The following is a 56381-nucleotide window of genomic DNA, read 5'->3' on the forward strand; positions in this document are numbered from 1 at the left end:
TGGCACACGCAGATTCGCCAAACGATTTACGTTTGATGATTAAGCTAGGCTCAGAAACCGATGCCGATTACCTTAGCAATGTGGCCAATGAGCTTTCTTTGCAGGGTGATGACAATGATGATAAAGGCCGCTTGTTCTAAGCGGCTGTTTTAGGGCTGGTCTTGCTTGGCCAGCCAGCTTTCCAAAATCAAACGAGCCGCGATTGAATCGATGGGTTGCTTGGAATAATTGCCGTACTGTCCTCTCTCACTAGCTTCTTCTTTTGCTTCAAAAGAAGATAGGCGCTCATCCATCATCTCGACTTTAATGCCAAAGCGGCCATGAATGCGGTTGCCAAACTTTCTCGCCCTTGCGCTAAGTTCGCTTTCGCTGTCATCCATATTGAGAGGCAGGCCGACCACGATTAAATCAGGTTGCCACTCTTTGAGTAGCTTGGAAATTTCATCCCAGTTAGGGGTGCCATCTTTCGCTTTGAGCGGTTTTAATTCTTGCGCAGTGCGGCTCAATAAATTGCCTTGGGCTAGACCAATGTTACGCAGGCCGTAATCAAAGGTCAGCACGGTTTTGATTGTGCTCATAGTGATTCCTGCTTAGGCGTGCCCGGCTGTTGATTGCAATGTGTCTGGGTCAAAGCCTAGTGAAGCGACCGCTTTTTGCCATTTTAGGTGGCTTGGAGTTTGAAAAAGAATCTCGCTATTGGCTGGTGCTGTTAGCCAGCTATTGCTTTGAATCTCTTCCTCCAGCTGGTCGGGCGCCCAACCGGCGTAGCCCAAGCTAATTAAAAAATGCTGTGGGCCGCTACCCTGAGCTATATGCTCCAATAATTCCAGTGAGCCTGATAAGGCGATGTCTTCGCTGATAATGTCAGATTTTGCATAAGGGCCATTATCGGTGCTGTGCAAAATAAAACCTTGCTCTTGTCTTACTGGGCCACCGTGCAAAACTTTTTGCTGCATTTCTTTGTCGCAGTCGATATCCAGCTGTTCAAGGATTTCGTCAAGCTTGGCTTCGGTTTCTTGATTCACCACTAGGCCCATTGCGCCCTCATCGTCATGGTGACACAAGTAAATCAGGCTGCGTTCAAAATTTGGATCGTTTAAGCCTGGCATGGCAATCAAGAATTGATTGGCGAGATTCATGGCTTGTTTTTGCGTTGACATGGTAGGCCTTTTTTATCGGCTGGTGCTCAAACCGGAAATTTCAAAATGCCAGGTTCGAATAATTTCTAGTTTGTCCGTTGTTTTGCGAATCTCCTGGGGGAAAGGCGCAAACGGCGAGGCTAAATAAACAATCTGCAGGGCTGCGCGATCAAGCAGTTTTTGACCCGAAGAGTGCAAGATTTCAACTTTATCGACATTGCCATTAGGTAACAGCGTTACCGCGGCGCGCAAGGTGCCGGTGATGCCGCGCTGCAGTGCTTCATCAGGGTAGTTACGGTTGCCGACAAATTCGATCTTGCTGGCCCATTTACTTAGGTATTCGGCATCAATAGAGGCGCGAGTAGCCACAGAGGTAATGCGTCGAATACGTGGGCGTTTGGCATAGGCTTGGCGCTGTCGTGCGAGCTTGGCGTGCAAGCTGGCAATCTCGGCGCTGTGTAAGAGTTCAACATTAGACTCGCCTTGGCTCTTTTCTTGGCGCTGCTGCTTATCTTGGCTACTGCTTATTTTGCGACTTTGCCCAGTGGTGGCTAAGAGCTTTTGCTGTTGCGCGGTTTGCTCGCTGCGTAGGCGCTCACTGGGAGGGGTGATATCTCTAATTTGGGTGTCGGCAATAGGTGCCTGTTTGTCGACTGTCAGCTCGCGTAATTCATCAATGCTGCCGCTAGCTTGCTGATTGTGTTGGGCGAGAAAGTCGGCTTTATCGGGGGCTTGAGAATCTTTGTGAGTCGCCAAGGTAATATTTAATGAAGCCGCAGGCTTAGGCTTCATATCAATATCAAATGTCAGGCCAAGAATAATAAGCGCGTGCACAGCCACTGCGACAAAGGCAGTAAAATACAAGCGGTCATTGCTACTTGGGCTTGGCGTGGCGGCTATAGACATTTTGCGATTATAGCAGCGCAAGCGTTGATGCAAACGCTGCTTTAAGCATATTCAAGATTAATTAATACGCTTGGCGATCGCGTCCATCAATTGTTGGCCAATATTTGTACCGTAGGCTGCATCGATCTCGCGTACGCAGGTGGGGCTGGTGACATTAATCTCGGTAAGATAGTCACCGATAACGTCTAGACCAACAAATAGCAGGCCTTTTTCTTTTAAGGTTGGGGCTATTTGTTCAGCAATCCAGCGATCGCGATCGCTTAACTCTTGAGCGACACCCCGGCCACCGGCTGCTAGGTTGCCGCGCGTCTCGCCTTCGGCAGGGATGCGGGCTAAGCAATATGGCACTGGTTCGCCGTCAACAACCAAAATGCGCTTGTCGCCATTGCTGATATCCGGGATAAATTTCTGAGCCATGATGGTTTCTTGACCAAAGCGGGTCAGGGTTTCCAAGATAACGCCTACATTGGGGTCATCCTGTTTGCAGCGAAAAATACCGGCGCCGCCCATGCCATCAAGTGGCTTAAAGATCACATCGCCATGGTGCTGGTGAAAGTCACGCAGCTGCTGGTCGCTACGGCTAACCAATACCGGTGGGCAGCACTCTGGAAACTGAGTGGCAAAGACCTTCTCATTGCAGTCGCGCAGGCTTTGGGGCTTGTTCACGATCAGGCAGCCTTCGCACTCGGCGGCTTCGAGAATGTAGCTTGAGTAGATGAATTCGGAGTCAAAAGGAGGATCTTTACGCATCAATACGGCGTTTAGCTCAGCAATGGGCTGCTGCACTGTGTCGCCAAGCTCAAACCACTTTTCTGGGTTGGCGAAAACCTGCAGGGGCTTCATGTTGGCCATGGCGCGGCCTTGATCCAGGTATAAATCGGCCTGTTCCATATAGTACAGCTCCCAGCCTCGCTCGGCAGCAGCTAACAACAAGGCTAAGCTTGTATCTTTTTTGTACGTAATGGCGGCGATTGGGTCCATAACGACACCAAGTTTTACCTGCATAATCAAGCCTCTTCAAAATAGGTGGGTGGCAAGCATAAGAACTTGTGTGACATTAGGCAAATGCTGTTTTGTGTCAAGGTACTGTAAGGTGAATGAGGTACATTGGCGGCTAGATCCTCTTGTGGGCTCCCCAGCGCAAAATTTTGTTTTGCCGGCTTTCGTAGAGAATCGATTACTTTTTATCTGCCAATGCCCATCAATTCCCTAAACTCTGTGAGCCTTTGCTTATCTATTTCAACGGGTTATGGATAAAAGCTAGGAACTGTGTTAAAAATTGGCAGCTTGGCTGTAGCACAGTTGCGCCAAATGCCGGCCAACCGCTTTGGCGAGAATATTCCTTGGCTGGACTATATTTGTTGGACGCCAAAGCGAAATTGAGCTTCAAGGTGAGAAGTCAATCAATGAAACAGCCCCGCGTAAGCGGATAATTATTATAGCTACTACTCAAAGGTCACGATCCGATGGATGTAGATTTTGAAAGCCTTACGGTGATGGTCATCGACGACAGTAAAACGATTCGTCGTACGGCCGAGACCCTGCTCAAGAAAGTAGGCTGCGCCGTAGTTACGGCGACAGACGGATTTGATGCGCTGGCTAAAATTGCAGATAACAGGCCAGACATTATTTTCGTCGACATCATGATGCCGCGTTTGGATGGTTATCAAACCTGTGCATTAATTAAGAATAATAGTCAGTTTAAATCCACTCCGGTGATCATGCTGTCCAGTAAAGACGGCTTGTTCGATAAAGCCAAAGGGCGGATTGTCGGTTCAGATGAATACCTGACCAAACCATTTAGCAAGAGTGAACTTATCGGCGCGATCGAATCCCAAGTGCGCCTGACTAGTGCTTAAAACTCTAACAACAATAAAGCCAGCATTGGGGGGAATATGGCAACCGTACTTATTATCGATGATTCACCGACAGAGACCCACAAGCTCTCGGGTATGTTAAGTAAGAACGGACATGCAGTGATCACAGCAGACACTGGTGAAGCAGGCATGGATAAAGCCAAAGCAGAACGCCCAGACGTGGTGTTGATGGATATTGTAATGCCTGGTCTAAATGGCTTTCAGGCCACTAGGCAGTTAACCAAAGCTCCTGAGACCGCCAACATTCCGGTGATCATAGTAACCACTAAAGATCAGCAAACCGATAAGGTTTGGGGTATGCGTCAAGGTGCAAAGGCCTACTTAACAAAACCGATTGAAGAAAAGACGCTGTTGCAGACTATTAATGATGTGATGTCTTAATGGTTAAGGCAGTTAGACGGCAGGTATCACTATGAGCACGACTGCTAGCGCTTTTGATGTATTATCCGAGCTTTCGCTCACCGCTAAGCCTGGTGGCGCCGGTAAAGACCTCGATGCTGAAGCTCAGTTACAGTGGAGCGGCATCGGTTTTTCTTTGTTTGGCGAGCAGTTTATTGCCCCGGTAGGCGAGCTTTCGGAAATGCTCGAGATACCGGCCTCAACTCGTTTACCTGGGGTGCAGCCCTGGGTAGTCGGAGTTGCTAATGTGCGTGGTCGATTGCTGCCGTTATTTGATATGGCGGCTTTCTTTGGCGGCAAACTTAACAACTCAAAAAGACAGCATCGTGTACTAATTTTAGAAAGGGATAGCGTCTACGCTGGTCTGATTGTAGACCAAGTTTTTGGTATGCAGCATTTTCCCCTGGAGACTTTTCAGGAGCAGGCCAATAGCAAATTGGAGGCAGTAAGCAGCTGCTTGTCCGGTTGTTATCAGTTAAGTGATAGCAACTGGCAGGTTTTTAGTACTGCCAAATTGATCGAAGATCCAAGATTTGCCAATGCCGCGTTGAGCTAATTTGGTTTTCGCTGTAGCTGGCGAGCCCTTGGAAAAATATACTTAAATGCTAATAGGTCAGGAGCGCCTAGCATGAAAAATGATTCTAAAAGTTTTGCTTTAACCGTACGCAGCAACCCGTTCATGGCGGCGTTGATTGCAGCTCTGGTGGCATCGCTTATCGCTATGGCGGTGAGCTTTTATTTACTCCAGCGCGATGCTGGAAAAGACCAAGAGCAGCTCCAGTTAACCGCTGAATTACGAGCTTTATCGTATCGACTGTCGTCGTTGTCCCGAGAATCTACCTCCGGTGATGAGAAGGCATTCTCTGAGCTGTCTAAGGTGGTTGCCACCATGGACAGTACTTGGCAGACAGTACGAACTCAGGATGAAAGCAACCGCACTATGATGGCGGCTGAGTACGCGGCCTTTGATAGCGTTTGGCAGCGTGTGAAGTCAAACTCGCGAACGATTGTTAACAATAAAGACACCATTATCTTCCTCAATGATGTTGCAAACACTCTTAACCAGTCGCTTCCAGAGCTGCAGGCAGAGCATAACAACATTGTAGAGATTCTTTTGGAAAGTAACGCACCGGCGGATCAGGTGGCGGTAGCCCAGATGCAGTCTTGGCGTGCGGAACGTATTGGTCGAAACGTAGATAAGATGCTTCGCGGTGGTTCCGATGCAATGGAATCAGCGGATCAGTTTAACCTCGATGCAAACTTGTTCGGTAAAGTTCTTTCCGGCATGAGTGACGGCGACGTTGCGATGAGTATTTCGAAGGTAACCGATACCGATGCAATCGAAAGTTTGGTGGAAATTAAAGAGCTTTTTGATTTCGTAAGTTCCTCGGTAAAAGAAATCTTTGAGGCATCACCTTCACTGTTTAAGGCCCGTCAGGCGTCTGATGCGCTACTGGATGACTCCCCAGTATTGCTAGAAACCTTGAGTGATTTAACCGACGGTATTGCAACCGCGTCTGAGCAGCGTCAACCAAACAACACCACCATTGCTGTGATTGCATTCATTGGCGTTGTACTGTTGATCGTAATTGGTGCTCAGCTACTGAGCAGCTCTCGTAAGCGCTTAGAAGAATCCGCTGCGGCGAACGATCGTAACCAGCAGGCGATTCTGCGATTACTTGATGAACTTGCCGACCTCGCTGATGGTGACTTGACCACCTCCGCAACGGTAACGGAAGACTTCACCGGGGCCATTGCGGACTCGGTTAACTACGCGATTGACCAACTTCGTATTCTGGTATCCCGAATCAATACCACCTCAACCAGCGTATCGTCAGCGGCACAAGGTACACAGCAAACGGCGCTGCACCTCGCTGAGGCATCCGAACACCAGGCGCAAGAAATTGCCGGTGCATCGGCAGCGGTAAATGAAATGGCGGTAACCATTGACCAAGTATCTGTAAACGCCGCCGAATCAGCGGGCGTTGCGGAGCGATCGGTAACGATCGCTAACAATGGTGCGAAGGTGGTACAGAACACCATCACGGGCATGGATACGATTCGTGAGCAGATTCAGGACACCTCAAAACGTATTAAGCGATTGGGTGAATCATCCCAGGAGATTGGTGATATCGTAAGCTTGATTAACGACATTGCCGACCAAACCAACATTCTTGCATTGAACGCCGCGATTCAGGCATCGATGGCGGGCGACGCCGGTCGAGGTTTCGCGGTGGTAGCGGACGAGGTACAGCGATTGGCGGAACGTTCTGCTGCGGCAACCAAGCAGATTGAAGGCCTGGTAAAAGCGATTCAGAACGATACCAACGAAGCGGTAACCTCGATGGAACAAACCACGACTGAGGTGGTTAAGGGTGCGCGCCTAGCACAGGATGCGGGTGTTGCACTGGAAGAAATTGAAAACGTATCGTCTAGCTTGGCGGAATTGATTCAAAGCATTTCGAACGCTGCACGTCAGCAGGCTTCATCAGCTGGTCACATTTCTAATACGATGAACGTGATTCAGGAAATTACCTCGCAAACCTCATCGGGTACCAGTGCAACGGCACAATCAATTGGTAACTTGGCTGACATGGCGACCGATCTACAGGATTCGGTTGCGGGCTTTACCTTACCCGAAGGCATGCGCATGGATTCGGCAAATGAAGATGATGTGGTCTTCTCCGAGGCCGATGATGCCGATGTGGAAATCAGTTTAGATGATGTTGATGGCTTAGATGCATCATTGGATGAAGAAGAACAAACCTTGGAAGTCGCTGGTAATCAGTAAGACGAAATAGGGGTGAACGAGGTCTCTTAAGATAACTGTTAAATGTCTTGGTCTTTACAAGTATCCAGCGGATTGAGCGATTTAGAGTTTAATCGCTGGCGAAAATTATTAGAAAAAAGAGCAGGGATAGCAGTTGGCGAACAGCTTCGCAGTATGTTGCAGGTGCAGATTAATCAGCGCATGCAGGCGATAGGTTATAGCGACTACTCGGCTTATTACGAGTTTGTGCATAGTGGCCTTGGCGGTCGTTTAGAGCAGGCTCTATTGATTGAAAAACTGGTGGTCAGTGAAACCAGTTTTTATCGGCATCGGCCATCGTATGATTTTGTAAATTCTGCATTTGCGCAGTTTTTAGAACGCCGACAAGCGAATGCATCAATGGCTTGTTTTGATGTTTGGAGCATAGGCTGCGCCAGTGGAGAGGAGCCTTACTCACTAGCAATGGGTTTTGAAGATCAGCTGGCTGGTCGCGAGTTGTATGGCTCTGGGTTTTACAGCATTGTGGCTACGGATATTAGTCACAGGGCCATCGCGCAAGCACGCAAAGGTGAATACGGCAGAACTAGGTTCGATACCGTGCCGGATGAACAAAAGCAGCACTATTTTGAACAGTTAAAAGATGGGCGTTATCGAGTAAAGCCCGCGTTGGCAAAAAGTATCTGTTTTAGTCAGGCCAATATTGTTGATATCGACACAATGCCGATAGTGAAAATGGATCTAGTGTTTACGCAAAATATGTTGGTGTATTTTCGTAAGCCCCAGCGCCTAAGAATATTAGATTACATCGCCGAGCGCTTAAAGCCAGGTGGCTATTTAGTGCTTGGTTTGGGCGAGGTAACCAAGTGGCACAATCCGCGCATGCAAGTGGTGGATGTCGGTGCTGTGCAGGTTTACCAGCGCAATAAAGAATAATTGGGGATACTTCCTACTATGGAAGAAAAAAGAGACTTAACAGCACTGGATTGGGTACTCGGTGAAATTTCCGAGTCCCTAAATCAATCCCGGCAAGCACTGGAAGCCTATATGGGCGATGTGCAGGATGCTACCCAGCTGCGATTCTGTCTAACACATTTGCATCAGGTCTACGGCAGCTTGCAAATGGTTGAGCTTGAAGGCCCAACCATGTTGGCTCAAGAAATGGAGCTGCTTACCCAAGAGATGCTTAATGGTGCTGTGGCAGCCGATAATACAGTTGCCAATACTTTAATGCGTGCCATCGTACAGTTGCCGCTGTTTCTACAGCAGATACAGCGTGGTACGGGTTTCCATTCTTCAGCGGTATTTCCCCTCGTTAACGAACTGCGTGCGGCACGTGGTGATTCGCTCATTATTGATTCTGTGGGCTTTAAGCCTGATCTGTCGGCGCTGCAGTTACGTTTCGGTACGGCGCCTAAGCTGCTAGCTGATCAAGATCATTTTCTAGCGGTAGCTAAAAAGCTACAGCAGATGTTCCAGTTTGCTGCGGCCAGTGTTCTGCGCGGCATGAATGTAAAAGATAATCGCGATTATCTAAATAAAATTTTTCTTCGCTTAAAGGCTATTAGCCAAGCGAGCCCACGATTACAGCAGTGGGATATTGCCAAGGCTTGGTTAGACAGCCTAAGCAATGAAGATCTTTCTTCAGGCTTGGCAGTGCGCGCATTAATGCGTCATTTGCATCGTGACATCAAACTGATCTCCCAAAAAGGTGTGCCAGCTTTAAATGTAGCGCCTAACCAGGAGTTATTGCGTACCCTATTATTTTATGTGGCTTGTAGTACGGAATCATCCGATGCTATTCGCGCCGTACGTGAGCGCTATGCCCTCGATCAAGCCTTTGGGGGTAATGATCAGGCGACTATCTCCAGTGTGTCTGAACCACAGCTCGATACGATTCGTTCGGTGACCAAGGCACTGAAAGAAGAGCTGGATGAAATTAAACAAACCTTAGAAAAGTTTAGTGAAGACAGCGGTGAAGCTCACTCCCTAGAAGATATGTTGCCGGTATTCCAGCGCGTTGCGGATACCATGATGGTAATGGGCGTTAATGAGCTGCCAAAACAAGTTAATCAAATAGAAGAGTCGTTGCGCCTAAAGCTGCGTGATGGTGACTTACACGGACAAGAGTTGATGACGCTGGCGGAAGACATTCTGCATGTTGAGCATCAGCTTGAAGCTATTGCAAGCTCTGGTCGATTACAAGAAACAGTTGACAGTAAAACGCTTGCCGCATTAAGAATCGATGACGCCCAGCAGGCTGTAGTACAAGAATCTTACAGTCGCTTAGAAACCGTAAAGCAATCTATTGTTGAGTATATTGCCTCGCAGTGGGATGTCACCCATCTGCAAGAAACCCCAGCTCTGTTAAAAGAAATTGCGGGTGGTTTAGCGATCATTCCACTGCAGCGTGCTGCCAATATTCTATACACCGCCGCACGATATATTGACGATAAGTTGCTGATAGGCGATGCCGGTGCGCCGCAGTGGGTAGAGTTAGATACTCTGGCAGATGCTATATCCAGTGTTGAATACTATTTGGAAAAACTGCGTTCTGGTGTTGATAACACCGAAGATCAACTACTCGAAGTTGCCGAAGAAAGTTTGGCGAATTTGGGCTATGCCGTAGTTGAGATTCAGTATGTCGAGCCAGAAAAAGAAGCAGCTGCTGTAACTGATCATCAAACTCAGCATGATACGCCAGCCGTTGTTGGAGAAGTTGTTGAGCAGGTCGTTGAAGATCTAAACGCGGCAAATGAAGAAATTGATCTAGCGGAAACAAATACATTCGCTTCCGTCCCATCCTCGGTGCAGCAAGATGATGACGAGGATGAAGATGAAGTCGATAGCGAAATTCGCGAGATCTTTATTGAAGAAGCGGCGGAAGTTATTGAATCTATCGATGATTACTTCCCGCGCTGGGCAATGGATTTCTCTGATCAAGAATCGCTGGGCGAGTTCCGACGCGCATTCCATACCTTAAAGGGCAGTGGCCGATTAGTAAAAGCCTTCAGCATTGGTGAGTTGGCTTGGTCGGTAGAGAACATGCTTAATCGCATTATCGATGGTGCGATTGAGCCAAACGAGCAGCAAGTTAGTTTGATTAATCGTGTTCGCTCACATTTGCCTGGTCTGGTTGAAGCCTTTGCCGCGGAAACAGCGGTAGAAAATGAAGCGGAGTTGCAGCAGCTGCAAGAATGGGCAGCGGTGCTGGCCGATGGCGGCAGTGTTATTGGTTTGGATGACAAGCCAGAAGCTGAGGAAAATACTGAAGAAGAGCAGGCGAGCGACTCAACTGCTGATGAAAGCGATACTGCTGTCTCAGCTGATGATGCCGAGCCACTCAGCCAAGAAGACGAAGAACGCGAAGAGGAATACCAGCTTTGGGGAATTTTTGTGTCCGAAGCTGAAGGTCATTTGTATGAAGTGGGCCGCTTTAACGAGCGCATGCTGGCAGCCGCCCCTTTATATGAGGCACCGAGTGATCCAATGCAGCGTGCCTTGCACACCTTGAAAGGTAGTGCCCATATGGCAGGTGTTACCGAGGTGGCCGAAATCGCAACGCCGCTGGAAGGCCTGGCCAAAGAAATGCGTAACTATCAGGTTGTTTTGAACCAAGATAGTTTGCAGCTATTTGTCGATGCCCGTGAATATATTCAAGCGGCTCTAGAGCAAATTAAAGCGCGCCAAGAAATTCAAATTCCAGAAAAAGATATGTTCTTGGCTCGCGTTGCCGAGCAGTACGAGCTTAATGTTGGTCACCTGATTCACCAAGAGCAGGATTCACCACTAGGCTCTGCAGATCCAAGTAAGCTCACCGCCTTTATGGCCGGTGGAATGGATTTGTTGCTTGATGCTGATCGCCTATTGGTGAGCTGGCGTGCGGGTGGCCCGGCCGCCGATGTGGCAACCATTAGTACCGAATTACATGCATTGCATGAGGCTGCCGAGCAGGCACGTTTGCCGCAAGTGGCGCAATTAAGTGAACAGCTATTAGCGGTTTACAAACATGTGCCAGCAGATGCTGAAACCTTTGATGCTGAAGTTTTGGGGCACTTAGAACAAGGTCATGAATGTATTCTGGATATGCTCGATGCCGTAGCGGCAACCCAAGAGCTGCCGTTGCCAAGTGATGAGCTGGTAGCCGCCTTGGAATCTGATGCGCAAGGCCTAGATATACCCGAGGTAAGCGAGCCAGTTGCCGATGTTGATGATGGTGAAACTGAAGTTGCTGAGCAGGAAGTGGTTGAACCAGAAGCCGCCGAGCTAGAAGCAGCAGAAGAGGTTGAAGAAAAGGTCGACAGCGAGCCTGAAAGCGAAACGGAAGTCGAAGCCGTTGATGAAGGCACTGAAGAAGTTGCAGAGGTTCAAGAAACGTCGGCCGCACCAGAAGTTAGCGAGCGTGAAACCAGTCAGTACATTAAAGGTTTATTGGATGCGGCGGCTGCCAAGCCTTCTCAAGTAGTAGAAGAAGTAGACGCTGAAGACGAAGTTGATCCCGAAATTCTAGAAATCTTCTACGAAGAAGCCGAAGAGCAAATCGAAGAGATTGAAGAAGCGGTACACGATTGGGAAGAAGCGCCCAATGATCATCAGCATGCCGATGAGCTTAAGCGTATTTTGCACACCTTGAAAGGTGGTGCACGTTTGGCGGGTCTGTCGACGCTGGGCGATTTAGCGCATGATTTCGAAACTTATCTCATTAATAACTCAGAGCAAGCCAGTAAAGACCCCCAGTTCTTTATTCAGGTGCATGAGTATCAAGATCGCCTAATCAGCAAAATCAAAACTACCACTGATGATGCTGCTGCCGTAGAAGTTGTTGAAGAAGAGACAGAAGAGCAAGCGCCTAAAGAAGTTGCTGTTGTTGAAGCTGAACAGGTGCAAGTGCAAAGCCAGGCGCCGGTACAAGGCGAGCAAAATAAGCTGCAAGTTCAACGCAGCGCGCCGCAAGAAGTTATTAAGATTCCAGCCGATCTTCTTGAAAGCTTGGTTAACCTCGCTGGTGAGACCTCGATCTCCCGTGGCCGAATGGAACAGCAGGTATCCGATTGGGGTCAATCGCTGGATGAAATGAACTCCACCATTATGCGTTTGCAAGAGCAGCTGCGACGTTTGGATATCGAAACCGAAGCCCAGATCTTGTTCCGTCAGGAGCAGTTGCAGCAGCATGAAGATTTCGATCCGCTGGAAATGGACCGCTACTCTCAGTTGCAGCAGCTATCGCGCTCATTAACTGAGTCGGCTTCTGACTTATTGGATTTAAAACATACGCTATCTGATAAGGCGCGAGATGCCGAACAGCTACTACTGCAACAGTCGCGCATTAATACCGATTTGCAAGAAGGTTTGATGCGTTCGCGAATGGTACCTTTCTCTCGCATGGTACCGCGCTTACGCCGTATTGTTCGTCAGGTATCAACCGAGCTAGGCAAGCAAGTTAACTTGCAGATGGAAAATATCGAAGGTGAAATGGATCGCTCGGTACTTGAGCGCATGGTTACGCCTTTGGAGCACATGCTGCGTAATGCGGTGGACCACGGTATTGAATCAGCCGAAGAGCGTGCCGCCGAAAACAAAGCGCCGCATGGTCGCATCGTATTAAGTCTAACCCGTGAGGGTGGCGATGTTCTATTGCGCTTGGCTGATGATGGTCGCGGTATTGATCTAGAGAAAGTTAAGGCCAAAGCTATTGAGCGCGGCATGATGGCCGCCGATGCCCAGCTGAGCGATCGCGACATAATGCAATTTGTTGTGCAGGCGGGTTTCTCTACCGCTGAATCGGTGACTCAAATTTCGGGCCGCGGTGTTGGTCTTGATGTTGTAAGTAGTGAGATTAAACAACTTGGCGGTGCGGTTACTATTAACTCACAGCAGGGCCAAGGTACTGAATTCTTAATTCGCCTACCGTTTACGGTATCGGTAAACCGCGCCTTGATGGTGCAGATTGGCGACGACTCCTACGCCTTACCATTGAACACCATCGAAGGTATTGTGCGCGTTAGCCCGTTCGAGTTAGAGCATTATTATCAAGATCCCCAAGCACGTTTTGAGTACGCCGATGAGAACTATAAGGTTCGTTATCTTGGCGAAATGCTTGGCACTGGCGCTAAGCCAAAACTGGAAGATCAGATTCTTCCGCTTCCGGTCGTGCTAGTAAGAACCACCGAACATGTGGTTGCGATTCAAGTAGATTCCCTGATGGGTAGCCGCGAAATCGTGGTGAAAAGTCTTGGCTCGCAGTTTGCGGGTGTGCAGGGTTTATCCGGTGCAACTGTTATGGGTGATGGTAGCGTGGTTGTTATTATCGATCCTGTGGCCTTGATTCGTCGCCAAGCAGCCATGAGTTATCAGCCGCAGCTGCTGAGTGAAGAGCCTGCTTTACCAAGCGGTGAAAACGACGAAATTACCGTAATGGTGGTGGATGATTCTGTAACGGTACGTAAGGTAGCTGGCCGCTTCTTAGAGCGTCAGGGTTATCGCGTTATTACTGCTAAAGATGGTATGGAGGCACTGAAAGTTCTGCAGGACGAAATCCCGGCAATCATGTTGCTGGATATCGAAATGCCACGTATGGATGGCTTTGAAGTTGCCAAGAACGTACGCGGTAGTCGTCGCTTGCAAGACCTGCCTATTATCATGATTACCTCTCGAACTGGTGATAAGCACCGCGAGCGCGCCATGGAACTTGGTGTGAATAAATATATGGGTAAGCCGTATCAAGAAGAGGCTCTGCTAGAAAATATTAATGAGCTGATTGGCATTGTTCCGCGAGCGCTTGAGCAAGCTTAACGATGAAGCGAAATTTGCAGGGCTTAAAGCTGGGTGTTATTGCTAATGATGATGCCAGCCTAGAGGGCTTTAACGACTTGCTAGCCGGTTTAGGCTGCAAGTCTATTTTTGCAGATACCTTGTCGAATATAGATTGGCAAGGCGAAATCAATCAGCTGCAAGCCGATGCCTGGATTGTATGCGTAAAAGATCATGACGATGATGCTTTGGCCGATTGGTTGGCCGAGCAAAGTTGTGCCTTGATGTTGGCCGATGAAGATATCCCCAAAAAAGATTCAGCGAGCTTCGGCGAGTGGCGTCAGCGTTGGATGCAAAAGTTGCATAAGCTTCGCCAAGGCGAAACCCAAGTAGCCCGTTGGCCAAAGCAACTTTGGATTCTTGGTGCTTCAACCGGCGGCCCAGAAGCGGTAAGCGAATTTCTCGCCGCACTGCCCGATGGTCTAGATGCAGGCTTTATTTATATACAGCACAGCAGTGTGGCCGGCGTTCCTCTGATTCGTCAGGTGGTCGAAAAACACAGCCCTTACCCAGTAGAAATTGCCGAAGCCGGTCAAGCGGTTGCCGCTGGCAAGGTGCTGATGTTGGGCGCTAAAAAACGCCTGCTGTTAAACTCTCAAGGCATGTTAGAAGCCGATGGGCGCGCATGGGCCAGCGATTTTTCACCGAGTATCGATCAGTTTGTTTACTCGGCCGCGACCAAAGTGGCGGCAATAAATAGCTGTCAGCTGGGTGTGATTATATTTAGTGGTATGGCTGGGGATGGCGCCGAGGCCTGTCGTTTCGCACAGCAGCGCGGTGCGCAAATTTGGGTTCAGAGTCCTGAGTCCAGTATTAGCCCTTATATGCCAATAGCGGCTGCCGAAATCGCCGAGATCGAATTTAGTGGCAGCCCTAAACAGTTAGCAAAAAATATTAGTCAGCAGCTCAGTGATGTACAAGTAGAGGTGCAAGCCGCCGAACGGGTCGAGAACCAAGCAGGCGAGCAAATACCAGCAGCAAAATTAGATAAGGTCGCCAGTTAAGGTCTGGAGTAATTTTTATGGAACAACTTGCCCAAGAACGCCCCACAGAAGTCCCCAGTCTTGCGGTGCCGGTGGCTGGCTTTACACTATTATTACCGACTATTTCAGTAGCCGAAATGGTACCGTATCGAAAATCTCGTTTTATCCCAGCTGAGCAAGAAAGCGTAGGTTATATTGGGCGCTATGAGTGGCGAGATCAGCAAGTGCCTTTACTGTCTTTTGAAGAGTTAAATGGCTTACCGCGCGGCGAGGTTTCTGGCTATAACCAGGTGGCGATCATCAATGCTACGGGCATAAGTTCTGAACTGGCCTATGTGGCCGTGATTGCCCAGGGTATTCCCCATGTAGCACGAGTAACACCCGAAGCAATTCAAGAGTTACCCGATGCTCCTGATTTTCCCTATGTGAAAATGACCGTTATCGTTGATGGCCAAGAAGCGGCCATTCCCGATGTGCCCGCTTTAGAGGCGATGGCGGCCGAGCTTTAGATACTGGCAATAAGTATCGAGCTAATTTCTTTTTAAGCCTGCTTGGCAGGTTTTTTACAAATCGCCCCAGTGATATTGCAGCAAGCTTAATGCTGCTAATGGGGCGGTTTCTGTGCGCATAACCCTTGGCCCAAGGGTAAGGGCTTCAAAATCTACCGCCTTGGCAGCTTCAATCTCCGGTTCGCTCAAGCCTCCTTCAGGGCCGATTAGTAGGCAAGCCTGTTCAATCGATTGGCTTGGATCTAAACCTTTGCTGTCGCGATGGTGCAATACCCATTTTTGCCCCTTGGGTGCATCTTCCAAGAAGCTATTAATGTTAATGGCATTGTTCAAGCGGGGTAGCTGATTGCGTTGGCATTGCTCGCAGGCGCTGATCAGAATTTGCTGCCAGTGCTGCTGTTTTTTCTCTAATCGTGGGCCGTTTAGCTTAACTTCGGTGCGCTCGGTGAATAGCGGGCTAATTTCTGTCACACCTAGTTCACATGCCTTCTGTAAAACCCAGTCCATACGGTCACCACGAGACACTCCAATCGCTAAATGGCTGTGTAATGGGGATTCACGATCGACCTTGTTATGATCGGTAATCGTTACTTGAGTGACTTTTTTGCCGACCTCATGAATAATAGCTGAGTATTCACCCCCTAAACCGTTGAATAGGGTTAGTTCACGGCCTGCAGCCATTCGTAAGACTTTGCTGACATGACGTGAAGCAGCCTCTTCTAGGCTGATGGTCTGACCGCTTGATAATGTTTGTGGGGTGTAGATTCTCGGAATGCGCATGGCGAAGCCGCTAGAGAGCAAGTGAATGTTAGCGACTAAGCGCCAGTGGCTGCTCATAATAACAGAATTGAGCGGTCAAACCTAAGATATGGATGTAGTGATGAAAGCCACCTTATTGATCGTAGAAGATTGTGAAGCCACCCGAGAGCGACTAGAAACCGCCATTATCGAAGGTGGTGAATTTCGCTTGGTGGGCTCGGTGGGCACCTTTAAAGCCGCCGCCGCCATGCTGGAAAACTCATCCCCAGATATCTTACTTACCGATCTAGATCTACCCGACGGTAATGGTATTGATCTGATTAAGATGCTGCGCCAAAGCAAGGTTAGCACCCAGCTGGCTATCGTGATTACGATCTTTGGTGATGAAGCCCATGTGATCAATGCGTTGCGTGCAGGTGCATCGGGTTATCTACTGAAGGATGATGAATTCTTCGAGATCAATAACGCCATTAAACAAATGCAAGAAGGCGGCGCCCCTATAAGCCCAGGCGTAGCGCGTTTCTTGCTTCAGGAATTTAAGCCAGCACCAGCCCATGAAGAAGATAGCCATAATACCTTGAGCGAGCGCGAACACGAGATCTTGTTGTTGGTCAGTAAAGGCTATACTTCTAAAGAGATCGGCAATATGCTGAATGTATCCTTTCATACGGTAAATGCCCACGTTAAGAATATTTATAAAAAGCTAGCGGTTACCAACCGCACTGGGGCCATCTATGAAGCCACCAAAAAAGGCATTATCTAAGAGCCTAACACTGTGAAGCAGCACAAACAGAGTTTGATATTTCCACTGGCCGTGTTGGCCGCTATGCCCACCATGGCGATGGATGAATCCATGGATTTGGATTTGCCAGTTGTTATCAGTGCAAGCCGTTTAAACCAATCTATTTTACATAGCCCCTCAGCGGTAACCGTAATCGATAAAAACATGATTGCGGCTTCGGCCTATACCGATATCGCCGATGTGTTGCGCCTAGTGCCTGGCTTTCAAGTGGTGCGTGCTGATGGCCGTACTCATTCTGTGAATTCTCATGGCGGTGGCTGGGAATTCAGCAACCGCCTGCAAGTATTAATCAATGGCCGTACGGCTTACCTACCTACTTTATCGGTTGTTGATTGGGATACTTTGGGCGTTCATATCAATGATATTGAGCGTATCGAAGTGGTACGGGGGCCTTCAGCTTCAGCCTATGGTTCTAATTCTATTTCCGCAGCTATTAATATTATTACTCGTGAGCCAGGCTTGAGCGAGCCTTACCGTTATTCCGTAAGAGTGGGTAATAAAGGTGAGCGTGAGTATCAAGCGAGTTGGTCTGGGCAAGGCGCTTTAATGGATTATCGCGTAAATCTATGGAAACGCCGATCCAATGGTTTAGATAATTTTCACGATTTTAAAGATCATGACAATTTTAGTTTTGCCGGCGTTAGTCAGCTATCCGATGGCTCTAAGCTAGATATTGAGTTTAACTTTTACAATGGCAAAACCGGCGCTGCCGAATTTAGAGAATTCCAGCCAAGAGATCGAAAGGTCAATGGTTTTTCAGCAAAAATTGCCTGGCAGAAAAATTACAGCGCCAACAGCGATTTTGGAATCAAAGCCTATTACAGCGATCGCGATGAAGACGACCTTACCTTTACTATTCCACTATATGAAATCGTAGGCTTAAGCCCAGAAGTCTTCAAATTAGTTACTGGATCGGACGATGTGTTTTACCGCACCGGCTACAGCACCCATAAAGGCAGACGCGCCGATTTAGAAGGGCAATATAGCTGGCACGGCGATGGTGGTTTTAAAGCGGTTGTAGGTTTGGGGGTTCGGCAGGATTTCTTAAAAAGTATTTCCTATTTTCCGCAAAAGGGTGAAGTTGAAGAAACGAGTTTTCGAAGCTTTGCCAATATCCAGCAGCCTCTAAGTGAAACCGTTTTGCTTAACTTGGGCTTGCTTTATGAGAATACCGGTGATCAAGGTTCTCACTGGTCGCCGCGCTTAAGTTTGAACTGGGAGTTTAAGCCACAACAAAGTTTACGTATTGCGGCGTCTCAAGCCTATCGTCAGCCTTCTCTACTAGAGGCAAACTTTGATACCAAAACAGAGTTAAGCAATGGCTTTTTGCTGGATCAGCGTTACATCTCTGATGAGAATTTAGAAGCCGAAAAGATCCTCAACCTAAACCTTGCCTACCAAGGGAAATCTGGCTTTTGGCAATGGGAGCTAAGCGCCTATCGTGAAGCCTTAGATAATATGATCGATTATGCTTCTGATCGCTCGGTCATTGATCCACTGCGCAATTTTGCGACCCGTATTGGCAATTATGATAGCTACGACAGCCAAGGCATAGAGGGTGAGATCAGCTACCGCCCACAATTGAATAAATTTATAAGGTTTCATTTTAATCGTGGCAGCAGTCACCATTACTCGCTATTGCGAATAAACCCATCTCTGCCAAGAATCTATAAGGATCGTGCGCCTAAATGGAGTGCGGGGATTTTTGTGTCTTATCCCATAAATCAGTGGCAAGCAGGCTATTCCATACAATATATGGACGAAGTCTATTGGGATGGTTTTGGAGATCGCGTGAAATCATACACTCGTATGGATCTCTCCCTAGCTAAAACTTGGGATATCGGTGACAAGGAGCTGGAAGTGAAATTTGGAGCATTGTCGTTTAATAGCTCATACCAAGAATTCAATGAGGACCTATTTATAGAGCCTCAGTACTATCTCGGTTTTACTCTGGCCAAGCGCTAGATGACAGCTCGTTATCTACTTTTATTGGCGCTTTTATTTGGCAGCCTTCCGGGCTTTGCCGATATACATATCCTTGTGCCTGAGCAAAGTAAATCTTTAGAGGCCGCCGCCGAGCAAATCAAAACTGAAATGCGTAGCCGTGGTATCGCCGAAGATGATCTGTCGATTCGCTACGGTCTGCAAGCACCTGCCGAAGGTTTTGATAAAACTGATCTATTACTAGCCCTTGGCCCAAAGGCCGCTAACTTTGCGCTGCAGAACGGGCAACAGAATAAGATTGTCTTTAGCTTTGTAGAAGAAGCTTTTATCCGCGAGGCTACCGAAGGGCGCAAAGTTGGTAGCTGGGCAGCCATTGTGATTAATCAGCCACTACAACGTATGTATGCATTGGCAGAGTTACTCTTGGCTGAGCGATCCAATAAAACAGTTCTTATCCCCAATAGCTTGAACAATGCGCTACTCAATAAGCAAGTAGAGGATTTAAGCCAGAGCGAAGCCCTACAACTTATTCACCGCAGCATCGAGCCAAATGCTAGAAATATATCCCGCTTAGAAGATGAGTTTTATCAGGCGGCTATGATATTGGCACCACTGGATAATGAATTATGGCGCGGAAAAAATGCTCGCCTATTATTGCATCAGGCTTATAGCTACCAATTACCTATCGTTGCCCATAGTCGTGCTTTTACCAAAGCCGGTGCTATGCTTGCCGTTTATCTCAGCAAAGAGCAGGTCGCTAAAGAGACGGCAGATCTAGTGAAAACCTGGCAAGCGGCCGATAGCTTTGCTCAAGATGCCATCGTCTACCCCGAGGCAAACTTAGAAATTAACGACAATATTGCTAGGGCCCTACGTTACAAGCCAGAATTAATCCGTCAGCAGCTTCAGCAGCCGGAGCAAAAGCAAAAAATTCTAGGGAGGCAGAGTCGTGCTCGCTAGAAATATTCGCAGTCAGTTGCTATTTATTGCCATGATGCCGCTGCTGCTAGTGGTAGCTGCGGTGAGTGTCTTTATGCTCTCTGAATCACTAGATGATATCGAAAGTAGCCTAGAGCGCCGAGGCAATGATATTTCAACCCAAGCGGTGTTGATGTCAGAGTTTTATTTTTACACCGGCGATGTGCAACGTCTAAGTGAAATTGCCGGCATCTTAATCAATATCGATGCGGTGAGTTCGGTTCGCTTTGTGGATGTTAATAATAAAATTCTGGCTGAGCAAAGCAAACACAATACCGTCATCAATAAAGATCGTCTGTTTATTATCCCGATATACAGTAAAGATGTATCGCCAGATGAAGTGTCTGCCTTGGCGGGCATTGAAGAAGATCAAGAAGAACGCCTGGGGCAAATCGAAATTGCATTATCCAGAGACGAGCATTCCAGCCTGCGAGAGAAAGCTTATCTTCGTATTATGGTTGTCGCCGTATCCGCCGTGGCTCTGGGTATCTTTATGGTGTATTTATTTGGCCGCCGCTTAAGCGCTTCACTTTCCAATATGGCCGCTTCGGCAAAAGAAGTGAAGATGGGCGATTTAAATAGTCGCAGCCCTGAGGATGGTGAAGGTGAAATTTTAGAATTACAGCGCATGTTCAATAGAATGGTCGGCAGCTTGCAAGAAAACGAAGTGCAGCTGCAAAACCGTATCGCCCAAGCGACCAAATCCTTAAATGAATCCGTAGATGAGCTATCGCAAAAAAATACCCAGCTAGAGCAGCAGCGTCAAGAAGCCATTGAGCTAGAGCGCAGCAAGGCCATTTCTGATGAGCGTGCTCGCATAATGAAAGATATGCACGATGGTATCGGTGGCCAGTTGGTGGCCTCACTAGCCATGATTGAAAAAGAAAAGAACAGCGAGATACGGGATAATATTTCTTCGGCACTGCGAGAATGCCTAGATGATTTTCGCTTGATCATTCTATCTTTGAATGTGAGTGAGAGTAATTTACAGGCCTTGCTGGCCGATTTTAAATATCGCATTAATAAAAAGCTTGCTAAGTTGGGTGTAGGATTGCGCTGGCAGGTAGCCACCGAAGTCGATCAAATAAATATCCAGCCCCAGCAAAGCTTGCACTTGTTGCGCATTCTGCAAGAAATGTTCGCCAATATTTTGAAGCACAGCGAAGCAGATGAAATTACCTTGAAGGTAAGCTTGAGCGACAAGGAAGTTTTGTTGCAAGTGGATGATAATGGAAGCTTCGATGAACCTGAACAAGCTGGTGGGCATGGCCTAAAGAATATGCGTTGGCGAGCTGAGGAGCTCAAAGGACATTTTGAGCTGAGCCAAAACGAGCAAGGCGGTGCAAGCGCGAAGCTTTCCTTTCCTGTAGATGCTGCTTCCTAGCTGTTGGTTTATGGATTTGTAGCTTTTAAAAAGCCTATTAAAATCGTTATGTGATCTATGAATTTACTTGAGGAATATATTCCTGATTACTCTGGGCATATTGCAAAGTTAAAGTATAGCGTTGAGAAAGAAACACTTGAAATAGTGTTTTTTGATCGGCCTGAAGAATTCAATATTGTTTTAAAACTCGTATTTTATGGTGTCAAGGAGTTGCGTGAGGCCGAGTTCGAAAGGCCTGAGGATAACTGTATTGAGCTAGCGATTGGTTTAGACTCAGTTATTGGAGGTTACTGTCTCCATACGGACCAGCGCGAAATACATTTTCAAGCAAATAGAGTGGAGTCTTTTAGTGTCGATAGATAGCAAGGCCAATCAATCTCCAGAGCTACACTTTGTTTCATTTTGTAAGCTCCGCTAACGGCATTAAAAGTAATAGAACTATGAGAATACTTGCACTGCTTATACTTTTTTCCGGAGTAGTTTCGGCTGGAGAGATAACTTTACTTAAAGGCCAAGCTTATACTGTACCTGATGGTAAGGTGTGGATTATAGAGAATACTCCGGTTTCAACTTGTCGAGTTTGTACAGCCGACGTATACGTTAAAGGTGAGCTAAATAATATTGAAGCAGCTGGTGTTATATTTAGCGGGGAGTTCAATTTTTCGTTTAGTTCTAATTCAAATGGTCCAATTAGGCTATTTCCAGGTACTAAAGTGACTCTAGGCGATAGTCGTGGGTCGCTAGTTGTCTACGAAGAAGAGCTTTAAGCGTACAGCAGAGCCTTACAACTGATAAGGCGTTAACAAACTGATTAGTTGCGCACGTTGATGAATATCTAGCTTTTGGTAAATGCGGCGAATATGTGTGCGGCAGGTGCTTAAGCTGATGTGTAATTGCTCGGCGATAGCCTGATCAGATAGCGCACCATTTAGTAATTTTAAAACTTCATATTCACGTTGGGTAAGTCCAAACTGTTTAATCAACAGCTGCCCGCTCTTCTTGCTTAGCCTGCGCATGCTATTGCGAAAATGCGGCGCGATAATATCCAGCATATTCAAATCTGTGGCTTCAAAGTTACTGCGTGCTTTGCTGCGCCATATGCGAAAGTCCGCTAGGTTCTCACCGCTTTCATCAAATACATACAGGTTTACCCCATAGTGCATGCCGTCGCGTGCTAAGAAGTCTTGGTAAAATTCGGTCTTTTCAAGATCTTGCTGCTGCATAATCTGATTGACCGATACCGCTTTGCTGCACTGGCGCATCTTGTGGGTAATGGGGTCGTGAAACTGAAAGTAATCCTTGTAGCGGCCAAGGTTGCTGTCATCTAGATTGAGTTGGCAGGGCTCGGCGAATTGTTGCTTATCGTTTTGCCAGATATAGGAGGCAAAGTGATCGGCATTAAGCAGGCGCAATAGTGCATGGCCGCAATCCATGCGTAGCTTATAGGCATCTTCAGCGGCGCTGAAGTGCTCGATCAGCGTTACGGTATCTTGCCATTGTCGTTGAGAAAGCCCCATATTGAGCCCCATCTATTGCTTAATTTGCTGTGTGCCGTAATGTGGCATCCTAATAGCCTGATCATCGGCGATTAGCTCACCATCAGCGATCTAGGCTTGAGGCCTAGTAGGGCGGCTACGTCCTATTTATGGTTATGGAGGTAGGCCAAGGCACAGCTGTTAATAGTAGTGTTGATAGCCCCTTCTAGTCTATGATGAAGTGAATAAAAAATAAACGACAAGCTTTGGGCCGCTGCTATATTAAAGCCCCCATCTTATGCCTGTTAGCCCACTAGGCAGAGTGAATTGTGAGGATAGAGTGAACTTTGAACTTAGCTACGGTAGCCACCTGGCCACCAAATTAGAACGCAGCCAAGCCTATATGCAAAACGCCGGTCTTGAGGCCGTGATGATTGGCTCGGGCGTGCAAGAGCCTATCTTCCAAGATGATTATTACCACCCCTATGTGGTGAACCCGTTTTTTAAAGAGTGGCTGCCACTCTTACAGGTGCCCAACTGCTACCTGCTGATTCGCCAAAGCGGCCGCCCTAGCTTGTTCTTCCATAAGCCGCTTGATATCTGGCATAAGGTATTAGCCATGCCAGATGATTTCTGGACAGCGCATTTTGATATTGTGGAATACGCCGATGCCGATCAGCTGAATAAGCTATTTAGCCCAATTAAAGGCGCGGCGGCCTTTATTGGTTTGCCAGAGGCTATGCCGCAAATCAGTGGTATTGAGTGGCAGCTAAACGAGCCAGCTTTACTGAATCACTTTAAGTTTTACCGTGCCTGCAAAAGCGAATATGAGCAGCAGTGTATCGAGCTGGCCAATCAGCAGGCGGCTAAATGTCACACTGCCGCCAAAGAAGCTTTTATGGCCGGCGCCAGCGAGTTTGAAATTAATCAGGCTTATCTCGGCGCCCTAGATTTGCGCGAACAAGATATGCCCTATGGCAATATTATCGCACTGAATGAAAACGCCGCTATTTTACATTACACCCATCTGCAAAAGCAGCGCTTAAACCACAGCCGCTCTTTTTTGATCGATGCCGGTTTTAGCGTTAATGGGTACGCGGCCGATATCAGTCGTACCTATTGTCGTGAAGAAAGCGAAATTGGCGTGCAGTTTATGCGCTTAATCAGCGAGCTAGATAAAGCCCAGCTAGCGCTAATTGATGAGCTAAAACCTGGTATGCACTACCTAGATGCCCATAAAGATATGCACCGCCGAGTGGGCGATATTTTACAAAGCGCTGGCATTATTAATATCGATGGCGAAGCTGCATTGGCCGAAGGTATTACCAGCAAATTTTTACCCCATGGCCTGGGGCACCTTTTAGGTGTGCAAGTGCATGACTTAGGTGGCTGGCAGCAAGATGAGGCAGGCACTAACCAAGAGCCACCAGCGAGCCACCCTTATTTGCGCTTAAACCGTAAGCTACAATCCGATATGGTCATTACCGTAGAGCCCGGCATTTATTTTATCGAGCCATTATTAGCCGAGCTACAAGCCAGCAGTCAAAGTGTTTGTGTTAACTGGCAATTAGTTGATGCCATGCGCCCATTTGGTGGCATACGCATAGAAGATAATGTAGCCATTAAAAAGGCAGGCAACGAAAACTTTACCCGAAAATACCTGCCGCATTAATCGGCCAGTGCACACAATGTAAACGAACATCGGGTGTCTATTGAGTAGAGAAATTAGAAAGAAAGCAGAAAGCGTAAAGAAAATAGAAAAAGAGAAGCGATGATGAAAAAAACAAAACTACTGGCACTGCTAGCCGCCAGCATTAGCATGCCAAGCTTAGCAGATACCCAAATTATTCACGCCGGCACATTATTGGCCGTGCCTGGCGAAAAGCCACTAAGCCAACAAAGCCTAATTATTAAAGATGGCCACGTACAAGAAGTAAAAGCAGGCTATATCAATGCAGCGGATGTTGGCGATGATGCAAAAGTTATCGATCTAAAAGATAGTTTCGTAATGCCAGGCCTAATGGATATGCATGTACACCTGCAAGGCGAGCTAGGCCCCAATAATGACAGCGAACGTTTGCGTATGTCTGATGCTGATGTGGCTATGCAAAGCGCTCATTTTGCTAAAAAAACCTTGATGGCAGGTTTTACCACGGTGCGCGATCTAGGTGCCCAAAGCCCGCAGCATATTTATGCACTACGTGATGCCATTGCCAAGGGCTGGTTAGATGGCCCGCGCATTGTGGCATCGGGTGGCGTTGCAGTAACCGGTGGCCATGGTGATGTTGATGGTATGCGTCACGATCTATTGGAAAAGTACACTTCTAAAACCATCTGTGATGGCCCATACGATTGCCGCCGTGCTACCCGTCGTGCCATTAAGTTTAATGCCGATGTTATTAAAATTACCTCCACCGGTGGCGTGCTATCCGATACCGATACCGGCACCGGCCAACAAATGGCCGATGATGAGCTACGCGAAGTTGTCGATGCCGCCCATGCTTTAGGTCGCAAAGTTGCCAGCCATGCCCACGCGGCTGAAGGCATTAATGCTGCACTGCGCGCCGGCGTAGATAGCATCGAACACGGCAGCTACGCCGATAAAGAAAGCATCAAGCTGTTTAAGAAAAACGGCGCCTATCTAGTGCCCACACTATTGGCAGGCGATACCGTAAAACAAATGGCCGAGAAGTCGAACTTTATGTCGCCCGCCATTAAAGAAAAGGCGATACGCGTTGGCGGCGATATGATGGATAACTTCAGCAAAGCTTACCGCGCTGGCGTTAACATCGCCTTCGGTACTGATTCCGGTGTATCTCGTCACGGCATCAATGCCGAAGAAGCCGTACTAATGACCAAAGCCGGCATGAGCGAAATGGATGTGCTGCAATCGGCCACCGTAAATGCCGCAAAGCTAATCGGCCAAAGCAAAACCCTAGGCACACTAGAGCCAGGTAAATACGCCGATATCATCGCCACCAACGGCAGCCCACTAGCAGATATTAAAGAGCTATTGGATGTCGATTTTGTGATGAAAGCCGGTAAGGTTTATAAGCTGTAGTAAGGCCAGCAACTTTAAACCTAAGGCAATTCTAAACCTAAGGCATCTAAAACCCAATAAGGCATTAGCCGCAAGGCTAATGCGCTTTACCCCATTTCAACGACTCGCTTGTAAGCAATCCATTAAAATTTGCTTTGATCAAGTAGAGCAATGCCAATACTGGTCATTGCTTTGTCTGCTGTAACCCAAATAATGAGACTGTATGAAATTTATACCAGTAGCCTGTATTGCACTGTTAACCGCATCTTGCGCCTCACAACAAACTTATAAGTTCTACCAAGGCCCCCAAAAGCTGCCAACAGAGCTTTCCACAATCAAGCCCAAACGACCATTTGCCGCCCCCGGCATTTATGTACGATATGTAGACGGAAAATACATATCCGAGTATGAGTCTATGGCTGGTTATCCGGCGACGGTTCAAGAAGCCAATATGCTAAAGCCACTGGTTTTTCAGGTAGAGCCAGGCCCGCATCGATTTAATGTTGGTTTCACCTATACCGATGTGGCTAACAAATTTGCCACAGTAAGCCAGATGACAAGCTCAGCCCTAGCAAGCGGCGTCGCAATCGGATCATCGAAAATCGTAAATTACCGACAATTTGCCGATATAGAAGTAAACACAAAAGCCAACAAGGTTTATCAACTTAACTACCAGTGGGACGAGAAAGCGGGCGTTACCTTTTACGTAGATGAGTGCGATCAACAAGAAAAGGCCTGTAAAAAGATTCCTGCCAAAATTGAAAAACAGGAATACACAATCACCCCGGGCTTGCCTACGGGCTACGATCTGCTGGCAAAGTAGCTAGGGCCAGTTTGAGTGATATTTGCTTGGTAATGGGCTTGCATCATAACTAACTAATAGTTGCAGCCCTAAAGCACATTAACCAAATGCCATGGCCTCTTAAAAGGGCCGGCACTTCAGCCTTATACAGTATTAATCGTAAATCGCTTAATCCTGAGTCTTCCGCTTAATTCGGGAATTAACTATTAACACTCTAAAACCTACCCAGTAATCAATCATTTACATAAAATATAGGGTTGCTTAAGATCTGCTACACAAGAGAAAAAGCAAAACACTGGCCTAAAAATGATGATATAGGCGCCAGGTCTGTTTAATTCGGTATGAATTTCCTGCTACTTGTAAAAGTGCAAATAAAACAATAAATTAGAGCTTTAGACAAAGGAATGCAGCTAGCGATTAAAACGGACACCATCCTATTATTTCTGAAATCCCCAAATTAATAAGACGCGTCCGCTTTTTGGTTGTAATTCTGCCTGTCTGTTTATTTAGCTGTTATGTTTCTGAGGGGCAATGAATGGCAATCTGGCAATTCCCAATTGAATTAGTACCTTCACAATGGGTTGAAACGAACGACTTTAATATTGAACTGCTCTATGGCGAAGAAGGGTATGATACGACACTGGCTTGGGAAAATTATCAGCCAAACAATAATTATAAGCAGATATTTACAGATATTTTGCCTGTTACTGATTCGTGGGATAAAGAATTAGAATTATGGGGCGATACAAAAGTTCATGATATTAGTGTTTGGTTCGATGAGGGTAAAATCTTTAGCATTGGGTTTAGGTTAGACTTAAGAGAACAAATTAGAGAGTTAGTTAATAAAATAATTTCTGCGGCAGAAAAACTAGATTGTTACTTCTTCGTGCCTGGTCAAAAGATTATATTTAAACCTGACTTTATTTCATTTATCCAATATGCTCGCCAATCTAATGCGGCAAAATTTGTAAATGATCCAATGAAATGCTTAGATGAAGTTGCAGAGAAACATAACAAGTAGCCGCACAGGAAAAATTACTCGCAAGCTTGTATTCTTCCTGTGGGCTAGGCGTTAAGCATCAAAATGAACTACGGATATACTAAACTGGCAACCAAATGGAATGAGACGGAAATGAACAGTATTGGAGTTCGTTTAATCAAGACTGCGCTGTTTTTTATTCCGCGAGCTAATCCCGATCAGGAAAAGCTATATCCATCTGTTGCCAAGTGGCTCATCGAAATAGATGAGCGCGGGATTCCAATACGAGAAATAGGAATAGATCAAGACAATGCCCCGGTATTTACTGCTCCAAATGATCGGAATTTTGGATTCTGGATGGACAGTGATAAGAGGTTTAAGGTTGATGAATTGGAGCCGTCTAGCTATGAAGAATTTGAGTCTTTTTGGCAAATGGTGGCACAAAATGCCTAACAAGTTGCCCAATTGTGCTCCGGCCGCAAAAAGCGCGGCCTGCGCGGGACAGCCTACACTGCGTTCCGGCCGCCCATTGGCAAAGCGTTAAGCGAAAGGGAAGTATGCGAGTACAGACAGATACAGCAACGATTTTGCTCTATGATTTAGCTTGTTTAAAGCATCGATTATCTGATGCATGTGACTGGTGGTCTATTCCCAGAAAAGAAATCGAAGAGATTAACTCTGGTAATGTCATATTTATTGGCACTGGGTGTGATGGTGTATTTGAAATAGAAATCACCGAGGACACACCTCCAGAAAAAGCGATTTCATTCACCATCAAAAATAAGTCGGGTAAGTTCTTCTTAGGTGGTGGAGAATGTGTTTCAGGTGAAGATCTGGAACCAGATGAGGATGATGGGATTTTTCTTGATTATCCTCCAGGTAATTACCAAGTTACAGCCTGGGAAGGTGAAGGTAAATGCATATTAAATATCTCATTAACAAGCAAACAAGCGGTCAACAGCTATGCATCCAGTCCAAAAATCCCTTAACAAGCATCAGCAACGGACTGTCAAACCTGTCACTCAAATTGCCGCGCAATTACGTGCCAGCTTTGCCAGCGGTTGTGCTGGGCGTTAGAAGCTCGAAGTATGGCACGTAGAAAACAACTAAGAGGTATCGCCGGGAATCTTGCGCAATGGTGCCTAAGTAGGAACTTTGACTCTGAAGGTTATTGGGCTGTCGGGAAGTTGTATGCTGAAGCCCAGCATAAAGGGATTAGTGCTATTACACTAAACCTGATAGAGAAAGAGTTTACTCCGAAATTGCAGGCTAAAGAGTACGCGGTCAGCTTGGGCTTATTATCAAAGGTGCTTGAGTGTTCAGTTAATTCTTCTAGAATTTCTGAAAGTTGGATTAAAAGTGTTGTCATTAGTTTTGAGTTTGAAGTTGAGTATGTACATAAATGGCACTATTGGGGCTCTGCTTTAGGCAAGCCTTTCAAGTGTAGGGTGTCAATCGAGAGTGATTTGAATAAAGAATATGCATATGAGACGGGTTGTAATGTCTGGGTTCACAACCCTAAGAGGGAGTGTCGCAGGTATGGCTTCTAACAAGTCAATGTTGTTCAGCGCTATCGCGCTCGGACTCACTAGCGTTCGCCGCAAATTGAAGCGTTATATCTATCGAATATGAGCAAAACATTACACATATCTGCAACAATCACTATTGTTTGCCTGCTGGTTATGCGGGTTGTTCCGTATTATGAAGGGCTTGCATTCGATAAGTTCTGGTCAATTCCAATGGGAGTTCTGCCTGTAGGATTGATTGCGTTCTTTACATTCATTGTGAGCGCTATCTCGTGCCTTATCGCAGTCGTAAAAAAACAGAAAAGTCTAAATCATCTTATAGTGATGGGATTGCTGCCTATTCTAGTGGTGGCGATTTATAAATTTCCATTCCCAAGCTACATAGATGGAATGCACAAAACAGTACAAGATGCCCTGCCACTAGATGAAATAGTAAAGCTTTCTATCGAGGCCAGGGAGATTAACCCCAAGTGGACTAATTATGAGGAACACGACAAACTTATAGAGAAGCTACGCACCAAATATCCCAATGCCTTAAACCTTTCCCACACACCCCCTAGAATCGGAGTGTCAGATAATCATGTCTCAGTATTTTATGGCAGTGCATTGGTAAAGCACTGGGGCTATTTGTTCACGGAGTCAGATAGTTTTCCTATCGAGCACATACCTGAAGGTATGTATAAGCAGGTTTATAAAGGTGTGTGGGTATACCATGATATCTGGTAAAAGGTATAACAAAGTTATCAACTACGCGCCTACGGCGCCGGACGCAGCAAAGCTGCGCCGGTTATAACGGCGTTAAACACCTTATGGGTATTGTTGAGCTCCACAATTACATCTCCGAAGTAGCAGAAAGTTTGCCCGAGGAAGAGAAAAAGCAATTACTAGAGCTTCGGGATTCACTTGACGAGTTAGGGCTAAAAGAGTGGGGCTATAAACTAGAGCTTTTCTCTGGCGATATGATTGAAAAAAATATTGGCGATTGGAACAAGCTAATTGTACTGCAAGGTGAGGCAGAGCGTGCAGGCTCATTTGAGGTTAAGCCGCTCTACGTACTGCTGATCCTGATCTTGGTCGTGTTGGTGATATACAATGTTTAACAAGCGCAAGCACACGGAACAACTTTCCGTTCCTTCGTCACTACAAGTTGTCCCGTGTTGCGGGCGTTAAATGTCTACAGGCTGAAAGATCAATGCAAGGAAAGGAAATAGACAAATTCCTAAATAAATACTGTGACAAAGTCGCAACCGACGAGTCAGGCTGGGAAATACTATATAGAGCTAAGAGTACGCAAGAGTATTGGGTAAAAACCTACCCCAATTCTGAGCAGCACGGTGGCGGCAAGCCAGTTGTAGTCAACATTAGTAAAGAGGCAGCAGAGGCCAAATTCGGTGTTTAATATTAAGTCACAACATTTAACAAGTGCAGGCATGCGACGCGGAAAAGCACCGCGCACATGCTGCAAGCGTTAAATGTCTATGAGAGTAATTGGCCTAGTATTTTTAATAACCTTTTTGATTGGTTGTGTTCATAACCAACCTTTCAGCGGTACCGAGGAATCGGCAAGGGAATTATTAATTGGTCAGTGGCATCTGGAAGGTGAGCCCACATCAATCACTTTTAACCAAAATGGTGCGGGTCTTATTGAGACCTATTTTAAGCCAGGGCATGTAACACTAGATAGTGAGCTTACTTGGTCTGTGTCAGGCAACCAGCTAATAACTGAGCCGGCGCTAGAATCGCAGGATAAACGGGCTAGGGAAACCTATATTATTCACCAGCCTTGTGGGGCTAGCGTGGTGCTAAAAAGCATCAATGGTAGGCGCGTATTAACACTTACGGAAAAAAACATTTAACAAGGCGGTGTTGTTGCCGCGCAAACGGCGCGCGGCTGGGACAGCTTGCGCGTTGCTCCAGCTGCCCCAAACCTTGGCGTTATAAATCGTTATGAATATCGATGAAATTTTCAAGATCGCAATAGCTGTCATAGCTTCGATAGGGGGTAGCGCCATACTCCTGGCCGCTTTTTCGAGTTGGCTTGGTAGCTTGTGGGCAAAGCGAATGCTGCAGAATGAGAGGGCAAAGCACTCAGAAGTACTGGAAGGTATTAAGAAGGAACTAGATATACTTAAGCAAAAAGAGATTACTCGCCATTTTGATAAGCTTGCGATCTATAAAGATGTGGTACATTTAATTAGTGAAATTCTCCGTGAGCTAGAGGCCGTTGGTACAGAAAAGCAGGATAAAATAAGCCCGGAAGTGGAGCATGCATTCGCTTTATCTCGAAATAAAGCTTATGGCTATCTAAGCCTTGTTTCAACTCAAGATGTGATGGATAAATACAACGACATGATCGACTTTTTCATACCGATTATGTATGAAGGCCAAAGTGCGAGCTGGATCGATATGAGGTCAAAAGCGGATGCGCTACTTAATGCAATGCGCCTAGATTTAGGTATTAGAGATAGTAGTATCATTTATCAGGGGGCAAGATAATTTATAACAAGTTGTGGCAGCAAGGGTGCTTCGCACCGGGACAGCTTACACTGCGTTGCAGCTTCCCCTGCACAAGGCGTTAGGCGGTATTATGGGTGTAGCAAATATTGTAAGAGAAATAGCCCAATTGGTGGGGGTCAAGCTGATCCCGTTGATGCCTATCATTGTTTGCAAATCGAAATATTAAAATTAATGCCCTATTACCTAGCAATTGGTAATCTTTCTTTATGGGAGGAGGCTTTTACCGAGGCCCTAACTGATGAAGATGATTTGTCAAATATTGGCGAGCTAATACGAGAAATTTTTGAGTTTGGTCGTTACAATTTATACTGTAAATTCGACGAGAAAAAAACAGTGGTGGCATTCAATAATCTTTGTGACACATTGAGCCGAAATAAAATTAATCATAACTTATTGAATTTAGATTTAGATTTAGGTGTATGGTAGTGCGCCTAACAAGGCCAAGCAATGCGGCCACTGAAAGGCGCGGCCGGGACAGCCAACACTTCGCTCTTTTGTGTTGTCGCTGTAGCTCCAAATTAACACAAAAGAGGCTACGTATTGGCAGCCCTTGTTGGCGACGTTATGTGCTTTACATGATTTAGAGTCTCGAAATGAATAAAAGATGGGCATTATCTGTATTTATATCGATGATTTTTGGCGTAGGAATAATCGCTTATTATCACTTAACAATAAAGAAAGCGATTTGTTTAAGCTCCGATGGTGTTTGGTCGGTTTTTTATGAAGGTTGTGACATTTCTGTGGAAGGTGGGTTTTATTCGATAACAATAAGCCCTGTCGCGATGGCAACAATTTTAGCTATCTGGCTATCGCTTATTGCACTCTTTTATCTTTTACTGGGCCGCTTTCATAGTTTAGGTAGATAGCAACTCAATGAATGAGATTACACATAACAAGTGGCTGTTGTGCGGCCGCAAAAAACGCGGCCAGGACAGCCTACACGTTCGTTTCGGCTGCCCCAAAGCCAAGCGTTATACGAAACCAATATGAAGCAATGGTGTGACATAAAGAATGAATTCGATACGGATGGCTCTCTGAGAGACATCTATGTAGAAAATATAGATTCGGCTGTTTGGAATGATTTTATAGGTGAGGTGAAGCGATCAAAGTACAAGTTTGAATTTTCCCACGGAGATGTCGAAAAGGAATTACCTTTTGATCTAAATGCAATCAAGAGTATGCAACAAGCTGATCCTACGACCTTATATATCTGGGTAACCGATAATATTCAGTTAAATTGTCATTTCTTCGTAGAAACGGAAATCGAGCTAGATGTTTCACCGCATGATATACAAACAGAAAGCGCATATTCCCAACTAGTAGCCTTCCTTAAATGGTTAGCAACAGTTACTAAAAGTGAGGTCAAATTAACTCATGAAGGTATACAAGAGCAGGTGATCTTAAGTGTCTGCTAGTAAATCGTATAACAAGGCCAAGCACAATGCCCGCTAAAAACGCGGGCGGACGGCCTACACTACGTTTCGGCCGCCTGTGTTGGCGGCGTTATGTTTTATCTCGAAGTGGAGTTTCGATGAAAGTTATTTATGTTCTAATTATTGGAGTTTTGTTATCCGCCTGTACCAACAGTCCGCCTCAAAAAAGTACTAGCGTTGAGTCTGAAAGCTCACAGGAAATTACTATTACTGGCACTAGAATTAAAAAAGCGGATTTACCTTCAGGGCCAAAATTAAAAATGGGATTGAATAAAGAAAATAAGAATAGTAACTTCATGGAAGCTCTTGCGACTATGCAGACTCTTCCACAGCCAAAAGATATCGGCGATTGTAATGGCCTACTAAACGCTTTAAACGGTGCTAAGTTAGAGTTTGTTGTAGTAAATTCAAATAAAGTAGTTTTAAAAAGAGAGCACGGGGTATACGAATACGCGTTCGATGATGACAGTTGCCCCACAAATAAAACATAACAAGTTGCATCAAAAAGGACGCATGCTCGCTGACCACTTTTTTCTTATTCTCTTCGGGATAAAAGGTCAGCAAGCATGCGCCTTTGTGCAAAGCGTTAGAGGAGAGGGTAATGACCAGGATTGCAATTATTATTTGTTTAATATTCATCACAGGGTGTGCATCTACCAGCAGTATTCCCTTGCTTCAGAAGTATGGGTCTTTGCCAGAAGGCTATGGAATTGTCGCAGTGGCTACTGGCAGAAATGAGGTTTCGGGTATCTCTTTTAGTAATTTGTCGTTTGTTAGCTATCACGTTATGAAAAAGAATCCTGTGGGTGAGTTAGAAAGAGTCAAGTTTCTTCCTGCGGAGCCTGGCGCACCTAAGTATCCACTAGGTAACTTAGGCAAAGGGAAGTACGGTTTTCTTCATATCTTTGAGATGCCTATTGGTGAGTATTTTTTAATTGGCCAAGAAGGAAGAGGAAGCAGTGTGGTTGTAGCTGGTGGCGGTGCATTCGGAGTTTTTGACGAAGGTTTATCTGCTACAGGAATTGCTTTCAAGTTTGATGTTAAACCTGCTCAAGTGAACTACTTGGGTGAAATACTAAACGTCGATGATAACTTGGTTACAAGTAGCATGCAGCTTTCTAACTTACTCACAAGAGATAAAGCGACTGCTCTAAAAATGAGTAAAGAGCTAAGTGGCATTCCTTTTGAGTTTACGCCGGTAAAACCTCTAACAAGAAGCGCCATGTGACGCAAAAAACGCGCACATGCGTTTTACGTTATGTTTTAAGGAGACATCATTGGATATACCGCCTTTTGGAAAAATAGATTCAAAAAATATTGAAGAATATTACGATGGTAGCGTAAATGTCGATGGCAAAGATGTAGAGATCGACCTCAATTTCGAATCTGAATCGGTTGATGATGAGCTGCTAGAATGCGTAGCGACTGTAACTTCTAGAGTTCCAGAGCTCGCTAACAAAGCATGGGCTGCAATATCTGAAGATTGGGACCTTGGTTCGGAATCAGAAACGGCAAGATTCTATTTGCAGCATCATCTAGATGAATTTAGTGAGGAAGAAATCGTTAAGCTCTTTGGTACTCAAAGCGTTGATAAGTCAGTCTTTTTAAAGGCATTATCACTAGTTCGAATAGGACTATACCCTGAAGATGATGAAATGTTCTCGTTATTTGATATTCAGCTTAATCAGGATCTAACTGACTATTTAATGTCTGTATCGATTGATTCGGATGGCCAAGTAACTGGAATAAGTTTTGAGAGTTAAAACATAACAAGTTGCTGCACGCTGGCAAATACTGCTACGCTCGTTTTTGTGCTTGTCGCTGCGCTCCAATGTTACACAAAAACGCTCTCCGCAGCATGTGCAGGTGAGCAAAGCGTTAAGTGTCCCTGAAATTATGGAATTTGATATTAATCCGAAATCTCTAGAAATGGTTAATGCTGTATGGGAAACACCTTATGGTATTGCTGCTGCGTTGCTGTTCTATAGTGGGCTAGCTGTATTGCTGATACTCATGGTAAAGCGTCATAATATGTCAATTGTGCAAGCTTTGCTGGCTCTAGTTGGGCTAAAAAAAGTGCCAGAACGCGATATGATTTTTAATCTATTTTTTGGTGTCATTGTCGTTGGCTGCTTGGGTATGCTGGTTATTTCACTGCAGATTGTTGCCGATGTTGCAAACTAATACACTTAACAAGGTTGGCCATTACGCCCGGCCAAAAAACGGCCGAGCGGGACAAGCTACACTGCGTTCCGCTTGCCCATGCCAACAGCGTTAAATACTACGGAGTTGGTAAGGTATAGATGAAACTTAACCTTCTAAATCGAATAGGGCTTGCTGGTCTGCTAGTTGCGATGGCAGTGGGTGCAGCGCTTAACTTTATGTCGTTTAAGGGTGAGATTTATGATGAGAGTATCTTTGTAGCTCTGCCTATAGTTGTTGCCAACATTGGATTTGCCCTAGCATTTTTTGTGGTGGGTATTTGTGGTGGTACTTTTTTGGTGACGTAAAGCGAGAGTATAACCTAATAATCTTATCTATTTATGCCAGTAGTATTTTTGTTGGTGGATTTTGGGCGTACCATATTTTTAAGGCGACTGAGAGCGGCGATGGCAATATTTAACAAGTACAGGCAGGCGGACCAATTTTCCGCCTTGCTCCAAATTAGCCCGCTGCTGTAAGCGTTAGGCCTACAATTTACCTATGAGATATTTAAAGCTAACTGGAAAGGCTTTCATTTTGCTTTTTTCGATAATCGGGTTTATATCTTTGTTCGCAATTGTAGATCCACTGCCTGGCATCGATGAGGCAAGAAATCAAAAAGTTAAGATCGATCTAAAGGTCATTGAAATGGGGCTGCAAGTATTTTACTTAGATAACGGGGTTTATCCGACTTCGGAGCAAGGTTTGCAAGCTTTAGTACGCAAGCCACAAGGGAAGGCGCCGTTCCTCAATTACAAGAGCGAAGGCTATCTAGAAGCACTTCCTGTTGACCCTTGGGGGAACGAATATGGATATAAAAACATAGGTGGTGATAGAGAACGCCACAGAATAATATGGAGTAAAGGTAGCCCGAGTTCCGGTTACCAGATATCTATGTGGGTTAAAAGCCCTAACAAGAAATTGCAGGCCGACGCAAAAAAGCGCGGCTGAATTAAGCGTTAGGGCACTGCGCGTTGTCAATGCTGGTATTTAAGCAATATATAAAGGAGTAGAAATTGTCGTTTAAAATCACGGAGGCATTTTTTGACGGTCGTATCTTGCCACTTACATTTAATACAGAAGAGTCTATCAGTGAAAATCACTATACAGTGGTTGTTGGTAAAAATAGCATCGGAAAAAGTCGGCTATTAAGCGCAATTATCGGATCATTTGAGTCGCTAGGGGAAAGCGGGCGTATTCAAAAAAATAGATCGGGTCTGGGCCGGCGAGCAGATACTGTTTTAGATGATTTCTCTTTGATATATGAAAAGGATGGGGCTGTAGCTGGTTTAACCGTAAATCGTGGTAAATGTGAATATTCGGGGGAGTTTGTCTTAGGGGGTGATCCCAATGACACCTTGCCAAATAAAATTGTAGCGACGTCAACGACACCCTACGATAAATTCCCGATGGGGCGGAAGAACCCGAAAAGACCAGATACAAAATGCAGTCGGTACACCTATCTCGGCGTTAAAAGTGGATTTGGCCCCCAGTCGTCAGTCTCGTTATTAGATAGATTAGTTGATTCATTATTCCGATCTTCAAAAGAGGGCCAACTTAAGCTGGATAAAATAAAAGGAGTTTTTAATTTTTTGGGTTATTCGCCCCTGTTAACAGCAGAGTACCAGTTTGACATATCACCAGGACGATTCTTGTCACTTCTTAACGAGCACGGTATTAACCCTTCTGAGGCTCAATATAAACATCCCAGAGTCCGTCGGGCTTTAGACATTTTGTCAGGTGATAAGTTGTTATTGGATAAGGTTGTTGAAGCGTATGTTGAGTTGAAAAGAAATCTTGGTATGGAGAGACGGATAGTTTTCGATGTTGGGTTTGAAGGCAACTATCTTCCTGAATATCTTATTGATTTATTTGAACATACTGAGCTTCTTAGAAACTTGGGGTTGATGAGGTTATCAGACATACATCTTTATTCTGACTCTTCGATGAATGAACCCGTTAGTGTTCGTGATCTGAGCTCTGGTGAACAATGCATTATCGCAACAATAATTGGTATAGCTAGTGAAATTGAAGATAGCTCATTAATTTGTATTGATGAACCAGAAATTAGTTTGCACCCTGAATGGCAAGAAAAGTATATAGACCTTCTGTTAAAAACATTTGATTCATATAGAGGCTGTCACTTCATAATCGCCACGCACTCACCGCAGATAATATCAAGGATTCATGGAAAGAACTGCGCAATTTTAAAAATGAATAGTGGTGAGTTACTGCCCTCTGATAAATACTATAGGAAATCTGCTGATTATCAGCTTGCAAATATATTCGGTGCACCAGGGTCGTCAAATGAGTATGTAACCAGAGAGTGCCTAAATTTAATTACTAAGATAAGCAAAGGTAGTGCGACCAAGAAAGAAATAAGAAGTGAGGCTGAACCATTAATCGAAATGAGGCCGCTGCTAAAAGATAATGATCCAGTATCCTCATTGCTCGATGCATTGATTCTTGCATTGGAGTATGAGTCTTGAAAATACAGTCGGCTGTTGTTTATTCAGAGGAAAGCCAGTTAGTAGTTGATCAATATGAGAGTGATAGAGCAAGTCAGAATCATAACTATTGGTCAGATGATGAAGTGGAAGAGGTTAAACGTGAGATAAAGTCACACTATAAAAGCGAGCAGAATCTGACTTGCGTATACTGTAAAGTAAAGTACCCTGTCCAGCACTCGGCTGTTTGGGATGTTGAGCATATCGTTGCAAGAGAAAACTCACCCCACTTCATGTTCACACCGAAAAATTTATGCGTCGCATGTAAAGACTGCAACAATGAAAAGAGTAATAAGCATGTTCTAACTAATAGAAGAAGAGTGAGATACCCGACCAGAAGCAGTGACTTTACAATCATTCATCCTCATATTGATAACTATGATGATCATATCGCCATCCACTTAGGAACTATATATTCGCCAAAAAGCGACAAAGGAAGAGAGACTATTGAAGCATGCGGGTTACTTAGGTTCTCTTATAGCGCTGGAGGCTGGAACAGCGCTATAACTCAAATACCAGATCTAATGGAAACTGCAAATAATATGTTGAATGAGGAGAGTGAGGCTGTGAGGGATCAATTGATGATGCAGATTCTTTTGCTAGCTCAAATCCAGCTGAGTAACTCACTTTTGATAGATGATTAAGGCCCTAACAAAGCCATGCAATCTGACTCCGTAACCTGTCACGCCTTGTGCGTGCCGCACAAAATCGTGCCAGATTCCTACGCAGTTGATAACGCCGTTATGTGTCACCAAGGCAATGAAGTATAAAAATATTTATTCTGCGATACATAATTTCGGTGATAGTTTTACAAGTTTCATGAACTATACCGAAAATGGATATGTCATTAGTGATTTGCATGAGATTCATCGCAAGGGCATCGATATTGAGCTGAATTGGCTTACAAGAGAATTTCAGCCAGCTGAGTATGCTACAGAGGGTATCCTTAAATCTATTGGGTATTGGGGGGGATCATTTGAGGGGTCATCTTGCTAGTGAAAATGTGGAGTTAGAGCGTTTAACGTCAATTTTTTTCAAGTGGCCTGCTCGGCAACGAAAATTCATGCTTGCTACTGATGATCGCGGCAAGGAATATAAGATTTACGTAAATGAGATCAAGTAAAACACATAACAAGGCGGTCAATGGCGCCTGCGGCTGGACTTCCTTACGCTGCGCTCCAGTCAGCTGAATGAGGCGTTAGGGGCACTCCGTGATGAGACTGCTGATATTTCTGGTTATTCTATTTGATCCCGCAATCGCTTCTTCCGAAGATTGGGGATTCGAATCTAGGTCAGTAGCTTCTATCAAGCTAAATCGAGAGGTTGCTCCTGGAGAGTACAACTTGATATCTTGCTCTATTGTCGATTCAGCTGGAATGATAAGAACTAAAGAGGGGAAAAGTTTTGGCTTCTGTTTTACCGAAGGTAGCGACAGCAGGATGGCTGTTCTTAAACTGACAGAAACGACCCAAGAAATATGCTTATGGCAGCATACGGGTTATTGCGATGAAGGAGGGATGTGTGAAAGTTATTCTATTCTCAATGACTGCGCCATTGTTCACCCCTAACAAAACACGGCAGCAAAGGCGCTTCGGATGGTTGATATGAGAAGATTTGCGCTTTTGATGTTGTTAGTGGGGGTCCTTATCTCTTGTCCAAGAGTAGAAAGCAAGGAAGGCATGCAATTGTGGGTAATGATCAAGATGGATTCCTACTTTCGTACACAGAAAGAGCTTAAGATTGTCGATGAATTAGCGAATCTTATTGAGCAGAAGAAACTGGGCCTTTTAGATGGCCATAGTAGCGGTGGTCATCAGTTTGAGGTCAATTTTTATGAAATATCAGATTTTGCAACTGCTAAATCAGTAGTTGAGTCGTTTATTAATGATAATTACCCCAAACTTTCATACATTGTCTCCAATGATTACGAGATGCTTTATGAAACGCTATAACAAGGTGCTGCTAGGAAGAAAGGCTATACTTGTGTTTAAGTTTTTTATTAGTGCTTTATTACTATTGGTCTCATGCACAGCTACAGCTGATAATAATCTTGCAACCTGCTTAAAAGGGAAATACCCTTCTTTGTGCAAAAAACACTTGCTAACGGAAGCTGAAAAATCACAAGTTCTAAAGGCTGAAAAACGGGAAAATCTAAAAATTTGTCTAGTAGGAAAATACCCCAGATTATGCAAGCAGCATTTGCTAACCCAAATCGAAAAGGAACAAGTGCTACAGGCTGAAAAACGGGAAAATCTAAAAATTTGCCTAGTAGGAAAATATCCCAGCTTATGCAAACGGCATCTCTTAACTCAAACCGAAAAAGAACAAGTACTACAAGCTGAAAAGCGGGAAAATAACAAAATTTGTCTAGTAAGAAAATATCCCAGCTTATGCAAACAGCAACTACTGACCCAGTCTGAAAAAGAACAGGTGCAAAAGGCAAAGAAACAAGAAAATCACAACAACTATTTTTATGAATCCGCTCCTGACATTGTACAAGCCGAATCTCAACAACCCCATTCAATCCCTTCAATCCAAAGCGCTTACAGTTCCCCGTCATTTAATTATGAATTAAATACAGAAGGCTCTAATGGAATCAAAAATATATATAACAGTTCAACAAAATATTACTGTCAAAACCTTACAGCGTCAGAAGCGAATAACCTGTATCTTGCTGGTCATACATATCTAGACGCTGATAGTGACGGTATTCCATGTGAGTGGGAAAGTAGCAAATATAGCTCTGGAGAGACATACAGTACAAAGGCGTATTCTCCACCCTCATACTCTGGAAACTGTCACTATGTCTCTGGCTATACAAGGAAAAATGGGACTTATGTTTCTGGATATACTCGGTGTAGATGAAAGTCCTAAAAAGGACGGTAACAGCGGACTTGCCTATGCAGCGGTTGAATTTTGGTTTCGTGACTTCGTTTTCGGAAAGCCCTTTGTGTAGGCGTTGAATGTATGAGCTAATGAAATGAAGTTGGAAGAGTTTGAAATTGGCATGCGGCCAGTTCAGTGTGGTTGTTGTGATTACTTCTCTCTAGCAGAGCGAGGTAGATGTTTAGTTTGCCCGGTTTGCTTTTGGGAAGACGACTACGATTGTGTTTCCAATGAGAGAATTTGCGTGGAAACCAGATCAGATCTTAATGGGGACTCAACTCTTAGAGAGGCGCGAGAGAATTTCAAGGTATTTGGTGCTTGGCACAATGAATTTTCCGAAGTAGTTATAAGTAAAAAAGAAAGAGACACCTTGAGGTATGAACCTAGAGACATATAACAAACTATGGTTCAGAACTTTAATAGCTTCGATTTCCCCTCCACTTTAATAATCCGTACATTAATGCGCTGTGCGCTATAAAGAGCATGATTGACTTTATTGTTTTTGTATTAATTATAGTGACGATAATGGGGTTTCTATTGTCGTTTCCTTTGTTAGCTTATTACTTAACAACCGCAGAGAACATTAAAGACCATTGGTGGAATGTAATGTGGTCAATAATTAATGATCACACAGGGCTGCCCCCAAAGTTAGTGGTATTCTTCTTTATTCTCTGCCCCGCAGGAATATTTGGCTTCATTACAGGAGTGTACAATTTAGATAGCAGTAAAAATTACATATTTGCAGCTGAAATAGCTGGGTTGACTGGCCTGATGTTTAGTAATAAAAGCTTCCTTAGGATTCATCGAGAGACTTTAATCGCGAAACTAGCGTCTTCTTCGTATTGCATTTTCATAGCTATCACGTCATATATGTACGCAATAGGATCAGTTGATACTGACTTCATGATGAAGAACTGGGTTTTATACTCATTAATATGGGGCGGGCTACTTTTTGTCGCTCTAGTTAGGCTTAAAACCCTGGAATTAAAGAATGTACAAGGCGGTCAAGAAAAATCGCCATGAATTACGTGGCTGTCTACCGATAAGTGCAGCTGAGTGGCTGCCCAACCCCCCCCCAAAAAAATAGCAATTAAGCCGCCAAACAATTCCTTTTGACTCAAGCTCAGCATATGAGAAAATTGCCGCACTTATAGGTATAGCTGCTCGACAAGCTATAGGGCAGCTATATCACCGTAGAGCCATTCGCTAGCTCTCCAAGCATTTACCACCGGGGTCGCTGTTTATCCAATAGCGCTGCCCGCAACACTCCAGATCCACGAGGTAGCCATGAGTGTACATGAAATTCGTCATCCTTTAGTTCGCCACAAGCTAGGCATTATGCGTAAGAAAGATATGAGCACTCGTAGCTTTCGCCAGCTAGCTGCAGAGGTGGGCAATTTGTTAACTTACGAGGCGACTAAGGATTTAGAGCTCGAGGAATGCCAGATCGAAGGCTGGTGTGGTGATATTACGGTCGAGCGCATTAAAGGGAAAAAGGTAACTGTAGTGCCTATTTTACGCGCTGGCTTGGGCATGTTGGATGGCGTCTTGGAGTTGTTGCCCAGCGCTAAGATCAGTGTTGTTGGCTTGTATCGCGATGAGGAGACCTTAGAGCCGGTAAGCTATTTCGATAAGCTTGCGGGCGATATTGACCAGCGTATGGCTTTGGTGATCGATCCTATGCTGGCCACGGGTGGCTCGATGAATGCCACTATTGATTTGCTTAAGCAGGCGGGCTGCACATCGATTCGTGCATTGGTGCTGGTTGCTGCCCCGGAAGGCATTAAAGCTGTTCAGCAGGAGCATCCAGATGTGGATATTTACACCGCATCAATCGACGATCACCTAAATGAAGCCGGTTATATTATTCCTGGCCTTGGTGATGCCGGCGATAAAATTTTCGGCACTAAGTAACGGCTCAGCTTCTTCTATTGGTAAATGTTATGAATAACGATCATTCGCCTGCTTCTTGGCGTACGGTGCTGGCCGGTTTACAAATGCTGTTTGTGGCATTTGGTGCCTTGGTGCTTATGCCGCTGATTACCGGTTTAAACCCGAGTGTGGCTTTGTTTACCGCCGGTGTGGGCACGCTGCTTTTTCAATTAATTACCAAGCGTAGCATCCCTGTATTCTTGGCCTCCTCATTCGTGTTTATTGCACCTATTGGTTTTTCCGTAGAGCAGTGGGGCATAGCGGCCACTATGGGGGCTTTGTTTTGCGCAGGCCTGGTTTATGTAGTGTTAGCCGCTTTGGTCGCTTGGCGTGGGCCTGGGTTTTTACATCGCATCATGCCACCGGTGGTTACTGGGCCAATTATTATGGTGATTGGCTTAAGCTTGGCACCACTGGCGGTGAATATGGCCATGGGTAAAACCGGTGATGCCAGCGCAGAGCTATTCCCCTATGTTGACGCTATGTTGGTTTCTATGCCGGCGCTAATCACTACGCTTTTAGTGGCGACATTAGCCAAAGGCGTATTTAGGCTGGTGCCAATCTTGGCAGGTGTTGCCGTGGGTTATTCCATTGCCTTCTTTATGGGGATGGTTAATCTTGAGGCCGCAAACGCAAGCCCTTGGTTGGCAGTGCCGGATTTTATCGCCCCAGAATTTAATATAGCCGCCATACTATTTATGCTGCCGGTCGCTATTGCTCCTGCTATCGAGCATGTTGGTGATGTGCTGGCGATCTCTAATGTTACCGGTAAAAACTATATCGAAAAACCCGGCCTTCATCGCACGCTTGCCGGTGACGGTGTAGCAACATCCGCAGCCGCCCTTTTTGGTGGCCCGCCGAATACGACCTATTCGGAAGTAACCGGCGCAGTAATGCTAACCAAAGCGTTTAATCCCGTAATCATGATATTTGCAGCATGCTTCGCCATCGCCCTAGCCTTTGTGGCAAAGTTTGGCTCGCTGTTACAAACAATACCCACCCCAGTTATGGGCGGCATACTGATTTTACTATTTGGCTCAATCGCCAGTGTGGGTTTGAATATTCTGGTCAAAGGCCAGGTTGATATGAGCTTGCAACGCAACCTCGTTATCGTATCAACTACCTTAGTTTTCGGTATTGGCGGCATGGTTCTTGGTCAGCAAGGCTTTAGCCTACAGGGCATTAGCCTGTGCGGATTAGTGGCCATTATCCTGAATCTGATTTTACCTCGTGGCGATGAAAGTGAATCCTTAAATGCAGAAAAGGAAATTGTTGAGTCGATGACGAAGGGTGGGGATTAGCGGTATCGCCCCATTGTTTGTTGCTAAGCTATCTTACATAGTGGCGATTAAGTAATAACTACAATTTAAACTCATACTACGGATTGATTATGGAAGAACTAGAAGTTAAATGGATGCACGCAGTACACGTTTGGTGGAGTTTGCTCTGGAGAACGATGGCTTGGGTTATACCCCTATCTTTTGCGTCTGGAGTGGTTTTTGACCTTCTTTTTGCAGCGTTTAGAGCAGATATTCAAGAATATATTATAATTCCTCAGTTATCTGGCTTTCTGATTGGTGTTTTCATTTCAATTTATGTAACGAAAGAAGTGTTGGTGAAAACATTTAAGGGCTATCGTATAGCCTTAATAAAAGTTGAGGACAGTGCCGAGTAAGATATATAGAGATCGTTTCTGAGTAGAATTTAGTCATTCTGAATGATGGGGGCTTATTTAATGTTCAGAAAACTAATTAATATATTTACAGTAAGGGTCGATCTATAAATAAACTAAAGGAATAGTAATGCGATACATTTTAATTTTGTTGATTCTATTAACTACTGCATGTTCAAACAACGTGGCCCAAACTATTTATATGCCCAATGAAAAGGCGACTGATAAGGCGGGAGAAAGAAAGCATAGATTGTTACATATGCCTAAAATGAAATACCCTCGATTTTTATGGAATCGGGGTATAGAGGGCTTTGCGGTTGTTGAGTTTGATATTGATGAGAAGGGGCTTACCCAAAATCATAGAGTAATCGAATCGGAAAGAGGTGAGGTTTTAAGTGAACCTGCTATCGATCATGTGCGTAAGTTTAAATATAGCCCTAAGATGGTTGATGGTGTCGCCGTTATGGCAGAAGGGGTTCGTCTGCGTATTTCCTTTTGCTACCCAAGTCGAAGGCATGAAGAGGGTTTTGTCTTTGAAAATAGATCCGAGAACTGTAATCGCTTACACCCGGAAGAGTAGAAGTGCTTATGTTCACCAAAAGGGGCTGTTGTCATCAATACAGAAAATAACATGGATATGAGCTTCATTGATTCAATTGATTGGGGGAGTATGCAACACGCTTACGGAGAAGCATCGAATGCTCCTGCAGAAATAGCTAACCTGCTTAGTAAAGATGAGGATAAAAGAGACGATGCAGTATATGGATTTCTTTATAGTTCGGCATATCATCAAGGTACAATATACTCATGTACACCAAGTGTAATGCGATGCGTAATCCATATTATCCGAAATGAGGGTATCACTTCGTTAGAAACTATAGGAAAGCCACTTATTCAGGAGCTTCTAGGTTTCTTAAATGCTTGCGCTTTTACATGGCGATTTGAACCTGATATAGCGAGCGCTGCTTTTGAAGGCCGTGATTTATACAGGGAGTATATTGATCACCCTGATCGCAAAACATCTGCTCATGCTCAAGAGCTTTTAAAAATTTGTGAGCAGTACGAAAATAACCAAAAAGTCCGTTAACGGGGCAGTAGATTGAAATATATTCCAAATAAAATCTCTTTGGCTGAGCGACTCTGGAATATAGCGTTGTCTGCCTTGTTATTGATCTATGGCGGATACGGAATATATATCAATGATTTATATCTGCCAGCAAGGACTGGATCAGGGCTTAGTTTGCATGATGGGCCTGCAATACTGATGTTTGGGGCCTTCGCTTGTGGGGCTTTAGTGATGTTGTCAGTTGTTGTTGATCACTATGATGAGCGTGATAATGAGTACAAGTACCAGGTCTTCGCTAGGGTGTTTAAATACCTTGCTTGGAGCCTGTTCGCTGCGGCTTTAATTTACAACCTGCTAAATTAAGCGCTTTATAAATGTGTCACTTAACTCAGCATTCCCCTTCGCTGCTTGAAAGTCTTATGACACCTGTTCTTATAGCCATCCCTGCGCCGCTGGAGTAAGCTTAAAATCCAGTCGCTGTATTCGTTCCCGGTGGTCGCGATAGCTTGGTCATTTCTGGCCTGGGTTGCGCGGGTTCTTTGTGGTCTGTGTGCCTGTGCAAAACAGGTGCTTTACTACCACCGCCGGAGGGATTCTAAAATGATTAAGCAGGGTAAATATCAGGCCTTTATTGGAAGTGTATTGCGAGGCTGCCGCTCGTTCTTTTCTGTTCCGTTTTCCTTATCTTTTCTACCGTGCTTTGCTTTGAGCTTGTCTCTGGGTCTTAGCGCTACGGTACAGGCCCATGAGGGGCATCAAGATGAAGATATTATCTTGAAGGATCTGGGGAATCTTGGTGAGGTCGATTTTAAAGTCTCTTGTGATAAGCCTGCGCAAGAAGCTTTTAATACGGGCGTGGCTTTACTGCACCATATGATGTATGCCCAGGCCGAGGAGTTATTTCAAAAGTGGAAGCAAAAAAGCCCAGGCTGCGCCATGATGCATTGGGGCTATTCCATGTCGCTGTTTCACCCACTATGGCCAGATAAAATCTCTAAGATGGCTTTAGCCAAAGGGCAGCGGGCTATTAACAAAGCGGCTGCTTTAAAAGTCCCCGTACGGGAGCAGGCTTATATTCAGGCTGCCGCTGAGTTTTATAAAGATTGGAAAACTGTCGCTGAGCCCCAGCGCATTAAAGCTTGGGCAGATGCCCATAAGGGTATTTATAAACAGTACCCTAAGGATGTAGATGCTATTGCCTTCTACGGTTTGGCGCAGTTAGTAGTGGCTTCCAAAACGGATAAAACCTTTTCCGCAAATAAAAAAGCAGGCGAGTTGTTGGCAGGGATCTTAGAGAGTAACCCTCTTCATCCCGGCGCTATTCACTATAGTATTCACGCTTACGATAATCCGGTACTGGCCGAAGTTGGTGCTGAACCTGCTCGCGCCTACGATAAAATAGCACCCGATGTACCTCATGCTTTGCATATGCCCACTCATATTTTTGTGCGTTTAGGCGAGTGGAAAGATGCAATCAGTTGGAATGCGCGCTCGGCCAAGGCCGCACTTAAATACCCGTCGCATGGTGCAACCTCAATGCACTATGTGCACGCGTTGGATTATTTGATTTACGGCCAATTGCAGTTAGGTAATGGGGCAGAGGCCGTAAAGGTATTCGAGCAGAGCCATGCTCACCACCCAATGCAAAATACTTTCCCGGTCGCGTATGCGCTTTCAACTATGCCGGCTCGGATATCTTTAGAGCAGCAACAGTGGCAACAAGCCAGCCAGCTGAAAACTCACGAGCCAAGCTATATCAACTGGGATAACTTCCCTCAGTTGGAGGCCATCAGTTACTTTGCCCGTGGCCTAGGCGCCGCGAGAAGTGGTAACTTGGATGCCGCACGCAATGCCTTAGCTACGCTAAATCAATTGCATGCTAAAGCAACCGCCATTAGCCCCAACTACTGGGCGCCATTGGTTAATGCCCAGCGTAAATCAGTTAAGGCTTGGTTGTTGTTTGCTGAAGGTAAAAAACAAAAGGCTTTGGCTTTGCAACGTGAGGCAGCTGATATCGAAGACTCCCTTGATAAAGACCCAGTAACACCCGGTGCGGTGTTGCCTGCTAGGGATTTACTTGGCGATATGCTGCTATTGGATGGTAAGCTTGAGGCCGCACAGCAGGCTTATAAAGCCAGCTTAAAAATTGGCCCTAATCGCCGTTATAGTTTAGAGGGCATTAAGAAGGCTAAACAAATTTAAGGTGAGCTAGCAGTTATAAGATGTATCAAGGTATTTTGATCGTTTCACAGCTACTATTAGCTGTTATTTATTTTAGTGCCGGTTTGAGCAAGTTATTACCTTGGTTTCCCAATATTATTGGGCCGGTATGGTTGATTGATGAACTGGCCAAATACAATTTGGCATTGTTCGGATATTTTATCGCTATCGCACAGGCTGTGGTGGGTGGCTTATTGTTCTTGCCGCGCTTTAGATTGGCAGCCAGCTTAATGCTGCTGCCAATGCATTTGTGTATTACGGTTATCCCTATTTCACTTGGGTGGCAGGGTACACCAATCGTTAATGGCTTGTTGTTGATAATGTTGCTTGCATTGCTATTTGACGATAGGCATCAACTAAAGGCACTGTTACTTAGTCAGGCTGAGTCGCAATACGATAATAATAAGCGTACCTATTGGTTAAGCTTAGTTTGCTTTTGTTCCTTGGCTGCGTTTTTAAAATACGGCACTGCTTTCTTATAAGCGTGCTGCTTAACTTCATTGGTGTATGTAATGGCTAAAACCTTAAACCCTGTTGTTCAAAAATGGCTGCAATGCTGGGAGCAGGGCGATATTGATAATTTGCCGATCACGGATGATTTTAGCCATAGTAGTCCCTTTGGGCTTATTAAACCCAAATCCCGTTATCTAGAGATTGTAAATAAGAACAAAGCCGACTTTTTGGGTAACAGCCTTAAGGTGATTAATCATATCGAAGAAGGCGATAAGGCCTGCATTCAGTTTGAACAGAAGAATAAAAACACCGGATTAGAAATGACGGTGTGTGAATGGTATGAATTAGAAGGCGATAAGATTAAGGCGATTCAATCTTTTTATAATATTGGTGATGCCAAGATTGAAGGCTAAGCCCTTTGGGCGTTAGCCTTGCGTTTGAGTATCCGTTAGCGTTTTGTTCTCACGCTCTAATCTAAATCTTTTGCGAAGCGATCGCTACGGGGTAGAAAGTAGTTTTCATAATCGAAAGATATGGCAACTTTGCCAGCGCGGCCTCGTAGTTCCTGTTGTGGGATAAAACCATAAACTCTGGAATCGGCACTGTGGCTGCGGTTATCGCCCAACACTAGATACTGATCTGCGGGTACGGTAACGGTTTCAAAGTTGGCTAATGGGCCGTTGGCTTGGTCAATTCTTACTTTATGTGGGCGGTCGGCTAGCTCTTCGATAAATAATCTATCGCCAAGTTCTTTATAGGCAAGGGCTTCGCCATTAATAATCAAGCGGTGATTATGCATAGCCACTTTATCGCCCGGTAGGCCCACTACCCGTTTTACTAAACGCTTATCGGCCGCGACAGAATCAAAAACAACGATATCACCACGCTCTGGGCTATGTGCTTCTGTGATGAGCTGGCCGGTAAAGGGCACTCGCAAGCCGTAGGCCATTTTATTAATGGTAATACGATCGCCTTCGGTGATGGTAGGTAGCATAGATCCTGTTGGTACATCGTTCCAGTCGGCGATGGCGCTGCGGAACATCATCATGCCGGCGATAAACAGGAATAAGCCTCGGTTGTCCTTCCAGAGTTTTTGCATAATTACTCGCTCACTTTAAGAGGTTTAGGCTTAGAGTGAGCAAGTGTGGCTTAGTTCGATTTTGCTTGATAGAAATCGACTCTAGCCCGCAGACAATAAGAGTGCTGGCTTAGGTGGTAAGCTTGGCGGTTTCTTGGGCGATTATCTTTTCTTCATTGGTGGGGATAACTAAGCACTGTATGGCCGAGTCGGGCTTATTGATACGTGCCATGCCTTGAGCATTGCGCTGTTCATCAAGCTGCAAGCCAAGCCAGCTACAGCGCTCGCCAATACGCTGGCGTATTTCGGCTGAGTTTTCGCCAATGCCACCGGTAAATACGATGCTGTCTAGGCCTTGCAGGGTGCCAGCTAGGCGGGCGATCTCCAATGCTGCGCGGTAGCAGAATATATCGACGGCCAGTTTGGCTTCTTCGGCATCAGATTCCAACAGAACTTTCATTTCAGAGCTAATACCCGAAACACCTAGGCAGCCGCTTTGGCGATAGAGTAAATCTTCTAGCTCATCGAGGCTGAGGTTTTTTTCGCGCTGTAAATACAGCAAAACACCAGGGTCGATACTGCCAGTGCGGCTGCCCATGACGAGGCCTTCTAGGGCGCTAAAGCCCATGCTGGAAGCTACTGATTTGCCCGTTTGCATGGCACACATGCTAGCGCCAGAGCCTAGGTGACAGACAACGGTTTTATTGGCGCTGAGGTTTTCCTGCGCCAGTTGTTCGGCAATATATTGATAACTTAAGCCATGAAAGCCATAACGTTGCACGCCCGCTTCGCGGTATTGTTTGGGTATGGCATAGCTGCGCTCTAGTTCCGATTGCCCGACATGGAACATGGTATCAAAGCAGGCAACTTGCTTTACGCCTAGGCAGAGGCTTTGACATAACTCGATAAGTTTAATGTTAAAGGGCTGATGCAAAGGCGCCAAAGGAATAAAATTACTTAATTGATTTAGGGCTTGCTCGTCAATAATACAGGCCGCAGAAAAGAGTTCGCCGCCATGCACAACGCGATGACCAATAGCGGCGATATTTATTTCGCTTGCCTGCTGCGCTAAAAAGTCCAAGGCAAACTGTAGGCAGTATTTATGGGCCACCAAAGATTGTTCATCGCTTGCCTCTTCGGCCTTGGGAATATTTAGCGAGATCTTTTGCTTTTCAATCTTGCTTTGATAGCTCGCGCCGGGTTTTATTTTAACGCGTGCATCACCGTAAATATCCGAAGTATCTAGGCGCAGCAATAGCTCGCGGTTATTTTTATTGAATAGCCCAAGCTTTAAGCTGGAAGAGCCCGCATTAACCGTTAAAATCGCATCCATACCAATATTCCTACGCCCTAGTTTTTGTGGAGTACCAGTTGTGACGCCAGGGCGCAGCTGGCCAATCTGGCAAAGGTGCCATCGGCGCGGCTATTTAGGACGATAGGCACTTTAGCACCTAGGGCGATACCGGCTGATTTGGCATTGGCTAAATACATTAATTGTTTGGCAATCATATTGGCCGATTCTAAATCAGGTGCCAATAAAATATCGGCATCGCCCGAGACTGGCGAATCAATATGTTTATCTTCGGCGGCTTGTTTTGAGATGGCATTATCAAAGGCTAGTGGGCCATCTAAAATGCCCCCTTTAATTTGTCCTCGATCGGCCATTTTACAAAGTGCAGCAGCATCAATAGTCGCAGGCATATAGGATTTCACTTTTTCTACTGCGGCCAGTATGGCGACTTTAGGTTCGCTAACACCCAAGGCATGACAGAGATCGATACAGTTCTGCACGATGTCTTTTTTCTGGGGCAGCTTTGGGTCAATATTGATTGCGGCATCGGTAATCATTAATGGTTTGTGGTAGCTCGGTACATCTAAAACAAACACATGGGATAGACGGCGCTCGGTTCTGATGCCGTGCTGTTTATCGATAACAGCTTCTAGTAATTCGGCGGTTGAAAGATCGGCCTTCATTAATATTTCCGCTTGCTGCTCTTTTACCATGGCTACTGCTTTGTCGGCTGCGGCATGGCTGTGCGGGGTGTCGATAATGGCATAGGGGCTGATGTCTAGGCCTTCTTCTTCGGCGCAGGCGCGAATGCGAGCTTCTGGCCCTATCAATAACGGCTCGATAATACCTTTCTCGGCAGCTTCAACGGCGCCGCAAAGACCATTTTGCGCTACAGGGTGGACTACTGCTGTGCGTATGGGGCGTGCGGCAATGGCGCGCTCTATAAATTGTTCTAATTGGCCGTGTGCAGCATTCATCATAATTATGGGTTCCTATAAGCGCCTTAGATGGCTAGAAAGATAGCTCAAATTTTGCCTTAGAGTATATCGGCTTTAAGTTAACAGAATATGATTTATATCGGTTTTTAATTCCACCAGCTTATGGAAATTAATGTTGGCAGTCGCCTGAATAAACCCAGTATACTGCTGTGACTTTATGCTGTGCGATAACAACAATAAGCTTGGGCAAATGCGTTGGCCTAATTGACCAATAAGGCTTAGTAATAAAGCTGAGTAATAAAGTTGCACTGTAAAGTGGCAGGCAAGATAACAATAACGATCAGAAAAACGGACACAACTATGAGTAATAAAGGCGAGCAAGCTGAAAAGTCAGCAGGTTTTCAGTGGCTGGGTTTTACTGCACGCATTCCATTTGTTCACACTCGGGTTTGTTGGCCTGAGCTATTTCAAGGTATTTTGATTTCGGCGGCCACGGCTTTGGCTTTGGTGCCTTTGTTAACGGGCTATTTTGGTTTGAGCTTTGAAGAGGCGATTGCGATGTCGTTTATTCACAGCTTTTTGATCAGTGCTTCGTGGATGATCTTTGGTGAGCCTTATGCCTCTGGTTGGTTAACGCCAGCTTTGCCGTTTGTATTAACGCTGTTGTTGTCGGACAGTTTTAGCAGTGCCACTGAGCGGCTGCAGATGATGACGGCCATCTCTTTGGATTTTGCGATTTTGCTGGCCATTCTCGGGGTCACGGGGCTTGGGGCTAAGCTGATTAAGGTGATGCCTGAGGTTTTAAAGGGCGCTGTTATTTTGGGTGCTGCGGTGGCGGCCTTTTTGAAGGTTTTTGATCTGCAGGCCAGTGATAATATTTTTAATACTCATCCTTACAGTGCCACAGTGGCGATTGCTTTGTCTTTATTGCTCGCTTTTTCGGCGCCTATGCATCGTATGGCGGCTAAGTATCCGATGGTGGCTCGTTTGGTCGCTTTGGGTTTGCTTCCGGGCTTTATTCTGGGGGCTATCGTGGGTGCGGTAACGGGTGAGCTGAAGTTTGATATTCAGATGGGTTTCTTTGCGCTGCCTATGGTCGATATGTTCAATAAGGTGAGTCCTTTTGTTATCGGGTGGCCAAGTTTGGATATGTTTTTGCAGGGTATTCCTTTGGCGTTGATTGGTTACATTTTGTTTTTTGGCGATTTGGTAACTGGTAAGGAAGTCTTGGCGATGGTGGAGAAAAGTCGCGAGGATGAGAAGTTGGATTTTAATGATTCCCGTACGCATATTTCTGTGGCGATCCGTAATGTGATCAGTGCTTTGTTTGCGCCGTTTTTTCCAACTCAGGGTATTCTTTGGACGGGTATTCATGTTGTGATCGCTCAGCGTTGGCAGCAGGGTAGGAAGGCGATGAATTCTTTGTATGATGGGATTTCGTCTTATTACATGATGGGTTTGCCGTTTATTTTCTTTATTGCTCCGGTGGTTACGGGTATTAAGCCGATGATGCCGATTGCTTTGGCGGTGACTTTGGCGCTTACGGGTTTTGCTTGTGCTTATGTGGCGATGAGTAAGGCGAATAATAATGCTGAGCGCGGTTGTATGATGCTGTCGGCGGTGTGTTTGGCGGTGATGGATCCTTGGTTGGGGTTGATTCTGGCGGTTCTGTTGAGTGTGTTTTTGGTGGACTTTAAAGCTGAAGCGGATGAGACTTAAAAAATTAGCTGCTTGGTGGATTGCTAGCCATTACAAATTAAAGTGAATTCTGGGCCGGGTTTAGCCATTGCGGTAGTCGGTCTGGAACGCGCTTAAACCATCCGAGGGCGCTCGACTTCGCAGCGTCCATGCTGCTCTACGGTTCCTGACCGACTACCGCAATAGCTAAACCCTACAGTGCGATTGATTGAAGGATTCTATGTTTCGGTTGATACAGGAGCCGGGTAATCATAAGTAGGCTGGCTTATGGTAGATGGGGCAGAAGGTTTTCCAAATCACAGATACAAAAAAGCCCGGAAATCCGGGCTTTAAGAATTTGGTTTGCTCGCTTTTTTAGGCGGCTGATTGGTATTTTTTGAGTGTGTCGGCAAAAGTTGGTTTTTCGCAGACAAACTCTACAAAGGCGTCGACTCCGGCACTAGCTTGGTTTAAGTCATCAAACGGGCCAATATTAATTCGCTCGCGTGTACTGTAATACCAGTAGTCTCCCGCTTTAAAGCAACGTTCGCTTCTTGGCGGAACTCGTCCTGATTCGCCTCTCCTAGGTTGCGTATTAAGTGCTGTCATTGGTACTCCTCCCTGTTCGGCACTGTGTTGTCACGGCTATATTCTAGCCTATGATTCGATAAATGCGATTATCGTTTAGTCTAATCGGGAGAAATTCATACTAATCTCCTACATTGACTAAAAATAGATCAACTATGGCTGACTTGCCACTTGATTGGAGTATTTTTGTGCGCCAGTTCCACTTAATAGTGTGGAAATGTGCACAAATTCAATGCCTGCGATGCGCAGTGGTGGGGTTAGGCGCTCTAGGACTTCTAGGGTCTCAGGGTAAGGGTGGCCGATGACGATGGCGTAGCCGGTGCGCTTGGCGTGTTTGATGGCCTTTTCCAGTTGGGCCAGGATATCTTGGTGATCACGGCTGTTGTCTAGAAATACGTCGCGGCTGGCACTTGGGATGTTGTTTTGCTCGGCCAGTTGTTTGGCCTGGCTTAGTGGGCTGGTGCGGCTGTCAATGAAGAAGTAGGGGGTTTCGCGTAGTTCGTCCATTAGCCATTGCATGGCTTGGGCTTTTTCGGTGAGAGCTGAGCCCATGTGGTTATTAACTCCACGGATGTGGGGTACTGCGGCTAGGCCTAGGCGTACGGCGCTTTTAAATTCTTCTTCGGCCATGCCGGTGGTGAGGCCGCCTTGTTCCAATGGGGCGTTTTCGTTATGGCTGGCCATGGGGAGGTGCAGCATGATTTCTTTGCCAGCTTGATGTCCGGCGTCGGCCAGTTCTCTTGCATTTGGGCTGTGGGGAATTACCGCTAAGGTGATTGGCACGGGCAGTTTGGCGGTACGGTAGCCGTTATCGAGGTGGTAGCCAATATCGTCGATGATAATCGCTAGGCGTGGTTTTTCAGCATGGCTTGGCAGGCAAGCTGTGCTTAGTAAAGCCAGCAATAGGATAAAGCGGTTTTTCATAAAGCGATTATTTCTTGCTCAGCAGGCTTAGGCCTTTCAAGATATTTAGCGCTTCATAAAGCTGGTTATCACGCTCTAGCAGTTTGCGGCCGTTTTCTTGGCTGCGTTTGCGTTCTTCGGCATCGCTTTCTTCACCGCCATTACCATTGCCCAGGTGGCCAGATAGGTCGGCCTCGGTGACGCGTGCTCTTGGTTTGATGGCTGTGAGTCGGGCGCGTTCCACTTCGATATCTGGCTCGATACCTTGTGCCTGGATGGAGCGGCCGTTCGGGGTGAAGTACAAAGAGGTGGTTAGCTTGATGGCTTTTTCTTTGCTGATTGGGATTACGCTCTGGACTGAGCCTTTACCAAAACTGCGAGTGCCAATCACGATGGCGCGGCGGTGATCTTGTAGGGCGCCGGCCACAATTTCTGAGGCTGAGGCAGAGCCGCCATTGATTAGTACGATAACCGGCAGGCCGTTGGTAACATCGCCAGCTTCGGCGTCGTATTCTGCATTGGCACCTTTAATGCGGCCTTCTGTGTAGACGACGCGGCCGCCATCCAGCAGTGCATCGGCCACTTCAACTGAAGAGCGCAGTACGCCGCCTGGGTTGTTGCGCAAGTCGATGATGATCCCTTTAAGGTCGTTTTCAGATTCTGTTTGTAGTTTATCAATGGCTTTAACAAAATCTTTGCCGGTTGGAATCTGGAATTGGGCGATACGAATCAGGCCGTAGTTTTCATCCAGTAAGCGCGAGCGAACGCTGGTGACTTTGATGTAGTCGCGGATGATTTCAATATCTTTGGGCTTTTCTAGGCCTTGGCGCATTACCTTCAAGGTGATTTTGCTGCCTTTTTCGCCACGCATGAGTTCGATGGCTTCGGATAGGCTTTTGCCTTTGATGCTTTCGCCATCAATTTGCACGATCAGGTCGCCAGCTTCGATTCCGGCTTCAGATGCTGGGGTGTCGTCCATTGGGCTGATCACCTTCACGAAGCCATCTTCCATACCCACTTCGATACCAAGACCACCGTATTGCCCGGTGGTGTTTTCTTTGAGGTTGTCAAAGCGGCTGGCATCAAGGAAGTTTGAGTGCGGATCTAGCTCGCTGAGCATGCCTTTGATGGCGTATTCGAATAGGGTGGCGTCATCGACTTCTTCGATGTAGCCCGCTCGAATATCTTCAAAAACACGGGTAAAGGTGCGCAGGTCGTCCAGTGGCAAGCGGCCCCGTTCGGCTTCGCTTTCGCCCGGCTCAGTTTGGCCGTGACTCACTCCAGTCGCTAGGCCTAGACACAAGGCAAGGCTGATCTGCTTTATTCGGCTAGGCCTCATAGTTGGCATCCGTTATCCGTTGATTCTTATAGCTAATTCTTAAGTCGCAACCATATCACAATTACTGGGCGCTGGCGTATCTAATAGGATGGAAGCCGCCGGTCGTCATTGGCTGGGCAGGGCTGCTTAGGCGCGGCACCAGCGGGCAGGGTTGGTGGGGTTGCCCTTGTAGCGTATTTCAAAATACACCCCAGATTCTTCAAGGCCGCCGGTATTGCCTACCTTGGCGATGACATCGTTACTATCAACCCAATCGCCGGTATCTTTTAGCAGGGTTTGATTGTGGGCATAGAGGCTCATATAGCCTTCACCGTGATCCACGATTATCAACATGCCGTGGCCCTTGAGATAATCGGAAAACACTACACGGCCATGGTGAATAGCACGCACTGGACGACCATCATTGGCGCGGATAAAAACGCCTTGCCACTTTAACTTGCCATCGGCGCGGGGGCTGCCATAGCGATGGCGAATGCGGCCGCTGCTGGGCCACTTTAATTTACCTTTGCGCTTTTTAAAGGCTACGCCATTACTGGGCAGTTTGATGTTGGCCAATGTTTGGCTAACTTCGTCCAATAATTTTTGCAGGCGTTTTTGGTC

General features: G+C 45.8%; 65 protein-coding genes (2 of these 65 cut by a window edge). 52 read left to right on the forward strand and 13 right to left on the reverse strand.

Annotated features, from left to right (window positions below):
- Positions 1-140: the end of a PilT/PilU family type 4a pilus ATPase gene (locus Q1A08_RS18985; RefSeq protein WP_299775844.1), read on the forward strand. It extends 1006 nt beyond the left edge of the window; the window shows 140 of its 1146 coding nt (coding positions 1007-1146); its start codon lies beyond the left edge, outside the window; the stop codon is at positions 138-140.
- Between the two features lie 9 nt (positions 141-149).
- Here Q1A08_RS18985 and ruvX read toward each other — a convergent pair whose 3' ends face one another.
- The 4 genes from ruvX to gshB are packed head-to-tail and all read right to left on the reverse strand — an operon-like array spanning position 150 to position 3050.
- Positions 150-578: a Holliday junction resolvase RuvX gene (ruvX, locus tag Q1A08_RS18990; RefSeq protein ID WP_299775846.1), complete on the reverse strand. Its 429-nt coding sequence runs from the start codon at positions 576-578 to the stop codon at positions 150-152.
- A 12-nt stretch (positions 579-590) separates the two neighbouring features.
- Complete coding sequence (locus tag Q1A08_RS18995; RefSeq protein WP_299775848.1) at positions 591-1160, reverse strand: YqgE/AlgH family protein; 570 nt, start codon at positions 1158-1160, stop codon at positions 591-593.
- Between the two features lie 12 nt (positions 1161-1172).
- Positions 1173-2045, reverse strand: coding sequence for an energy transducer TonB (locus Q1A08_RS19000; RefSeq protein WP_299775850.1), 873 nt, complete (start codon positions 2043-2045; stop codon positions 1173-1175).
- A 57-nt stretch (positions 2046-2102) separates the two neighbouring features.
- Complete coding sequence (gene gshB, locus Q1A08_RS19005) at positions 2103-3050, reverse strand: glutathione synthase (RefSeq protein ID WP_299775852.1); 948 nt, start codon at positions 3048-3050, stop codon at positions 2103-2105.
- Between the two features lie 461 nt (positions 3051-3511).
- On the opposite strand from gshB, the gene pilG reads away from it, so the two are divergent.
- The 8 genes from pilG to Q1A08_RS19045 all read left to right on the forward strand — a co-directional run bounded on the left by pilG (position 3512) and on the right by Q1A08_RS19045 (position 15390).
- Complete coding sequence (gene pilG, locus Q1A08_RS19010; RefSeq protein WP_166852824.1) at positions 3512-3904, forward strand: twitching motility response regulator PilG; 393 nt, start codon at positions 3512-3514, stop codon at positions 3902-3904.
- A gap of 36 nt (positions 3905-3940) precedes the next feature.
- Entirely contained in the window at positions 3941-4303 is a 363-nt protein-coding gene (gene pilH / locus Q1A08_RS19015; RefSeq protein WP_299775857.1) for a twitching motility response regulator PilH, read from the forward strand.
- 31 nt (positions 4304-4334) lie between these two features.
- Positions 4335-4877, forward strand: coding sequence for a chemotaxis protein CheW (locus Q1A08_RS19020; protein WP_299775859.1), 543 nt, complete (start codon positions 4335-4337; stop codon positions 4875-4877).
- 72 nt (positions 4878-4949) lie between these two features.
- On the forward strand, positions 4950-7112 hold the full coding sequence (locus Q1A08_RS19025; RefSeq protein ID WP_299775861.1) for a methyl-accepting chemotaxis protein: 2163 nt from the start codon (positions 4950-4952) through the stop codon (positions 7110-7112).
- Between the two features lie 42 nt (positions 7113-7154).
- Positions 7155-8024, forward strand: a complete 870-nt coding sequence (locus Q1A08_RS19030; protein WP_299775863.1) for a CheR family methyltransferase — start codon at positions 7155-7157, stop codon at positions 8022-8024.
- Between the two features lie 18 nt (positions 8025-8042).
- Positions 8043-13880, forward strand: coding sequence for an Hpt domain-containing protein (locus Q1A08_RS19035; protein WP_299775865.1), 5838 nt, complete (start codon positions 8043-8045; stop codon positions 13878-13880).
- Between the two features lie 2 nt (positions 13881-13882).
- Complete coding sequence (locus Q1A08_RS19040) at positions 13883-14902, forward strand: chemotaxis protein CheB (protein ID WP_299775867.1); 1020 nt, start codon at positions 13883-13885, stop codon at positions 14900-14902.
- 17 nt (positions 14903-14919) lie between these two features.
- On the forward strand, positions 14920-15390 hold the full coding sequence (locus tag Q1A08_RS19045; protein WP_299775869.1) for a chemotaxis protein CheW: 471 nt from the start codon (positions 14920-14922) through the stop codon (positions 15388-15390).
- A gap of 54 nt (positions 15391-15444) precedes the next feature.
- Here the strand turns inward: Q1A08_RS19045 and Q1A08_RS19050 are convergent, their stop codons facing one another.
- Positions 15445-16170 (reverse strand): 16S rRNA (uracil(1498)-N(3))-methyltransferase, encoded by a 726-nt coding sequence (locus tag Q1A08_RS19050; RefSeq protein WP_299776005.1) that lies wholly within the window; start codon positions 16168-16170, stop codon positions 15445-15447.
- A 100-nt stretch (positions 16171-16270) separates the two neighbouring features.
- Between Q1A08_RS19050 and Q1A08_RS19055 the strand changes: the two genes are divergently transcribed.
- The 6 genes from Q1A08_RS19055 to Q1A08_RS19080 all read left to right on the forward strand — a co-directional run bounded on the left by Q1A08_RS19055 (position 16271) and on the right by Q1A08_RS19080 (position 22024).
- The gene (locus Q1A08_RS19055; RefSeq protein ID WP_299775871.1) at positions 16271-16912 is read left to right on the forward strand and encodes a response regulator transcription factor; all 642 of its coding nucleotides are present in this window, start codon (positions 16271-16273) and stop codon (positions 16910-16912) included.
- Between the two features lie 12 nt (positions 16913-16924).
- A complete protein-coding gene (locus tag Q1A08_RS19060; protein ID WP_299775873.1) occupies positions 16925-18916 on the forward strand; it encodes a TonB-dependent receptor in 1992 nt (663 codons plus the stop codon).
- Positions 18917-19855 carry a hypothetical protein gene (locus Q1A08_RS19065; RefSeq protein WP_299775875.1) on the forward strand — a complete coding sequence of 313 codons (939 nt, stop codon included), beginning with the start codon at positions 18917-18919 and terminating at the stop codon, positions 19853-19855.
- Positions 19845-21257: a HAMP domain-containing protein gene (locus tag Q1A08_RS19070; protein WP_299775877.1), complete on the forward strand. Its 1413-nt coding sequence runs from the start codon at positions 19845-19847 to the stop codon at positions 21255-21257. The genes Q1A08_RS19065 and Q1A08_RS19070 overlap by 11 nt, the downstream gene beginning before the upstream one ends.
- A 57-nt stretch (positions 21258-21314) precedes the next feature.
- Positions 21315-21620: a hypothetical protein gene (locus Q1A08_RS19075; RefSeq protein ID WP_299775879.1), complete on the forward strand. Its 306-nt coding sequence runs from the start codon at positions 21315-21317 to the stop codon at positions 21618-21620.
- Positions 21621-21697: 77 nt separating this feature from the next.
- Positions 21698-22024: a hypothetical protein gene (locus tag Q1A08_RS19080; protein ID WP_299775881.1), complete on the forward strand. Its 327-nt coding sequence runs from the start codon at positions 21698-21700 to the stop codon at positions 22022-22024.
- Positions 22025-22039: 15 nt separating this feature from the next.
- On the opposite strand, the gene Q1A08_RS19085 is transcribed toward Q1A08_RS19080, so the two are convergent.
- Positions 22040-22774, reverse strand: a complete 735-nt coding sequence (locus tag Q1A08_RS19085) for a LuxR C-terminal-related transcriptional regulator (RefSeq protein WP_299775883.1) — start codon at positions 22772-22774, stop codon at positions 22040-22042.
- A 298-nt stretch (positions 22775-23072) separates the two neighbouring features.
- Here Q1A08_RS19085 and pepQ point away from each other — a divergent pair, with 298 nt between their 5' ends.
- The 36 genes from pepQ (at position 23073) to Q1A08_RS19260 (ending at position 48380) form a co-directional block, all read left to right on the forward strand.
- On the forward strand, positions 23073-24404 hold the full coding sequence (gene pepQ, locus Q1A08_RS19090) for a Xaa-Pro dipeptidase (protein ID WP_299775885.1): 1332 nt from the start codon (positions 23073-23075) through the stop codon (positions 24402-24404).
- Between the two features lie 99 nt (positions 24405-24503).
- A complete protein-coding gene (locus tag Q1A08_RS19095) occupies positions 24504-25793 on the forward strand; it encodes an amidohydrolase family protein (RefSeq protein WP_299775887.1) in 1290 nt (429 codons plus the stop codon).
- A gap of 202 nt (positions 25794-25995) precedes the next feature.
- On the forward strand, positions 25996-26595 hold the full coding sequence (locus Q1A08_RS19100; protein ID WP_299775889.1) for a hypothetical protein: 600 nt from the start codon (positions 25996-25998) through the stop codon (positions 26593-26595).
- Positions 26596-27109: 514 nt separating this feature from the next.
- The gene (locus Q1A08_RS19105; protein ID WP_299775891.1) at positions 27110-27595 is read left to right on the forward strand and encodes a hypothetical protein; all 486 of its coding nucleotides are present in this window, start codon (positions 27110-27112) and stop codon (positions 27593-27595) included.
- A gap of 111 nt (positions 27596-27706) precedes the next feature.
- Positions 27707-28006 (forward strand): hypothetical protein, encoded by a 300-nt coding sequence (locus Q1A08_RS19110; protein WP_299775893.1) that lies wholly within the window; start codon positions 27707-27709, stop codon positions 28004-28006.
- A gap of 104 nt (positions 28007-28110) precedes the next feature.
- Complete coding sequence (locus Q1A08_RS19115) at positions 28111-28542, forward strand: DUF6386 family protein (protein ID WP_299775895.1); 432 nt, start codon at positions 28111-28113, stop codon at positions 28540-28542.
- A gap of 99 nt (positions 28543-28641) precedes the next feature.
- Positions 28642-29103 (forward strand): hypothetical protein, encoded by a 462-nt coding sequence (locus Q1A08_RS19120; protein WP_299775897.1) that lies wholly within the window; start codon positions 28642-28644, stop codon positions 29101-29103.
- Between the two features lie 78 nt (positions 29104-29181).
- Positions 29182-29805 carry a hypothetical protein gene (locus Q1A08_RS19125; protein ID WP_299775899.1) on the forward strand — a complete coding sequence of 208 codons (624 nt, stop codon included), beginning with the start codon at positions 29182-29184 and terminating at the stop codon, positions 29803-29805.
- Between the two features lie 83 nt (positions 29806-29888).
- Complete coding sequence (locus Q1A08_RS19130; RefSeq protein ID WP_299775901.1) at positions 29889-30179, forward strand: hypothetical protein; 291 nt, start codon at positions 29889-29891, stop codon at positions 30177-30179.
- A gap of 92 nt (positions 30180-30271) precedes the next feature.
- On the forward strand, positions 30272-30478 hold the full coding sequence (locus Q1A08_RS19135; protein ID WP_299775903.1) for an Imm27 family immunity protein: 207 nt from the start codon (positions 30272-30274) through the stop codon (positions 30476-30478).
- A 73-nt stretch (positions 30479-30551) separates the two neighbouring features.
- Positions 30552-30935, forward strand: coding sequence for a hypothetical protein (locus tag Q1A08_RS19140; RefSeq protein WP_299775905.1), 384 nt, complete (start codon positions 30552-30554; stop codon positions 30933-30935).
- A gap of 91 nt (positions 30936-31026) precedes the next feature.
- Entirely contained in the window at positions 31027-31575 is a 549-nt protein-coding gene (locus tag Q1A08_RS19145; RefSeq protein WP_299775907.1) for a hypothetical protein, read from the forward strand.
- Between the two features lie 614 nt (positions 31576-32189).
- Positions 32190-32462, forward strand: a complete 273-nt coding sequence (locus tag Q1A08_RS19150; RefSeq protein ID WP_299775909.1) for a hypothetical protein — start codon at positions 32190-32192, stop codon at positions 32460-32462.
- 120 nt (positions 32463-32582) lie between these two features.
- Positions 32583-33011, forward strand: coding sequence for a protein export chaperone SecB (locus Q1A08_RS19155; protein WP_299775911.1), 429 nt, complete (start codon positions 32583-32585; stop codon positions 33009-33011).
- 116 nt (positions 33012-33127) lie between these two features.
- Positions 33128-33520: a hypothetical protein gene (locus Q1A08_RS19160; RefSeq protein WP_299775913.1), complete on the forward strand. Its 393-nt coding sequence runs from the start codon at positions 33128-33130 to the stop codon at positions 33518-33520.
- Between the two features lie 110 nt (positions 33521-33630).
- A complete protein-coding gene (locus Q1A08_RS19165) occupies positions 33631-34257 on the forward strand; it encodes a hypothetical protein (RefSeq protein WP_299775915.1) in 627 nt (208 codons plus the stop codon).
- Between the two features lie 49 nt (positions 34258-34306).
- A complete protein-coding gene (locus Q1A08_RS19170; protein WP_299775917.1) occupies positions 34307-34792 on the forward strand; it encodes a DUF2004 domain-containing protein in 486 nt (161 codons plus the stop codon).
- A gap of 133 nt (positions 34793-34925) precedes the next feature.
- Positions 34926-35213, forward strand: coding sequence for a hypothetical protein (locus tag Q1A08_RS19175; protein WP_299775918.1), 288 nt, complete (start codon positions 34926-34928; stop codon positions 35211-35213).
- Positions 35214-35332: 119 nt separating this feature from the next.
- Positions 35333-35539 (forward strand): hypothetical protein, encoded by a 207-nt coding sequence (locus Q1A08_RS19180; RefSeq protein WP_299775920.1) that lies wholly within the window; start codon positions 35333-35335, stop codon positions 35537-35539.
- A 193-nt stretch (positions 35540-35732) separates the two neighbouring features.
- Positions 35733-36182 (forward strand): type II secretion system protein GspG, encoded by a 450-nt coding sequence (locus Q1A08_RS19185; RefSeq protein ID WP_299775922.1) that lies wholly within the window; start codon positions 35733-35735, stop codon positions 36180-36182.
- Between the two features lie 65 nt (positions 36183-36247).
- A complete protein-coding gene (locus Q1A08_RS19190; protein WP_299775924.1) occupies positions 36248-37720 on the forward strand; it encodes an AAA family ATPase in 1473 nt (490 codons plus the stop codon).
- The gene (locus Q1A08_RS19195) at positions 37717-38382 is read left to right on the forward strand and encodes a hypothetical protein (protein WP_299775926.1); all 666 of its coding nucleotides are present in this window, start codon (positions 37717-37719) and stop codon (positions 38380-38382) included. Before Q1A08_RS19190 ends, Q1A08_RS19195 begins: the two co-directional genes overlap by 4 nt.
- Positions 38383-38949: 567 nt before the next feature.
- Positions 38950-39306 carry a hypothetical protein gene (locus Q1A08_RS19200; RefSeq protein ID WP_299775928.1) on the forward strand — a complete coding sequence of 119 codons (357 nt, stop codon included), beginning with the start codon at positions 38950-38952 and terminating at the stop codon, positions 39304-39306.
- A 36-nt stretch (positions 39307-39342) separates the two neighbouring features.
- The gene (locus Q1A08_RS19205) at positions 39343-39690 is read left to right on the forward strand and encodes a hypothetical protein (protein WP_299775930.1); all 348 of its coding nucleotides are present in this window, start codon (positions 39343-39345) and stop codon (positions 39688-39690) included.
- Positions 39677-40603, forward strand: a complete 927-nt coding sequence (locus tag Q1A08_RS19210; RefSeq protein ID WP_299775932.1) for an excalibur calcium-binding domain-containing protein — start codon at positions 39677-39679, stop codon at positions 40601-40603. Before Q1A08_RS19205 ends, Q1A08_RS19210 begins: the two co-directional genes overlap by 14 nt.
- A 142-nt stretch (positions 40604-40745) precedes the next feature.
- Entirely contained in the window at positions 40746-41021 is a 276-nt protein-coding gene (locus Q1A08_RS21520; RefSeq protein ID WP_363323553.1) for a CPCC family cysteine-rich protein, read from the forward strand.
- Between the two features lie 86 nt (positions 41022-41107).
- A complete protein-coding gene (locus Q1A08_RS19215) occupies positions 41108-41647 on the forward strand; it encodes a hypothetical protein (RefSeq protein WP_299775934.1) in 540 nt (179 codons plus the stop codon).
- Positions 41648-41911: 264 nt separating this feature from the next.
- Entirely contained in the window at positions 41912-42538 is a 627-nt protein-coding gene (gene upp, locus Q1A08_RS19220) for a uracil phosphoribosyltransferase (protein ID WP_299775936.1), read from the forward strand.
- Between the two features lie 29 nt (positions 42539-42567).
- Entirely contained in the window at positions 42568-43857 is a 1290-nt protein-coding gene (locus Q1A08_RS19225; protein ID WP_299775938.1) for a uracil-xanthine permease family protein, read from the forward strand.
- Positions 43858-43946: 89 nt separating this feature from the next.
- Positions 43947-44231, forward strand: a complete 285-nt coding sequence (locus tag Q1A08_RS19230; protein ID WP_299775940.1) for a hypothetical protein — start codon at positions 43947-43949, stop codon at positions 44229-44231.
- Positions 44232-44358: 127 nt separating this feature from the next.
- Entirely contained in the window at positions 44359-44808 is a 450-nt protein-coding gene (locus Q1A08_RS19235; protein ID WP_299775942.1) for an energy transducer TonB, read from the forward strand.
- A 51-nt stretch (positions 44809-44859) separates the two neighbouring features.
- Complete coding sequence (locus tag Q1A08_RS19240) at positions 44860-45315, forward strand: hypothetical protein (protein ID WP_299775943.1); 456 nt, start codon at positions 44860-44862, stop codon at positions 45313-45315.
- A gap of 12 nt (positions 45316-45327) precedes the next feature.
- The gene (locus Q1A08_RS19245; protein WP_299775945.1) at positions 45328-45657 is read left to right on the forward strand and encodes a hypothetical protein; all 330 of its coding nucleotides are present in this window, start codon (positions 45328-45330) and stop codon (positions 45655-45657) included.
- Positions 45658-45894: 237 nt separating this feature from the next.
- Positions 45895-47496 (forward strand): hypothetical protein, encoded by a 1602-nt coding sequence (locus tag Q1A08_RS19250; protein ID WP_299775947.1) that lies wholly within the window; start codon positions 45895-45897, stop codon positions 47494-47496.
- Between the two features lie 20 nt (positions 47497-47516).
- Positions 47517-47996 carry a hypothetical protein gene (locus Q1A08_RS19255; protein WP_299775949.1) on the forward strand — a complete coding sequence of 160 codons (480 nt, stop codon included), beginning with the start codon at positions 47517-47519 and terminating at the stop codon, positions 47994-47996.
- 30 nt (positions 47997-48026) lie between these two features.
- Positions 48027-48380, forward strand: a complete 354-nt coding sequence (locus Q1A08_RS19260) for a nuclear transport factor 2 family protein (protein ID WP_299775951.1) — start codon at positions 48027-48029, stop codon at positions 48378-48380.
- Between the two features lie 56 nt (positions 48381-48436).
- Here Q1A08_RS19260 and lepB read toward each other — a convergent pair whose 3' ends face one another.
- The 3 genes from lepB to Q1A08_RS19275 form a co-directional block, all read right to left on the reverse strand.
- Positions 48437-49066 (reverse strand): signal peptidase I, encoded by a 630-nt coding sequence (gene lepB / locus Q1A08_RS19265; protein ID WP_299775953.1) that lies wholly within the window; start codon positions 49064-49066, stop codon positions 48437-48439.
- 109 nt (positions 49067-49175) lie between these two features.
- Complete coding sequence (locus Q1A08_RS19270; RefSeq protein ID WP_299775955.1) at positions 49176-50378, reverse strand: acetate/propionate family kinase; 1203 nt, start codon at positions 50376-50378, stop codon at positions 49176-49178.
- A gap of 17 nt (positions 50379-50395) precedes the next feature.
- Entirely contained in the window at positions 50396-51316 is a 921-nt protein-coding gene (locus Q1A08_RS19275) for a bifunctional enoyl-CoA hydratase/phosphate acetyltransferase (protein WP_299775957.1), read from the reverse strand.
- A gap of 318 nt (positions 51317-51634) precedes the next feature.
- On the opposite strand from Q1A08_RS19275, the gene Q1A08_RS19280 reads away from it, so the two are divergent.
- Positions 51635-52993, forward strand: a complete 1359-nt coding sequence (locus Q1A08_RS19280) for a hypothetical protein (protein ID WP_299775959.1) — start codon at positions 51635-51637, stop codon at positions 52991-52993.
- 333 nt (positions 52994-53326) lie between these two features.
- Here the strand turns inward: Q1A08_RS19280 and Q1A08_RS19285 are convergent, their stop codons facing one another.
- The 4 genes from Q1A08_RS19285 to Q1A08_RS19300 all read right to left on the reverse strand — a co-directional run.
- The gene (locus tag Q1A08_RS19285) at positions 53327-53560 is read right to left on the reverse strand and encodes a DUF6316 family protein (RefSeq protein ID WP_299775961.1); all 234 of its coding nucleotides are present in this window, start codon (positions 53558-53560) and stop codon (positions 53327-53329) included.
- Positions 53561-53692: 132 nt separating this feature from the next.
- A complete protein-coding gene (locus tag Q1A08_RS19290) occupies positions 53693-54463 on the reverse strand; it encodes a divergent polysaccharide deacetylase family protein (RefSeq protein ID WP_299775963.1) in 771 nt (256 codons plus the stop codon).
- Positions 54464-54470: 7 nt separating this feature from the next.
- On the reverse strand, positions 54471-55781 hold the full coding sequence (locus Q1A08_RS19295; RefSeq protein WP_299775965.1) for a S41 family peptidase: 1311 nt from the start codon (positions 55779-55781) through the stop codon (positions 54471-54473).
- A 126-nt stretch (positions 55782-55907) separates the two neighbouring features.
- Positions 55908-56381, reverse strand: partial view of a peptidoglycan DD-metalloendopeptidase family protein gene (locus Q1A08_RS19300; RefSeq protein ID WP_299775967.1) — the 3' portion only. Its footprint extends 684 nt past the window's final position; 474 of the gene's 1158 nt are visible here — the last part of the coding sequence; its start codon lies off the right edge, out of view; it ends in the stop codon at positions 55908-55910.

The organism is uncultured Pseudoteredinibacter sp. (genome assembly GCF_947500695.1).
In the GTDB taxonomy this organism is placed as follows: Bacteria; Pseudomonadota; Gammaproteobacteria; order Pseudomonadales; family Cellvibrionaceae; genus Pseudoteredinibacter.

What these genes read in the sequence shown, in the direction of transcription:
- Q1A08_RS19045 (WP_299775869.1), top strand. Translation starts at nt 14,920, where the DNA reads ATGGAACAACTTGCCCAAGAACGCCCCACAGAAGTCCCCAGTCTTGCG.
- Q1A08_RS19055 (WP_299775871.1), top strand. Translation starts at nt 16,271, where the DNA reads ATGAAAGCCACCTTATTGATCGTAGAAGATTGTGAAGCCACCCGAGAG.
- Q1A08_RS19000 (WP_299775850.1), bottom strand. Translation starts at nt 2,045, where the DNA reads ATGTCTATAGCCGCCACGCCAAGCCCAAGTAGCAATGACCGCTTGTAT.
- Q1A08_RS19240 (WP_299775943.1), top strand. Translation starts at nt 44,860, where the DNA reads ATGGATATGAGCTTCATTGATTCAATTGATTGGGGGAGTATGCAACAC.
- Q1A08_RS18995 (WP_299775848.1), bottom strand. Translation starts at nt 1,160, where the DNA reads ATGTCAACGCAAAAACAAGCCATGAATCTCGCCAATCAATTCTTGATT.
- Q1A08_RS19095 (WP_299775887.1), top strand. Translation starts at nt 24,504, where the DNA reads ATGATGAAAAAAACAAAACTACTGGCACTGCTAGCCGCCAGCATTAGC.
- Q1A08_RS19065 (WP_299775875.1), top strand. Translation starts at nt 18,917, where the DNA reads ATGACAGCTCGTTATCTACTTTTATTGGCGCTTTTATTTGGCAGCCTT.
- Q1A08_RS19150 (WP_299775909.1), top strand. Translation starts at nt 32,190, where the DNA reads ATGAATAAAAGATGGGCATTATCTGTATTTATATCGATGATTTTTGGC.
- Q1A08_RS19105 (WP_299775891.1), top strand. Translation starts at nt 27,110, where the DNA reads ATGGCAATCTGGCAATTCCCAATTGAATTAGTACCTTCACAATGGGTT.
- gshB (WP_299775852.1), bottom strand. Translation starts at nt 3,050, where the DNA reads ATGCAGGTAAAACTTGGTGTCGTTATGGACCCAATCGCCGCCATTACG.
- Q1A08_RS21520 (WP_363323553.1), top strand. Translation starts at nt 40,746, where the DNA reads ATGCGGCCAGTTCAGTGTGGTTGTTGTGATTACTTCTCTCTAGCAGAG.
- Q1A08_RS19030 (WP_299775863.1), top strand. Translation starts at nt 7,155, where the DNA reads ATGTCTTGGTCTTTACAAGTATCCAGCGGATTGAGCGATTTAGAGTTT.
- Q1A08_RS19080 (WP_299775881.1), top strand. Translation starts at nt 21,698, where the DNA reads ATGAGAATACTTGCACTGCTTATACTTTTTTCCGGAGTAGTTTCGGCT.
- Q1A08_RS19085 (WP_299775883.1), bottom strand. Translation starts at nt 22,774, where the DNA reads ATGGGGCTTTCTCAACGACAATGGCAAGATACCGTAACGCTGATCGAG.
- Q1A08_RS19230 (WP_299775940.1), top strand. Translation starts at nt 43,947, where the DNA reads ATGGAAGAACTAGAAGTTAAATGGATGCACGCAGTACACGTTTGGTGG.
- upp (WP_299775936.1), top strand. Translation starts at nt 41,912, where the DNA reads ATGAGTGTACATGAAATTCGTCATCCTTTAGTTCGCCACAAGCTAGGC.
- Q1A08_RS19235 (WP_299775942.1), top strand. Translation starts at nt 44,359, where the DNA reads ATGCGATACATTTTAATTTTGTTGATTCTATTAACTACTGCATGTTCA.
- Q1A08_RS19125 (WP_299775899.1), top strand. Translation starts at nt 29,182, where the DNA reads ATGAGCAAAACATTACACATATCTGCAACAATCACTATTGTTTGCCTG.
- Q1A08_RS19025 (WP_299775861.1), top strand. Translation starts at nt 4,950, where the DNA reads ATGAAAAATGATTCTAAAAGTTTTGCTTTAACCGTACGCAGCAACCCG.
- Q1A08_RS19100 (WP_299775889.1), top strand. Translation starts at nt 25,996, where the DNA reads ATGAAATTTATACCAGTAGCCTGTATTGCACTGTTAACCGCATCTTGC.
- Q1A08_RS19295 (WP_299775965.1), bottom strand. Translation starts at nt 55,781, where the DNA reads ATGAGGCCTAGCCGAATAAAGCAGATCAGCCTTGCCTTGTGTCTAGGC.
- ruvX (WP_299775846.1), bottom strand. Translation starts at nt 578, where the DNA reads ATGAGCACAATCAAAACCGTGCTGACCTTTGATTACGGCCTGCGTAAC.
- Q1A08_RS19175 (WP_299775918.1), top strand. Translation starts at nt 34,926, where the DNA reads ATGGAATTTGATATTAATCCGAAATCTCTAGAAATGGTTAATGCTGTA.
- Q1A08_RS19250 (WP_299775947.1), top strand. Translation starts at nt 45,895, where the DNA reads ATGATTAAGCAGGGTAAATATCAGGCCTTTATTGGAAGTGTATTGCGA.
- pilH (WP_299775857.1), top strand. Translation starts at nt 3,941, where the DNA reads ATGGCAACCGTACTTATTATCGATGATTCACCGACAGAGACCCACAAG.
- Q1A08_RS19165 (WP_299775915.1), top strand. Translation starts at nt 33,631, where the DNA reads ATGACCAGGATTGCAATTATTATTTGTTTAATATTCATCACAGGGTGT.
- Q1A08_RS19130 (WP_299775901.1), top strand. Translation starts at nt 29,889, where the DNA reads ATGGGTATTGTTGAGCTCCACAATTACATCTCCGAAGTAGCAGAAAGT.
- Q1A08_RS19285 (WP_299775961.1), bottom strand. Translation starts at nt 53,560, where the DNA reads ATGACAGCACTTAATACGCAACCTAGGAGAGGCGAATCAGGACGAGTT.
- pilG (WP_166852824.1), top strand. Translation starts at nt 3,512, where the DNA reads ATGGATGTAGATTTTGAAAGCCTTACGGTGATGGTCATCGACGACAGT.
- Q1A08_RS19155 (WP_299775911.1), top strand. Translation starts at nt 32,583, where the DNA reads ATGAAGCAATGGTGTGACATAAAGAATGAATTCGATACGGATGGCTCT.
- Q1A08_RS19075 (WP_299775879.1), top strand. Translation starts at nt 21,315, where the DNA reads ATGAATTTACTTGAGGAATATATTCCTGATTACTCTGGGCATATTGCA.
- Q1A08_RS19270 (WP_299775955.1), bottom strand. Translation starts at nt 50,378, where the DNA reads ATGGATGCGATTTTAACGGTTAATGCGGGCTCTTCCAGCTTAAAGCTT.
- Q1A08_RS19160 (WP_299775913.1), top strand. Translation starts at nt 33,128, where the DNA reads ATGAAAGTTATTTATGTTCTAATTATTGGAGTTTTGTTATCCGCCTGT.
- Q1A08_RS19110 (WP_299775893.1), top strand. Translation starts at nt 27,707, where the DNA reads ATGAACAGTATTGGAGTTCGTTTAATCAAGACTGCGCTGTTTTTTATT.
- Q1A08_RS19205 (WP_299775930.1), top strand. Translation starts at nt 39,343, where the DNA reads ATGAGAAGATTTGCGCTTTTGATGTTGTTAGTGGGGGTCCTTATCTCT.
- Q1A08_RS19280 (WP_299775959.1), top strand. Translation starts at nt 51,635, where the DNA reads ATGAGTAATAAAGGCGAGCAAGCTGAAAAGTCAGCAGGTTTTCAGTGG.
- Q1A08_RS19135 (WP_299775903.1), top strand. Translation starts at nt 30,272, where the DNA reads ATGCAAGGAAAGGAAATAGACAAATTCCTAAATAAATACTGTGACAAA.
- Q1A08_RS19140 (WP_299775905.1), top strand. Translation starts at nt 30,552, where the DNA reads ATGTCTATGAGAGTAATTGGCCTAGTATTTTTAATAACCTTTTTGATT.
- Q1A08_RS19255 (WP_299775949.1), top strand. Translation starts at nt 47,517, where the DNA reads ATGTATCAAGGTATTTTGATCGTTTCACAGCTACTATTAGCTGTTATT.
- Q1A08_RS19040 (WP_299775867.1), top strand. Translation starts at nt 13,883, where the DNA reads ATGAAGCGAAATTTGCAGGGCTTAAAGCTGGGTGTTATTGCTAATGAT.
- Q1A08_RS19050 (WP_299776005.1), bottom strand. Translation starts at nt 16,170, where the DNA reads ATGCGCATTCCGAGAATCTACACCCCACAAACATTATCAAGCGGTCAG.
- Q1A08_RS19185 (WP_299775922.1), top strand. Translation starts at nt 35,733, where the DNA reads ATGAGATATTTAAAGCTAACTGGAAAGGCTTTCATTTTGCTTTTTTCG.
- Q1A08_RS19225 (WP_299775938.1), top strand. Translation starts at nt 42,568, where the DNA reads ATGAATAACGATCATTCGCCTGCTTCTTGGCGTACGGTGCTGGCCGGT.
- Q1A08_RS19120 (WP_299775897.1), top strand. Translation starts at nt 28,642, where the DNA reads ATGGCACGTAGAAAACAACTAAGAGGTATCGCCGGGAATCTTGCGCAA.
- lepB (WP_299775953.1), bottom strand. Translation starts at nt 49,066, where the DNA reads ATGCAAAAACTCTGGAAGGACAACCGAGGCTTATTCCTGTTTATCGCC.
- Q1A08_RS19290 (WP_299775963.1), bottom strand. Translation starts at nt 54,463, where the DNA reads ATGAAAAACCGCTTTATCCTATTGCTGGCTTTACTAAGCACAGCTTGC.
- Q1A08_RS19115 (WP_299775895.1), top strand. Translation starts at nt 28,111, where the DNA reads ATGCGAGTACAGACAGATACAGCAACGATTTTGCTCTATGATTTAGCT.
- Q1A08_RS19260 (WP_299775951.1), top strand. Translation starts at nt 48,027, where the DNA reads ATGGCTAAAACCTTAAACCCTGTTGTTCAAAAATGGCTGCAATGCTGG.
- Q1A08_RS19215 (WP_299775934.1), top strand. Translation starts at nt 41,108, where the DNA reads ATGATTGACTTTATTGTTTTTGTATTAATTATAGTGACGATAATGGGG.
- Q1A08_RS19035 (WP_299775865.1), top strand. Translation starts at nt 8,043, where the DNA reads ATGGAAGAAAAAAGAGACTTAACAGCACTGGATTGGGTACTCGGTGAA.
- Q1A08_RS19210 (WP_299775932.1), top strand. Translation starts at nt 39,677, where the DNA reads ATGAAACGCTATAACAAGGTGCTGCTAGGAAGAAAGGCTATACTTGTG.
- Q1A08_RS19145 (WP_299775907.1), top strand. Translation starts at nt 31,027, where the DNA reads ATGAATATCGATGAAATTTTCAAGATCGCAATAGCTGTCATAGCTTCG.
- Q1A08_RS19275 (WP_299775957.1), bottom strand. Translation starts at nt 51,316, where the DNA reads ATGATGAATGCTGCACACGGCCAATTAGAACAATTTATAGAGCGCGCC.
- Q1A08_RS19180 (WP_299775920.1), top strand. Translation starts at nt 35,333, where the DNA reads ATGAAACTTAACCTTCTAAATCGAATAGGGCTTGCTGGTCTGCTAGTT.
- Q1A08_RS19020 (WP_299775859.1), top strand. Translation starts at nt 4,335, where the DNA reads ATGAGCACGACTGCTAGCGCTTTTGATGTATTATCCGAGCTTTCGCTC.